The following is a 57,671-nucleotide window of genomic DNA, read 5'->3' on the forward strand; positions in this document are numbered from 1 at the left end:
CGCCCGGGTCATACCGGTCTACGTGGCGTTCCCGGTAATCATGGCCCCGGTGGGCCAGCTGGCGACCCGGACGTTCGGTCTGGATGTGGCCGCCGGTCGGGCGCTGACCTTCAGCGGCGGACCCGCAACTCCCTCGTAGTGCTCCCGCTGGCGCTGCCACCGCCACTGCCGTACGCGATCGCCGCCGTCGCCGTGGTCACCCAGACCCTCGTCGAGATAATCGCCATGATCGTCTACGTGCGCACGGTCCCTCGCCTCAACCGCACCGAAGGCCGTCGCGAGCGGCGTGAACGACTTCAGTCGGTGTCAGTAGCGCCTGACTGCCACAGACCGGCTGCGGGGAGCGCCCCTCACAGGTGCAGATCCTCAAGGGCGGTGAGGTATCCCTCGGTGTAGGTGGGGAACTGGGCTACCTGGTCCAGGAGGGTGTCGATCGGTATCTGTGCCCGGATCGCCAGGGATGCCTGGTGGATCCACTCCCCGGCTTGCGGTGCGACGGCCCATGCCCCGATGAGCACGCGCCGATCGGCGTCCGCCAGCAGCCCCAGCTGACCACGCGGCTCGCGTTCGTAGGTCCACGGCCGGGCCAGGGTGGCCGGGAGGTCGGTTTGAGTGGACACTGTCCTCAGGCTGGCCTGGTCGGCTTGAGCCTGCGTGAGCCCTGCGGCGGCGATCTCCGGGTCGGCGAACACCACGCGCGGGATGCCGTCGTAGTCGGCCGCCCTGGGCCGACGACCCAGGATCGCGTCGGCGACGATGCGTCCCTGGTACTTCGCGACGTGCGTGAACGACATCACCGCGGTGACGTCCCCGATCGCCCACACGCCTTCGGCTGCGCGGCAGTGCTCGTCGACCATGATCTCGCCCCGCTCACCGAGGCGAACACCGGCCGTGTCCAGGCCCAGGCCGTCGGTGCGCGGCGCGCGGCCCGTGGCGAGGATGACCACGTCGCCCCGGACGCTGGTGCCGTCGTCGAGGTCCAGCACGCTGTCGGCCCCCTCCGCACGGGCGCGGGTCGGGCTGGTCCCGTTGCGCACCTGGACGCCCATCTCGTTCAGGAGGTTCTGCGTGAGGTCACCGACCGGGGGCTCCTCACGGGCGAGCAGCCGGGGGCTGCGTTGAACGACGGTGACCTGGACCCCGAAGCGGGCCAGGAACACCGCGGTCTCCACCCCGGCGGCGCTCCCGCCGACGATGACCGCGCGGCGGGGAAGGTCTCGTGCGGTGTAGGTCTCCCGGTTGGTCCATACCGTGACCGTCTCCAGGCCGGGGATGGGGGGAGTCACCGCCTCTGAGCCGGTCGCCACGATGACGTGGTCGGCAGTGAGCTGGCGCGCGTCGATCTCAACCGTGCCGGGTGTGGTGAGGCGCGCCTCGCCTTTGATCACCACGGCGCCCTGGTCGGCGTAGCTGTCCACCTGGCCGGAGTCGTCCAGGTGGCGGGCCATGTAGTCGCGGTAGTCCCGAGCGTCCGGCCAGTCCAGCTGAGGCCCGCCCACGCCGGCGGCACGCTCGGCACCCGCGGCGGCCTCGGGCGGGCGCAGCACGGTCTTGGAGGGGATGCACGCCCAGTACGCGCACTCCCCGCCGATCAGTTCTCGCTCGATGACCGCGACGGTCTTGCCCCCGGCCAGCAGCCGGCTGGCTGCCACCTCACCGCCGGGTCCCATCCCGATCACTACGACATCGACGTGCTCACTCATATTGACCTCCTCAAGGTCTCGGTCGCCCAGCGCCGTTGCGGCGCCAGTTGGTTGGCGGTCAGGCGCAGCAGGAGGTGGGCATCTCGTTGCGGAACAGTCCGGCGGCGATGCGCAGGCTCTCGGCCATGGTCAGGTAGGGCGCCCACGTGTCTGCGACGTCGTCGACCGTCATCCCGGCCTTGATAGCGTAGGTGGCCGCGAGCATCATCTCCCCGGCACCGTCTGCCAACGCGTGGACACCCAGTACCGCCCCAGTCTGCGCGTCCGCGACGATCTTCACCGCACCGCGGGTCTCGTGCTGGACCAGAGCGCGAGGCACGTCGGCCAGGTCCAGGACCCGGGACTCGCAGGTGATGCCCTGGCGGAGCGCCTGAGCCTCGGTCAGGCCCGCGGAGGCCAGCTGCGGGCGGGTGAACACCACCGCCGGCAGGCCGCGGTAGTCCACTCGGGTGGGCCGCCTCTCACTGCTGGCCAGGGCGTTCAGGGCGGCGACGCGGCCGGTGGCGGCAGCGACGTAGACATACTGCGGGCCGCCGGTGACATCACCGGCGCCATAGACCCGCGAATTGGTGGTCCGCTGCGTCTCGTCCACCACGACGAAACCACGCTCGTCGGTACCGACTCCGGCGACCGTCAGGTTCAGCCCATCGGTGCGGGCGTGACGTCCGGTCGCAACCAGCACGCGCTCAGCCTGCACCCGGCGCCCCGAGGCGGTCACCACCACCACGCTGTCGGGTGCGGGCTCCACGGCGGTGGCCCGTTCCTCCAGCACGGTGATCCCGTCGTCGGTGAAGACACTGCGTAGCGTTTCGGCCAGCTCGGGTTCGGCGTGTGGCGCGAGCCGGCCCACCACGCTCACCTGAGCACCCAGGTGAGCGAACAACTGGGCCTGCTCCATGCCGACGTACCCACCGCCCACCACGACCAGCGACCGCGGGACCGCGGTCAGCTCCATCGCCGAGGTCGAGGTCAACCAGTCCACACCCTCGAGCCCGGGAAGGTCGGGCTGGGCCGGCTCGGCGCCGGTCGCGATCAGGTACGCCCCGGCGCGCAGCGGTTGTCCGTCCACCGCCAGGGTGCCCTCATCGATGAAGGAGGCCTGGCCGGACAAAATCTCGAAGCCGTACGCGTCGGCGACGTCGGCGTACTTGGCATGCCGAAGCAGCTTGACCAGCTCGTCCTTCTGAGCGACCAGCGAACCGAGGTCGACCCGGCCGGTGCTCGTCGGCGCACCGGGGAAGTGACCGTTCGCCGCGTCGTGCCGGGCGCCTGCAGCGGCCAGCAACGTCTTGGACGGCACGCAGCCGACGTTCACGCACGTGCCGCCCAGCACCCCGCGCTCGACCAGCACGACGCTGGCACCGGCCTGACGGGCGGCGATAGCGGCGGCCATCGCCGCACCACCGGACCCCACCACCGCAAGATCCATCTCGTGCACGTGATCACCGCTGCTCTGGCTCATCACCACTCCCTGGCTGGTCCGATCGCTGGCCACCAACCAGACTGGACCTTCCCCTGCAGGGGAAGGTCAACCCACAGCGCGAGGAGAATCCATGCGGATCGGTGAACTGGCCGCAGCCACCGGGACCACCACCAAGACGCTGCGCTTCTACGACGCCGCCGGACTGGTCCACCCCTCCACGCGCTCGGGCGCCGGATACCGGGACTACGACACCCACGCCATCGACCGGGTCCGCTTCATCCTCCGCGGACGGACCGTAGGCCTGACCCTCGCCCAGATCCGCGAGATCCTGGACCTGCGCGACACCGGCGCCGCCCCATGCGACCACGTCCAACGCACCCTTGACCAGCAGCTCACCGCCCTCGAACAGCAGATCGCCGAGCTCACCGCCCTACGCGAGACCATCAACTCGCTACGCCGGCGCAACGTCGAGTCCAGCACCTGCCAGCCTGAGACCATCTGCCGCTACCTGTAGAGGTTAGGCGACATCAGCAAGGACAAGACGGCGACCGTGCGCAGCTCGGCGCTATCCGACCGGCCCAGTACCCGGCTTCATCACGGTCCTTGGCCTACGCCGACGTCGTCGTCGTTGCCTCGTCTGCGCTCGATTCCCTCGAGGACGTCGTCGAAAGCCCGCCGGGACTGTACTTTCAACAGCTCTGACGCACTTCCGGTGGTGGGTCGCGGTCGGGGCCGATGTTCTGCCATGATCGGCCGCTGGTGATGCGAAGGCGCTGGTCAGAGCTGTTTCCGAGGTTTGGACGCGCTGGTCGTGGATGACGTGACCGAGCGAAGCAGCGGGCTGATCGTGGCCATCTCGACGCGTGGCGGGCCGGTGTGCTGTCCGGTCTGTGGTGAGCCGTCGGAGCGGGTCCACGCGTGGCACGAGCGGTCGCCGGCGGACCTGCCGGTCGCCGGGGTCCAGGTCGAACTCCGGGTCCGGGTCCGACGCTCCCAGGCATCCGCGCTTGCATCGACGCTCTGCGGCCGCCGATGTGACACGACTGGAGCGCGAGCAGGACACCGCGCCGTCACGCATGTGACTCCTGCCGGACATCGCATGCGAACTGCGTGCTTCCGCGTCAAAGTCGTGTCTTCTCCGTGTCCCTCCGGATCACCGGTAACGACCTCGGACGGCACCGCTACCCGCGACGGGCAGGTCCCGCACGCGAACCAAGCACTCCCCGAGGTCCTGCGGTACTCGCCGTCATGGATGGCGGGACCCAAGCCCGGCCACGGCGTCGAGGCCCTGCACGGAGCCACGGTCGACCAGCAAGGACGTGGCATCATGCGCAAGGCCCCACCCGCAACCAGCAAGCCCGACATTCCGCCTACCGCTCACGCAAGCCGGCGAAGCGAGCCGGACGAGCTGGAAGCGCGCATCAGGAAGTTCGTTGACGACCGCCCCCGCTTCTCGGCAGGCCTCGTAGCGACGATTAATCGAGCACTAAGCGCGCCGCCCGATCGTCGTTGAGCAGGGCGACGTGGGTCAGGACACCCGATTGCGGGAGAAGGTTTGCAGCTCGCGACGGGGAATTGAGCCAGATCTCCTCTATTTCAGAATCATCAAGATAGGCTTGTAGCGGCCCAAAGCCGCCAACCGCGTCCGAAATCTCCCGGACCACGCGCTCCAGGTCGGGCAACCCGGGGAGCAGACCGCGTGCAACGCGGTCCGCATAGTCCGCAGCCGCTTCACGCACCAGATCGGCAAACCGTTCCGGCTCGGCCATCGGGTCCACGCCACGACGCCGGACGAGCTCACGCACCTCACTCTCCAGCAGAGCGACCCCGTCAGCTCGTGCCAAGCCGGCCGCACGCTCACCGCCGACATCGAGCCGAGCCGGCCGACGCAGTTCCGTCCGTTCCACCGCAGCGGACATAGTCCTCCCCCTGAGCTCTCGCCACTCGCGCTCCCCCTGCGGACCGCCACCGACCCCGACCCTAGGAGGATCCATCCGGATCCGCGCGCCACGACAGGAATGCCTGTGGATAACTCTTGCCCCGCCCCAAGACACCCGCACGCGAGCGGGTCGAACAGTCCTGAGACCCCCGAGCCCACGCATCTGGCCCGCCAGTTGGTCGCTGAGTACATCGACTGGTTCAACCACCATCGCCTGCACGGCGAGATCGGCCTGGTCCCACCGGCCGAGTTCGAAGACACTTATTACCGTCACAACCCCGTGCCGACTACCGTCGACGCGTCAGTGCCGAGCCTCCACTGAACCCGGTGCGAGACAGTAGCGCCATCGACCGGAGCGAGGGACGACTCAGGCGCCGTGCCGTGGAAGCGCATGGTCCCTGCCGCAGCGCGAGGTGATCGACCCGTCTTTGGCGACCTTGTGCAGCAGGAACAACTCCCACGCATTGCACTCCATGCAAACCTCAGCCTGCGCAATGGGCCACAGCGCCAATGGAGCAGCAGATGGCCCATACACATAGATGCGGTTCGGGTCGAGCGCCCCTGGATGCGGACGCTCAAAGGGCTCCCAATCAGGGTGACTACCTCGCAGGCGCCGTCCAAACAGGGTGAACCCACCATTGCCGGTGTACGTACACATATCGACCATGTCCCAGCGCAGGCTGGACAGCCAACCCACTGATTCCAAAGCCACCACCACGAGCGGCTCGAGGATGCTGACTTCCCGCTCCAACTCATGCTCCGGCTGGACCCTGCTCGCGTGACTGGAGTCGTTCCTCATGCCGCGCAGCTTGTCCAGCAGATCGATCAACCCGTCAGGCCCTAGCGCTCCTTCCAGCCCTGGAAGTTCTGGGGCGGGCCCTTCCTTGAGCAGGCTCGAAATCTGGTTCTGCCACGTCCCGAAGGTCGCTCCGCCACCCCGCTTGAAGGGGCTGCGCAGAGAGTCATCGAAGTTCTGTCTGCGGTGGATCCGGACTGCAAGGGCGAGCACACCCACACAGCGGGCCACGCTCTCCGCGAGCTTGAGCAAGGCGTCCTTGCGCTGGGCGAGAGTCGTGGCAATGCGGTACTGCCGGGCCAGCGATGCCACGTGGTATGGATAACTCCACTCGGCTCGCCATACCGGGTCGCCAAGCGGTTGGACAAGCTCCCCAATGATGCGGGCCTCGTAGGCGGAGGCCGCGGCGGTGCGACGCATCTCGTCGAGGCCGGATCGCGGGTCACGGAACACGTTTGGCAGGATCCGGGAGGTCGTGCGGGCAAGGGCCTCTTTGCCGCCGTCGAGATCGACCAGGAGTGAGTTGAACTCGGGGTCCCTAATGAGTTCGACGGGCGCCAGCGAGTTCATTGAGACATGGAAATGCGGGCTCTCTTCTTCACCTGCCCGGGTTCGCAGCCACTCGCACAGAGCGCGGCCGCTACTGCCGAGGGGACGCAGCACGGTCAACGGTGTGAGGGCTTCCCCGAAATCCGTTGGAAGCAGTCGCCAGTTGCTCGCTTGCCCCACCACGTCTCCACCGGCACAGAGGGCCAGAGGCCGCATCGTTCCCGAAGCGTCGGGAAGATCCGCTGCGGTGACGGCGGTCTGAAGTTCGCTTCCACTGAGCAAGGGCATGCCCCCCGTCGCCCTCTGACCAAACCAGGGGCTTACAGGCCGCGCCACCACCGATAGCGGCCCAAAACCTGTATCCCGCCCGCCAACGAGGAAGGGAGCCCGCGGCAGAGCACACCCGATCCTGACCCCATCCAGGTCAGGCCACGCGTCAGGCGATTCGGGAGCTATCTCGCGCCGTACGTATTCCTCGACATCCTGCCCAAGAGGTACGTGCACGATGTCGGCCAACTTAGGGTCTCGAAGCGTGCGTCCCTGCTCGTCCGTCTGGACTTCGCCTCCCGCGTCCGAGATGGCTACGGCCTTGCGTAGGCGGTCCAACAGAGAGCGTGGGATCTCAGCCGACAGTCCTGCGGTCAGCAGCGCCGTCGAGAACGCACTCCTGAACGCTGCCCACGTAGGCCACGACTCACCGGCCAACTCACGCAGAGCACGCAACAGGTCCGGAGCTTGATCGAAGCGCTTCAGCACCCTCGATGATTCGACGTCCTCGATGGCGTCGTCAGTTACGGCAAACCGCTGCCTCAGCGGCCAATTGATCGTGACTGCCTGGTATACGAGATCGTCGGCGCCGAGCAGCAAGGCTTCATCGCTGCCGTCGTCTTCCTGGCCTTCTTCGGCCATACCGCCGTAGGCCGCCTCGTATCGCTCCGCGATCTGGGCGATGTGCTGATTCGTCATGTAGTGGCGCTTGCTGTCCAGCACCCTGCGCACTGTTACGGAGTATTTGCGTGCGTCGAGAGCGATGATCTTTCTTTGCAGTTGGGGCGGTTTGCGGTTGGACAGCAGCCATACGTACATCGGAACGCCGGTATTCGGAAGGAGGTCTGAGGGCAAGGCAACCACGCCCTCCAGCAGGTCATTCTCCACTAGCCACCGTCGGATTTCCGACTCACCCGAGCCTGCAGCTCCACGCTGCAGCGCCGAGCCTGTGAACACGACGGCAGCTCGGGCACCGCCCTCGTCCACGGGCCGCATATGGGCGACGAGATCTTGGACGAAGAGCAAAGAGCTATCGCTAACCCGTGGCAGCCCTGCTCCGAAACGCCCGTCGAACCCCAGATCCTCCGCCTCGCTTTTCACTTCCTCCTGCTGATGTTTCCAATCGAGACCAATCGGCGGGGCAGCCAACAGATAGCCGAACGACTCGCCTCGGTGCAGGTCGTTCGTGAGGACATCTCCGTGCATGATCCCTGTGGGACCCGCGCCTCTCATCAACCGCAGCGAGCGAGCTATCGCATACGTTTCCCGATTGATCTCCTGGCCGGACACCAACGTCCCGGCGAAACTTCCCACCTCTCGAAGGAAGTCTTCAACCGCAGAGAACATGCCGCCGGTACCGCAGCACGGGTCGTAGACAGTGATCGCCGGCCCCGGTCGCGTCAGCGTTGTGACATCCGGGCCGAGCAATAATCTGGCGGTCAACGCGCTTAGGTCCCGCGGACTCGTGTGCTCGCCCGTGATCTCTGGCGACGTTTCGGCAAAGTGCCGCACGAGTTCCTCGTACGCATGCCCCATCTCCCGGTCAGAAACGGCAGCGTGGCTCAAGTCCAGCTCAGCGAACTGAGCCACGACCTGCCGGAGCACCCGCACCTGCGCCAGATGCCAGACAGTGCGTGTGAAGTCGAACGAGTCGAGCACATCCACGATTTCAGCGGGGAACTGCCGCACAAGTCGGTCCAGCCCTTCGGCCAGGAGAGGCTCAACTTGTGGAGATGCTTCGTCGTCGACCACTAGCAGTAGTCCGGCGAGATTGTCCCCCTCACCGAGAGGTCCGCGCGTTTCAGTGATTCCTTGGGCGATTACACCGGCGCCAGGCACATCGTTAGGGTCCTCACCCCCCGTAGCAGAAAGCCGCACGTCCACTTCATACAGGCGCAGGCATTCCATACGACGCAACATGGTGAAGGGCAGGATCACCCTGCCGTACTGACTCGAACTCAAGCCGCCACGCAGCAGATCTGCTATCGACCATATGAAGTCCGCCCGTACTGGATTCCCGACCCCGGCCACTCGCCCTCCCTAGTCCGACGGCGCCTGCCGCCGAAGCACCGGTCATCATCTCACTTGGGCCGTGGCCTGGGAGCGACTCAAAAGGTGAATTCCGCGAGGCGTGGCGTTGATTACCGGAAGATCTACGTACCCCGCCTCAGCCTCGGAACAGCGACCAGGTCAGACTTCGTATTGGCACCGCGCCGTACACGTTGCCCCGGTCCAGCATCGATCGCGGCTCGGTTCAACCCTTGGTGTCGGGCTCCACCACGGCTTCCGGCTAGATCTAAGGGGCGATGGTCCCAGTACAGCCGCACGAGCTAGCCAGCGACGTGTACCGCCAGATCAGGACGAGCTCGACGACCGCGAACAGCACCAGGAGGATCGGCACGACCTGCCCCCTCACTCAGCGGCGCGTGAGAGCCTCGAGACGTCCGCTCGCGATGGTCAGGGGTATGCGTTCTTGTTCGAGGCGCCGGAAGCCGGCGAAGGCGGGGTCGCAGAGCATCTCGTAGACGGCTCGCTCCTCGGGTTGGAGGTGAAGGCCGAGTTTGGGGATTCGGCCGGTCAAGAGGCGACCCTTGCGGTCGTGATTGGTTCCGAAGCGGCCCCATTGCTCGTAGGCGACCTGGTCCATGAACAGGGAGTGATGGACGACGCCAGTGGAACGGAACTGGGAGAGGATCTCCAGGCCGTCGGCATCCAGGTCTCCCCAGTAGGCGACCAGCGGCGCGGAACGGATCCATTCGAGGCCTGGGATCGCGCCCGGACCACTACCGGATCCCTCGACAGCGATCCCGCCCGGGATGTCAGGGAAGGCGACGACTGTGTCCTTGTTCTCGCAGATGAGCACCACGCGCACTGGGTAGGGCAGGAGGTTGCGGTCGCCGAGGCTGTGGCAGTCGTGGCGTCGTCCACCGGCGAGCAGGTGGTCGGGGTCAAGGTAGGTGAGGTGGACGCGCGGCGGGTGTGGAGCGGAGAGTCCGAGGTCTTCCTTGCCGGACAGCGCGCGGACCATGTCCTGGCGGGTGTTGAGCCACTTCGCCTGCATGCCCGGGATCGGGACCTGGCGTGGGGTGCGTCCTTCTCCGTCGCGAACCTGGAACCAGGCGGCAGCAGTTGTGAGGATCTCGATGTCGAGGTCGGCCCAGCTGGTGATCTTCTGCACGACGGTCCGGAGCCTGGTGGAGTCGTTCATGGTCATGGGGAACTGCTCGGTGAGTTTGGTGGCGAGGAAGCGTGCACGGGTGAGCCTGTCCGGCCAGCCCTCACCGACCAGACGAGCGGCAGTGTCCAGGTCAGGGACGATGACGGCTTGCGGAACGACCTGGCCGGATTTGAACACGCTCTTGGACTCGGTCTCCAGTTCCACTCCGTGGGTCTCGGCCCATCTCATCCACTGGTGTATCCAAGGTAAGTACTTGGAGAATCCGGCTTCGAGGACCCGGCCCTTGGGTGGGGCTAATGAGATCCTGGCCCTCCACGCATGCGCCACCCCCGTCGCGTGTGCCGCCCACGCCCTCCCCAACGCTCCGTCGAGGGACTTGACGACGTCCTGCGGTTCGAGCGGCATCAGTCCCCCTTCTTGCTGGTCCGCGGGTTGTAGTAGCGGACCTGGGACTCGTTGGTCTGCTGGTTCTTGGTGGTCAGCAGGATCTTGTTCACGTGGCGCTCCAGGGTTGTGACCATCTGCAACGGAGCTCCGACGATGAGCTGGAAGTTCAGGCGGGACCAAGCAGTGACGGCGCGTTCGGTGTGCTCTGGATCGGCCTTGATGAAGGCTTCGTCGAGGAACACGGGGGCGAACCTCGGGCGTGCGCGATCTTCGTCACCGAGTCGGTAGCGCAATGCAGAGCCGATGATGAACGCGATGAGTTCCTGGGTCTCGCCACCGGACTTGGCGCTCAACGAGGCATAGGTCGCCTGCAGCTCGTTGCCCTGGTCGTACTCCTCGGCGATGATCGTGATGTTCCTGCGCACATCCAGCAGGAAGTCCCGTTCTGAGACCTTCGGGTCGTACCGGTCGTCCTTCGGGCCGCGGATCCGGTCCAGGAACCGGGCCGCACGCAGGTAGCGACGCTCGACCTGTTCGGCATCCAGAGCCGTGGTCGCGGTACTGGCCAGCTCGCGCAGCTCGGCGGTAAAGTCCACGATCTTGGTAGGGATCTTCTTGCGCGGGTTCATGTGCAAGTAGTGTCCACCGGGCCCGAACTTCAGGGTCCGCAGGATCGCGTTGATCGGGTCCAGCCTCCCGAAGATCTCCAGGTAGGACGTCTCGATCGCCTTGAGCAGCCCGACCAGGTCTTCCCCGGACCACTTGACGACGATCTGGCGGAATTCCTCTTGCCGTTCAGCCATCTGGCTGTCGGAGAGGTCCTGGCGGATCCGTGCGAAGTCCTCGTAGCAGCCCACATCCACCGTCAGCCGCGGATCAGGGAACTTTTCCAGATACGCCGCGAACGTGCCCGTCAGTTCGCCGCTGCTGCGGACCTGCTCGGTGCGGGCATCGGCGAGCGTCTTGCGCAGCCCCGAGCGCAGCGTCGCCAGGTTCGCCATCCACCGGTCCAGGTCATCGGGTTCGTTCCTGGCGCACAGTTCGCCGAACCGAGTGCTGATGCCGCCGGCCTGCTGATCGGTCAGCGAGATGCCTTGTCCCCGCAGCGATGCCTCCTCCCGCTCAAGGCGCTGCGCATCGCCGTCAAACTTGTCGGCCAGAGTTTTGATCTCGCCGATCTTTCTGCCGTGCAGGACCCGTTCCGCCTCCTCGTCGGCGATCTCCTTCTCCAGTTCGGCGATCTGCAAGTTAAGAGTCGCCAGCCGATCGCTGTCCGCCAAGAGCCTGGTGTGCTCGGCTGCCCAGAGCACGCCGTCCCGCTCCGGGGTACGCACGTCGATGTGGTCGAACTGCACACCAGCGAGCCGTGCGTGCTGCTGGCTCCGACGTTCCAGAACCTGCAAGCCATCGGTGAGCGGCTTGCGCTGCTGATCAAGTTCGTCGATCTGCTCCTCGACGATCGTCTTCGCAGCGCTGGTCTGCTCGATCAAGTCCTTGTTGTTGAACCCGAGGATGTCGTCCTGGTTCCACCGGCCGTGCTCACCGCGGACGCCCTGACGCATCTGCCCGGTCAACGTCACCCTGCGACCGCCACCTGCCAGGCCACGCGCGTCCTCCACGCAGACCGCGTTCAGTCCTGGCTCGGCGACCCGCCCGGCAACCCAGCCACGGTAGGGACTATCGGACTTGAACTCGAGCTTCCCGGCAACGGTGTCCTCCACCGCGGGCGGTGGTAGCGCCAGTCCGCGCTGGGCACCGGTGTACTTGAGTCGGCCTCGCAGCTGGAGGCTGTCGATCGCCGCCGAGAAGTCCTCCAGCCGTTCCAGGGGCACGAGCATCCGTCGAGCTTCGCCGCCCAGCACCACCTCCACGGCGGTCGTCCACCGCCTGTGCTCCTCGGCCACAGCGACAAGCTCGGCGATGAACGGTGCGTCAGCCACGTTCATGCCTGCTGCCCGGCAGACCTGATCACGCAACTCGTTCAGGTCTTTGCCGACCCGGCTCCTCGTTCCCTGCAGCGCCCGCAGCCGCTCACCGAGTTGGCTCTTGCGGTCAAGCAGCGGCCAGCGCTGCTCGTCAATCTCCTCGACCTCCCGGGCGACCTTCCCGCGTCGTTGGTCGAACGTCGTTGCCAACTCCACTCCTTGCGCCTGAAGGTGCTCGAACTGTGCTCGGTCGGCCAGGTCCACCCCGTCAGTGACCAAATCGGGCATGTTTTCCACGTGCACGGCCAGCGCTCGTCGCCGCTGCTCGGCCAGCACCCGCAGTTCCTCGATCTCACGAGCAAGCTGCTCCAGCCGGCCTCCGCCGTTGTTTTCGTAGTCAGCCTTCAACGGTGCGAGCCGAAGCTTCATCGTCACCAGGCTGCCCTGCGCCTGCAGCAGGTCAGCCTCTTCCTGCTCGCGACGCTCGCGATTGGCCTCCTGTGCACCGGTGACCATGTCGGCCTCACGGACGATGCTCCACAGGGTCAAGGGGCTGGGTCCGTCGGCGTCAGCGCCGTAACCGGTCAGAGTGACGATCTGGTGATGGGCCCTGGTGAGGCGGTCCCAGACGGTTTCAATGTCCTTGAGAATCTCGCGTTTCTGGCGCGTCTGGCGCATCTGCTGGTAGATGCCGTCGAGCGCAGCGAAGTGCTTGAGGACAGTGTCGGCCTCGTCGTAGGTGTCAGGCCGCTCGAGGACCATCTCCTTGTACAGTAGATCGACAGTGCGGATCTGCTGGCCTGCCTGGACTCGGGCCAAGAGCCTGAGGGCTTTCATTCCGTCGCCGCTGATGCCCCCGATGCCGAGGCTGGAGAACATCTCGTTGAAAAACTTCTCGTAGGTCTCGTGCGGTGCAATGCCCCTGGCCCGCAGTGCCTTGGGCTCAAACCTGCCCGGAACGAGGTCTTCGAGACTGGCCAGGTCCAGCTCGCTCTCGGTGGTGCACAGTCGGGTAGTGACGTTGCCGTTGACCGGAACGTAGTAGAGGCGGCTGACGGTGTAGTGCTGCCCATGGTCGTTGACGAAGACCATCGCGATGGCACCCCACGTCGCGGCCTTCTCCCCACGGGTGACCACGGGGCGTTCGTGTCCGTCGTCGCCGGTGACGGTGTTGATCTGGCCGCGCAGGTAGGACAGGATCGAACGCTGCTCGGCGCCGCGGGCACGGCCGGCTCCCTGGTTCGAGGCGCCGTTCAGCGGAATGTCGGAAGGCATCATGAGCGTGGTATAGGCATCCAGCAAGGTGCTCTTGCCCGTACCGGAGGCTCCAGTGAGCAGGGTGCTGTCGCGGTCAAGTGCGACTGTGGTGCGAATGTATCCGCCCCAGTTCACCAACTGCAGACGCAGCGCCCGCCACTGGGTGGTCTCTGGTGTGGCGCCAGCAATCCCGAACAGCCGCCCGGCCGCCGGCAGCAGGCCTGGCTCGTCGTCAGCGAACAGCGGCGCAGTGTCGTAGGTCGTCATGGCTGGCCTCCGATCTGCTGGGTCCCCGGGGTACCGAGCTGGTCCAGGAGTCTGTTGAGGGTGGGTAGGTCGATCAGCGCTTCAAGGAGGCGCACGTCGAAGTCGTACTCGCTGGCGCGTTCGGCGCCGATCAGGATCCCCGCTCTGCGGAGTCTCTCGATCGCCGCGTCAGCCTTGCCGTTGTCCCTGGCCAGGTTGGTCGCCGCGCTCGGACGCATCGCGGCGACGTGGCCCAGCATCGACTGCCGGTCAACATGCTCCACGTCGCGACCGGCGCCAGCGGCGACCCTGGCTGCGGCCCGCAGGTGGGTCAGCAGGATCGTCTCCTCCTTGTTCCAAGCCGTGCGTCGCAGAAGGGACGGCGAGTGGGGCACGCTCTGCGGGGCCATGGCCTGACGCTTGTAGGCGACCTCGCGCTGAGTATCGATTTCCAGGACCAGCAGCAGGTCGTTCAGCCGTTTGCGGATCAGGTGGGCGCCAGCGACGAGTGCCTTGTACTCCCGTGGGTTGGCTCGCCCGCTGACGAACCGATCGCGCAGCACGAAGATCAGGGCCCGGCGGGTCTCGTAGTCCAGGCTGCTCTCATCGCCGTCGAACAGCTCCCGGGAGATTGAGGCGTCCACATCGGGGTCGGCGTAGTCGTCGACCTCGTCGTCGCGGTCACGGCTGAGGAACGCCGGGGTATCGTCCCAGGCAGCTGTCTCGGTCATGCGGGCTCCTGAGGTCCAGGCCTGGTCAGGCGTGCGCGGGCGGTGACGAAGGTCCGGGTGGACCCGTCTGGGCGTATCGCATGGAATTCTTCGAGAGTCTCGCCGTCCGCAGGTTCCAGGAGTCCGTCGCGGTCTGCCAGGTAGTGCAGGCCAAGGATCTCCACCGGGCGCCGCAGCTCAGGCTCCAAACCGTTGAACAGATCCGACAAGGCGGCGTGGCGCTCCCCGGCGACGCTCTGTTCCAGCAGCGTCTGCAGCAGCGGCAGTGTGGGCCCTCCCCACACAGCCATATCCACCACATCCTGGACGCTCAGGTCGACGGCTTCCTCTGCTTCGGGAAGCGGCGGTGGGAGCACGTCAGCCGCAGGATCGTGAAAGTCCACAGGGAACGTTCGCAGCTGCATCTGCTCGGGCAGCAGGCCTGACTCCAGGCTTGTATTCGGTCCGGTCCGTGCCAACCACTCCACGAACCGGGCTTCCAGCGACTTCAACGTCCGCCCGAGCTCCCGGTCCTGGTCCGCGTCATGGGTCTGCAGATAGTTCCGAATCGACTCCGTCGTCTGGGACCGCTGTCGAGTCACCCCGACGAACCCGCGCCGGATGAATGCCGCAGTGCTGCGCAGCGTGCGCCGGTCCTCATCGCCGAGGATCTCGCCCGCCTGCGGATGAGCAAGCAACGCTCGAAGGTGCTTGTCGAGCTCGCCTTCCAACACCGAGTCACGCAACAATGCCAGCGCGCCGTCGAACGCCCGCCCCTCAGGAGTCTTCGCAATCAGGTCATCCGCGTGCTGCAAGTAGGTCGCCACCAGCATCCCCGGCGGGCGGGCATCACTGCGGAACTCCTCCAAGATCTGCTTGCGGATTCGCTCGAACGCCTCTTGCACCCGCGTGAAGTCCGCCGGTAGGCCCGAGACCAGGTCCAGGACGTCGATGTACCCCTGCAGCATGTACTCCGGCGTCGGCGCCGGCACCTCCCCACCAGCATCCAGGAAGTCGAACTTCGCCTGCAGCTCGTCGATCTGCGCCTTGTACAGGCGCATACGCTCATCACGATCCGGGTTCGCCGCCGCGTTGAACCGCCGCAACGAGTCCAAGATCGTCGAGATCCGGTGCTCCGACAGCGTCGACCGATCATGGGTCAGCAGATCGACGAGTTCCAATGCTTTCTGTGCCTGATAGGTGAGCGTGTAGTCGCCGCTCGTCTCGCGGTTCAGCCACTGCCTCGCGACCCACTCCTGGCACAGTTTCTGCCCCTGCTTCTCAGGCACGCCAGTAACGCCCGCCGCCCGAAGGTCCACGAGAATCCCGTCGACAAGCAGATGCATCCGCGCCACCGGCACCGTTGGGGCATCATGGGAGAAGCAGACACGAAAGATCGTGACCGTCAACTGCGCATGCGCCCAGCGCAACATCGTCAGCGCAGGTTCTTTGAACGCTTCATCGATGCGCGCATGCTCGCCAACGACGCTTCTCACAATGGGCCTCCAGGTCGACCGCGGCCAGCGCCGACGCCGCTGGCCAGTTACGAACGCTAGCCCTGGACTCTGACACTCCCCCGTTCGACGCGGCGAACTCACCCATTCTTCGCCCCCGGTCGAATCTCGTCCCCGCACAGGGTTCTCGACGCGACCATGTCAGTGTTCGTCCGCTCCGCGGCGCACGTGCCGTGGGACACCAACAACCCATCCGGAACACGCGCGGCGCGATGGCAACGAGAGCCTCACATGGATCGCCGCGGACACGCCGCTGGCCCAGCAACTACTTGCCGACAACACGCTGCCCTTGACGTCTCACTGCCCCGATCTGGCTCGCTATCGTCGCGTCCCGTTCTGGTCGTCCTCGGCGTCACGACGGTGCACACGGCGATCTGGGCCGACCTCGACCACACATCTGGATCCTCACTGTCTGGACCCGCCGTGCTCGCCGCGACGTTTGTCAGGCCTCGGCTATGTCAGGTCCGTCGCGTGTGAGAACACCCCCGTCGGAGCAGGCGTGACCACGTCGGCGATCCACAAACGTCTCCCCCGAACATGGGCAATCCAGACCAGCATCACGGCGCCAGAGGCCCGTCTCGGGCGGTTTCCCACGGCGAACCAGCTACCGGTCCCGCGTCAGAAGCGCCAGCGCGCCCTACGCACGACGACGGCGCGGTCTTACTGACCCCTGTAAGTCCACTGCTTGCCGGTCTGGCGGTACTGCTCAACAGGGATGGGCTCGACATCCGGGTCCATGCGTGCGGTATAAAGTAGGCCGTCGAGGTGGTCGATCTCGTGATGGACCAGGCGGGCGAGCCCGGTCTCATACGTTGTTGTGGTGACTGTGCCGTCGAGCGCAGCAGTCTCGACGGTGATGCTCAGGGGGCGGGGCACCATGCCCCGCACGTCGAAGAAGCTGAGGCAGCCCTCGTACTGCCCGTCCTGCTCATCACTGGCGGCGATGATGCGGGGGTTGAGCAGGACCAGGACGTCCGCGGCAGGGTCGGGCGGCTGGACGACGGCCGCAGCGCGGTCGATGCCGATCTGCGGTGCGGCCAGCCCTCGCCCCTTGGCGAACTCGTGCACCTCGGCCAGTCGACGCAGCACCTCCAGGAGCCGCGCGGTCGTCTCTTCAGCAGCGGTCCGCTCAGTGGGCAGGTCGAACCGCCGCGTCGGGGTGTCGAGAATCGGCGCGCCGGCCTGGACGATGCCGAGCTGGTTCATCTGGTCGCTGGGCTTGGTCGAGGTCACGGGTGCTCCTGGTCGGTCTCGGTCCGGAACCGCCATTCGAGGCGGTACCGGGCGTGCAGCTGTGGGTTGTCGGTGCTCCAGGTGAACACGTCGACGCCGCCGTCAGCGACGTGCGTGAGCGCGGTAGCCAGGGGTGCGGCCTCTGTGGTCATGGAGGTCTCGGTGCCCCACACGACGGGGTCGAGGTGGGTCGGGAAGGCGAGCTGCACCTCGAGGTGCTCGGTGGGTAGCCGCACGGCGCGTTGGAACCAGCGGCCCCATTTCTCGGTCGCGACGGTGTAGGCGTATTCGATCCATACGGTCTCGCCAGGGTAGAGCGGGAAACGGGTCTGCGGGTTCTCGAACAGGAGCCAGACTTCCTTGAACGCGTCGCGGTCGTGCTTGGCCTCCCACCGCATCTCCTCGTTCCCGCTGGACGCAGTCAGGTTGAGCTCGTCCCAGGTCAGCGGATGCTTCCGGTAGTGGGCGTTGGAGCGTTCGGGCTCGCCGGGGTACCGGTCGACGCTGATCCGGATCAGGTAGCGGGTCACCGGTTGGTCCCCGGTGTTGCGCAGGCGACGACGCATCGTGAGCCGGTAGGCGGTCCCGTCGAACACCAGCTGCGCAGCGTCATGCTCGACCACCAGCGCGCTGCCGCCCGCATACGGCTGCGGGCCCGGCCGTGCTGGCAGCGCCGGTGTCCGGCCTGGGCTGCGGGATGCGGCGAAAGCACTCCAGCGGCGGCGTACCGCGCCACCGGCGTTGAGGATGTCGTCCGCCAGGCGCGCGAACTCCTCAGTGGGTCGGTGGCGTCCGGACTCGACATGGGAGACGTAGGACGGGTCGAAACCCATCTGCTGGGCCAGAGCCCGCTTGGACAGGCCGCGGACCTCACGCCAGTACGCGACCTCCGCGGCGAACGCGTCGGCCTCCTCGGAGAGCAGTTCATCGGTCACCGTGCGCGAGCCCCTTCGCCATGGCGGACGTGAAGGTGAGTGAAGCGTGAATGAGCTCGACTCACCATGCCCTCACCCTCTCACCTGCGCGTTTCCTGGCCCTGCAGGACGTTCCGATCGAGAGGAGATTCTCGTGATGGCAACACCGCAATGGGCCGACGCGATCCAGCGTGGCCTGGTCCAGATCGCCCCGGACGCCGTCGTCCACCCAACCGCGGTGCTGATCCTGGCCGACCGCACCGGTCAGGATCGGCCCCTCGTCATCAAGACCGGAGCTCGGATCGGGGCCTTCGCCGTCGTGCACGGCGGCACCATCCTTGGCGAGGACGTCGAGGTCGGGCACGGAGCAGTGGTCGGCGAGCCGGAGACCGGGTACGCGCTGCGTGCCCACCACGACGGGCACGGCGCAGACACGGTCCTCGGCGACGGTGTGGTGCTCCGCTCAGGTGCCACGGTCTACGCCGGCGTGCGGATCGGGGTGCGGACCACGATTGGCCACGGCACGCTGCTGCGCACCGGTGTCACGATCGGGACCGGCTCCCAGCTCGGGCACTTGATGACCGTCGAGCGCGGCACCCAGATCGGCGACCGGGTGCGCTGCTCCCCGCTAACCCACCTGACCGCGCAGATGCACATCGGCGACGACGCGTTCATCGGCGCACGGGTCGGAACCATCAACGACAAGCACCTGATCTGGCGCGACCCGGACCACGAGGAGCCGCTACGTCCACCACGAGTCGAAGCCGGAGCGAAGGTCGGAACCGGTGTCGTGCTGCTGCCAGGCGTCATCATCGGCGCTGGCGCACTGGTCGGGGCCGGCTCGGTCGTCACCCGCGACGTCGCACCCGGGACCACGGTGTTCGGTAACCCTGCACGCGAGAACGGAGGACGGTCATGACTGCGCTGGACTGGCTGGAGACCTTGCGTCCTGGACTCGACGTCGACCCAGGCCTCTGGGCTGCCTGGCAGCGCCTGGACGCGGCGCTGGAGGACGTCGCCGCCAACGACCCCGGAACGTCCGACCCGGCCACGCGGTCACGGTGGCTACGCCGGGTGCGCACCCGTCTCGCGCCACACCACGGAACCGGGCTGTGGCAGGCCGGGGCTCAGTTCCTGGCCGGCTACCGGGACCTGGACCTGCGCGAGGCCACCGGGACCGGGCACGGGCAGATGATCCTCGACCACGCAGCCGACCCGCTCGCCGGCCACTGGGAACAACAGCTCGCGGGCGGCGCGCTGGTCGGGATCGCAGCGACCGAAGCACACGGCGGCTCGCGCATCCAGGAGATCACCACCACCGCGCGACGCATGCCCGGTGGGCGGTGGCAGGTTCACGGCAGCAAGTGCTGGGTCTCCCGCCTGACCGAGTCAGACGCGTTCGTGACTTTCCTGCGCGACCCGGCCGGCACGATCTCGGCCGTCGTGATCGACGCCGCAACGCCAGGGCTGGCTCGGGAGCCTCGGGCGCCTTCCGGGCTGGGTGGTTGGTCGTGGGGGATGCTGACGTTCGACGGTGTCGACCTCGACCCTGCTGTCTGTCTGCTCGGGGGTGTGGGCGAGGGGCTGCGAATCTTCCGCGACCATTTCACCGGGTTCCGGCCGTTGGTCACGCTGTGCGCCCTGGGTACTGCCGCGAGCGTGCATGATCAGGTCCGCAGGCTCCTCGCGGACCGCACCGCCCGGGGCATCGTGCCGCGGATCCGGGACAACGCGCTGATCACCCTCGGGTCCACCTGGGCGCAGATCAACGCAGCCATCCTGCTCGCCCTGCACGCCGCCGGTCCCGACAGCCACGACCTGACTGCACGACTCGGCAAGGCCCACGGCGTGGATACCGCCTGCCACACGGCCGCCGCGCTCGCACCGCTGATCGGCGCCGTCGGATTCCAGCACGACCACCCGATCGCCAAGGCGCGTGCGGACCTGGCAGCATTGCAATTCGCCGACGGGATCCACGACTCCCTCTACCGTTCCGGCGGATCCGAGCTCCTTCGCACGGCGACCAGGTGGGCACGGCTGCAGGCCGCCTGAGCTGCAGGCCGACTGGCCAGGGCGGCTACTCGGTCGGCTTCACGCCGACCGGGTATCCGTTCTCCAGCTCCACCGCATCGCCATCAGCGATCGCGCGGAGCGCGGCCTCGATACGACGGGCCACCAGGGGGCGCATCCGCTCGTGCACCTGATCGACCGTGCACCACGCCCAGGATCGCAGCTCCTCGTCGGCCAGTCGGATCGCCGCCGCCTGCTCGTCGGTCATGCGTCCGCCGTCGTAAACGAAGATCAGGCCCTCCGTGCGACCCTCGATCGGCGGCACGTAGTCCACCGCCACCAGGCGACCCGGCTCGACCACCAAACCCAGCTCCTCACGTACTTCCCGCACGGCACCGTCGCGGGGAGACTCATCAGCCTCAACCGCGCCACCCGGGGCCTCCCAGACCTGCTTGTACGTCGGCTCGCACAGCAGCACCCGCCCCGCGTCGTCAGTGAACACCACCGTCGCCGCAGAACGCTTCCGCGGGATCGAGCGCGTGTACTCCGCCGAGCCGATGTCCTTGCCCGAGGTCTCTTCGAGAGCGATCGTCACACAACCGAACTTAGCCCTCCCGCCAACGGCGCGCAGGCAGAGCTGGAGGTCCGCAACACATCACCACGCCGCCTCCACCATGCACTTTCGACCGAAGCAGGTCCATCTGGCGCAGTCGTGGATGGCTCTTACCTGAGGTCCTGGTCAAGCCCGCCGACGTCGACGTCCTCGGCCACCTCGCCAGAGTGGCAGCACTGGCCTGCCCACCGAACCGCAAGCACTGTGTACCTTGCCAATCAGGTGCGGACGGTCGCCCGCGTCGTCCGGGCGGTACCTGTCGTGTCGGTCCACGTCACCACACAATCGACGGCGTCAGGCGAACCCATCGCCAACAAAAGTGGGAACCGAGCCTCTTGGTTGGGCGGGATCGTGCCAAGTGGGCCGTCCTCGCGGAACACTCGAAAGAGCACGTTGTCCGGCAGATCCTCGAAGGCAAAGTCGACGTCCGAAGCAGGACCATGGGACGTGTTGTGCAGGACCAGCGACCACTTCCGTTCAGTCTTCATGCGTCCCTTGTTGTCGGTCCTCACCGACTCACGCACCTCGGCGCGCGGCCAGACCCCCTCGGACGGATCCGGACCCTGTGGCGCTTCTGCCTTCGACCCCTCGACGTCCTGTTGAAACCGACCGGTAGCGCGGCTGAGAAAGTTGTTCAGATGACCCACGAGGTCACCGGCTTGCGCGTAGTCGAAAACGAGAGCCTTCTTGCGCAGATCATCCAGGTAGTCCGTTAAACGTTGCCGCTCCTTCAGCGCCGGGCCGTTGAGAGGCGCACGCGGTCCCGCGTTCACCAGGACGGCCACCGGCTTACCCGCCTCGACGAGGACCTTGATCTCCTCGTCCGTCCCTGACTCGGCCTCTCCGGTCGGCGTCCCCAGACGGTCGTAAAAGAGCGCCACAGCAAGATCAGCCTCGTCCACGATCTGCTCGTTGAGGATGGCCTGCGGACGTTCGCCAAACTCCGCGACGGCGTGCTCGGTCCACGACACCGGCAGGACGGTAAGCCCCACGATGCGGCCGAAAGTGAGGTTCCACTGGCTGATCGTCTTCCGGATGACGGCCAGGTCTTGGACAGGCACGTCCCCAGGTGCCGAGATGAGAAGGTGCAGCGTGAGGGTGGGATAAGCCATTGATCAAACTCTCTCGTTACCGTAGGTAGAAAGACGCTGACGTAGCCGGTCTCTTGACCGTCATCCTGCCGGAGCAGGGTCTTCACTCGTCACGGACAAGGCGCAGTACCGGACGCTGATCGACCTCCCCGAGCAGGTCCCGAACCTGTCGTGAACCGATCTTGAGGGCCTCGGCCAGAGCAGGCACCCCTGCGCCGTAGTCCGCGGCCAGATCGGAGGCCTTCTTCAGCAGCGTCGGCACTTCTCCCTGGTAGGCGCTCGTGGGGTCAGCAGCTGGGTCGTCGACCATGGCCAAGCGCTGGTAGGCCCGCCGCGCCGACGACTCGGTCGTGCGGCCGCGCTCGACCATCCGACGGACAAGCGAGTGCGGCGAGACACCCCACGTCCTGCCGAGCCTGTCCAAGGCAGCCAGGTCGATCCGCTGCGGAAGAGCAGCGTCCATCGACGCCGCAGGGGTGAGGAACGCGGCGGCGAACTCGTCAGCTTCCTTCTCGACCGCCGCACTGTGCTCGCCCGAATCAGCGTGCATCAGCAGGTGACCGATCTCGTGCGCGATCGAGAACCTGTGCCGGAAGACGTTCTCACTGCGGCGCGGCGTGGTGACGATGATGGGGCGATCCACGATTACGACCGAGAAGGCGTCTACGGCGTCGATCTCCCCGATGGGCCGCACCGCGACAACGATGCCGCGAGACTCCGCCGTGGCGACCAGGTGCTTGACCGGTCCGTCGGGCAGGTCCCAGTGCCTACGCAAGAGTGCAGCGGCGTTCGAGGGCGCGGTCCCGGGCTCCACCGCCGGGAGATCCGCCTCGGGGAGTTTGACGTGCCGCTCAAGCGCGAAGGTCAGCTCCCACACCAAAGTGGCGGTCGCCAACGCTTTCTGGCGATCGCTAACACGCGCCGACCGCAGGCTTCGGAAATGGGCGTTCACGGTGTCGATACGCGCGAGCGGCCGTCCAACACCGAAGAAGCCCGGACGGACGTTCAGCGTTTTCGCCAAGCGGTCCAGGACGTCGGGGCGGGGAGAGTTGACACCGGCCTCGTACTGCCCGATCGCAGCAGCCGATACGCCCACTTTGGCAGCCAGGTTGGTCTTGCTGACACCGACGCGGACACGGGCCTGGGTTAGCCGGGCAGGCTCGAAGACGCCATGTGCCTGCCCGGAGCCGGACAGACCGAACAAGCCCGGATTGTCATCACGCATCCGGCTGCGCCCCCTCCTGCTCCTGAGGCTCGATGGTGGGACCGTTCGGAGTGCCGCTGTCGAACGACTCGACGTCGGTGGCTGCGTGCTCGGCGTTGAGCTCTGGCTGCCAGATGCTCTCCTGCCCGTGCAGCTTGACCTCACCGGTCTTCTGATCGAGCTCGGCGACGGCCCACTCGATCGACTGCAGCTGGCGCGGAGATGACTGGACCATCACGAGCACCAGAGGCATCGTGTCCCCAACCTCGCGCACCACGCGCTCGAGCTCGATCTCCTCGTGTGAGTCCTCGGCCGCTGGCTCGCCTGTGAAGCCCGGCTCGAAAAGCGTCGGATGAGGCGGCAGCGATGCGAAGCCGTTCTTCCGCGTAGGACTCGACGCGAACGATGAGACTGCGTCGACGGAGCCCGGGACGCGCCAGACGTAGATGAGGCAGTCGTTGACGACGGCGAGCTTGTAGCCGCCCGGGGCCAGCTTGTGCGTCCTATAGCCGCGGGCACGCAGCGCTTCGTGAACGTCATCCAGAAGGTCGCGCCACTGGCTACCGAAGCCCATCGCGTACCGCGATCCCGACGTCTGATGCGCTTCAGCGAAGCGGTTGTGCCGGGAACGCACGGTCTCGACCACAAGGGGACGAACGTTCCGGGCGTGGGAGCCGAGAGCGTCGGCGGGCGAGGTTGGGACCATGATGAAACCTCCTGGATCCGCGTCCGGAGCCGCGAATTTCGACCGGGACTGGCTTTAGTATGACACGCAATTCGCGCGCAAGCGCTTCAGTAGCGCACTACGGCAACATCTCCTAGGTACCGGGCGCAGGAACGCCGCGGTGCCGAGCAAGAAACCCGGCCCCCCGGTACGCCTGCATACCCGAGCGACCACCGGCACTGGGTTCGGCGACACTGACGGGCGTAGGGTGAAACAGAACGAGCACCAGCCCGGTGAAATCATGCACAAGACACCCGAACATCGGATCGGCACCTCTGACCGCTCGCGCGAGCCGGCCGGCAAGCCCGATGCGTTGGAGACGAGCATCAAGAAGTTCGTCGACAGTCGCCCCGAGCTCTCGGACACCCTGCGGACGGCGCTCACTCTCGCCCTGAGACTTGACCCGCAGAACACGTCCGTCGACGGCATCCGGGTCAGTCGTAAACACAGGGCGACAGCGCCTCGACCACAGCCAGCCCGGTCTCGCGCCAAACCCTCCACGACCCTAGGTGCGGTCCACGCAGGCGGAGCCGACCGTCCCCACCAGGCGCCGCACGACCCGACCTGAATCAGGCCGTCAGGCAGCCATCAGCACAGGTGGAAGGTGCGGTAGGAGGAGAAGGTTTGCAGCCTGAGAGCGCTATTCAGCACCTCGGTCGCGCCCATGAGCCAGCCACGTTCTGACCTGCGGCGTCGCTGGTCAGGGGCAAGGAAGGGCAGGTAGCGCAACGGTCCTTGCGTCCGGTTGGATCCAGGTTGTCTACGCCAGGTTCCGAGCCGATCGAAGGACCGATGCGGTATCACAGTACAACCGGGCTGAGCCCTGCCCAGACGAGCGAGCTGATCGCCCGGGCCTGGCAGGTCCACGCCGGCCGCCCACCCGGTCAGCGCTACGACTTCGCCATGCCGTTCGGGCACGCGGTCACGCTGGTGCTGATCTGCGCGCGTCACAACCTGCCCCAGCAGCTGGCAGGCGATCTGTTCGGCGTCTCGCAGGCCACGGTCTCGCGGATCTGGCGCTACCTGCTGCCGATCATCGGCCTGGTCACCACCATGGACCGCACCAGACTGAGCGACGCGCTCAATCGCGGAACGGTCCTGATCGACGGCACCCCGATCCCGACCGGTAGCCGGGCCGGGACCGGCACGAGGAACGTCAACGCCAAGCACCGCAAACAGGCCCTGAACATCCAGGTCGCCGCGTTCCGCGACGGCGTCCTGGCTGACGTGTCACTCCCGGTGCGCGGGTCGCGGCACGACTCACGTGCCCTGGAAGAGGTGGGCTGGGCCGACCAGATCACCGCTGCCCGAACCCGCCGGGTCACCGCGGTGATCGCCGACACCGCCTACGTCAAACACACCCGCCTGGCCCCGCGTCCGAAGAAGAACAAAGCCCCACGGACCGAGGACGACAGGCAGTGGAACCGCCGTATCGCCAGCATGCGCGCCCCCGTCGAGCGCACCATCGCCCTGCTCAAGCAATGGAAGATCCTCGCCACCGGCTACCGAGGCCGCCTGACCGAACTACCAAGCATCATCCACATGATCACCAACCTGGAGTTCTACAGACTCACCGGATGAATAGCGCTCTGAGACGGATCGCGGGATTCACTCTCCTCTATTCCGCTATTGGTAAACCCATGCAAAGATGCTTAAAGGCCTATCATTGGTGGCCATCTCGTCCTGAATGGCCGCGCCGTGTCAGCGACTCGAGGAGAAGACCGCGCTCGGCGCGGATCCGCACAGCCCGCCGCCGCTTCGCGCACTAGGTCGGCGAAGCATTGCAGCTCAGCCATTGAGCCCGCTCCCCCAAAGGACGGCATTCCCAACCCTGGCCCGAACACTGCCTGATTTTCGGGAGGCGGGAGTCGAAGCGACCACGCAGCGGACAAACCCTGTCTCCACTGCTTGCCTGCGGTTCGTCAAGCTGGCTTGACGAACCGCCATGCGTCAAGTGAACTTGACGCATGGCGGACGACGACGTGACGGCACCCGACCCCCTCCAGTTCGACATACTCCGGCTCGAAGAACTCACTCGCATGGTCGACCCACGAGAGATTCCCGGCGAGCCGGAATATCTACGTGCCGCCGGTCCCTTCACCAGCCAGTACCTCGAGGTGTGGGAGACCTACGAAGTGCGCGCGATGCACGCCCGGGCCCTCGAACGACCGAGGTGTCCGGATCCGGACGCTGACGCCGCCCTACGTCGCCGGCTCGACGAGATGCCCATGGTGCCTGCGCTCTACGCGCTCGGGGCCAACGCCGCCGTCGTCCAGGATCTGATCGACGGCCGCTGGCAGGCCATGCGAGCCGCGCGTCAGGACGGCGCCACCTGGGAACAGATCGGCCGGGCCCTGCGGATCACGAAGCAAGGCGCCCAAGACTTCTACAAGCGTTGGGAAACCGACCAGGCTGCGCCTCCTGCTGAGCCCGATCGCGAACCGACAGAAAACGACTGAACAGCCGTGGAGCGGCCGCGCGAGCTCGGCACGGCCGACCACGGCTTGGAGGAGGCATAGGGAGAGGTCATCGCGGAGTTGGAGACGCGGCTCGCCGAGCCGCAAGCCCGGATCAGATAACCAGATCTGGCCCTCTCCCCGTGCCAGACGTGACGAAGCCGTTCCGGTGGAAGGTTGCCCTCACGTGCGTCCACAACACCGGTACTGCGCCGGTCGGACCAAGCGGACACCTACATGATATTGTTGTGCCGCCGATTGTACGGACCTCCGGTCGCGGCCTGGCGCCGCGCGAGCTGAACAGGCTCTGGTGTCCTCGATCCTTCAACTACGAGTGAGGGATCCTGGGCGAGGGGTGGGGAACATCGAAGAGCGCGCTCGAAGCCGTAGACGCGTCGCACCCAGATGGTGCAACACAGGAGCTTCCCGTCACCAGACGGGTCCACTACGGCCCTTCCCATCGGGAGGGCCTCTGTCATGCAGAGCCCTCCGCGACCCCGAAGGGCACATAACTGCCATGACACCCAACCCCAAGTTCACGATTGCCGGCGCAGCCGACGAGAACATCAGCGAAACGGGCCGTCCGGCCCTCGCCCCTGGCGAGCTCATCGCCGAGCTCGGCGACCTGCAGATCACGGCACGGCTCCGGCCGCGCCCGACGATCCACAAGGTCCGCGCTCGGCCCGGGCAACTCATCAGCCGATCGCTCGACAAGGCCACGTCCGGCGTCGCGTTCACCGCACCCCCTGAGGCCGGGCGAGTCATCTCGCGAACCACGGACGACCCAACTGCTGCGGATGCGCAGATCGCCGGGGCGTTCCGGGTCGCAACCCCGGAGGGCGAGCTCCTTGCGGCGCACTACGAGGCGTCCACACCGATGCTTCTGCCCGGTCCGCAGCCGCGCGGCATGTCGGCCACCCGGGCCAGTGACCCTCTCTGGCCCGCGCCAACGATCCGCGAGGGGATTCCCTGCTACCGCTTCGCCGATGTGGCCACCTACCGGGCAACCACTTCCGGTGATATTGCAAGGACCGTGCATGACTTACGGGTGCGCAAGCGCCCCGCCGAAATCCTCGCGACCGGTGTTCGACAGGAACTGGCGACGCACCTCGCGATCCTGACCTTCGACGACGGGACGCCCGACCAGTTCGTCGTCCTGATCCGGGACGGCATCACCCGGTGGACCGCCTGCATGATGCTGGGCCTCGGCATCGCCGACGGCGAGCGGCTGACCGCGAAGCAGGTCTCCGAGCGGATCATCGACCGCCTGCTTCCGACGGTTCGGGTGTCGCCGACGACTCACGCTGACGCGTTCCAGACGGCTCAGCACGCCGTGCGCACTGCGTGGTTGCGCGAGTACGAGGCGGACGAACTCCCCGCACGTGGCCAGGAGCCGCCTAGCCTTGGGCAGCGCGCGATCCACCTGAACCAGATCCTCGTCGTGCCGACTCGTCTGTACCTCCCCACGGATGTCAACGGCGAGATGATCGGTGCGATCGACCGCATGGTCGCCGACATCCATACCGGCCAGGAGAAGTGGGACGACGACGACCAGTTCTTCAAGCAGACGCTCGACATCCTCCACGCGATGCATCGCCAGGGCGTCCTGTCCGACGACGAACTCACGCTCGTGCTCGACGTCGACGAGGACCAGGACCCGCTCGACCGGGCCGCCCGGATCTGCAAGCTGCTGCTCCACGACAAGTACACCGAGCTCAAAGCCCAGATCCGACGGCAGGGCACCTACGGCGCCGTGCAGCTGCACCACGCCGTCGAGATCCTCGCGGCTGCGCTCTCACGGCCGTGGGCCGGGATCAAGCCCCTCGGCTCGGCGTGGACGTACAAGGGCGTGCTCGACCCAGGTCTGCCTCACACCCGCCTGGTCCTGCGCTCGCCCGACTCGTACATGGATCTCGTCCCTCTCGCTCTCAAGGGCGACGCTAGCGCCAAGGCCGAACTGCGCCTCGTGGGCGCGATCGCCCTGGTCGCGAACGGCCGCGTCAGCACCACCCTCCTCGGCGGTTCTGGCGGTTCGAAGAGGCGTGTCCGGCGCATCACGTTCATCGAGTTGTTCAAGGGCCTGCTCGCCACGCGGAAGGGTCTGACCCAGCTGGCGCTGGCGGCGGACTGGTTCCACGCGGGCTACGAGCCGTCCAGCGATCCGCTACCGGCCGTCGACATGGACGCCAAGGGCTTCGCCTCCTTGGACGCCAACGGGCACGTCCGCAACGCCGCTGTCGGCGGAGTCCAGGCGGCGGACCTGGTAGATCTGGCGCTCGAGGGCCTCAAGACCTCCCCCGACGACGAGCCGGACGACGACATCGACCCTGTCACGCGGGCTCGCGACGAGATGGAGATGCGGCTCAAGGAACTCGCTGACGACGCTGAAGCGCTCAACACGCTCGTCACGTCTATCGGCGAGCTGCGTAGCCGGGCGCAGATGGTCGGTCAGGACATCACTGGTATGGGACCGTGGCAGGAGACCTTCGACCACCTCGTCCACGCCCAGACCAGCATGTACGCGTTCCGCCCGACCGGGGCCTCGGCGTGAGCACCGCAGAACCGTCACCGTCGCTCATAGCCGCGGCAAGGGACTGGCAGGCCTGGCTCGCCTCGCGTGGGCTGACCGACCCGGCAGCCATGACCGCCTACTCCGTCGCTGACCTCGCGGCCGGCGGGGGCCCCAACTTCAGCGGCCCCCGAATCTACTGCGCGATCACCGCCCTCGGCGTGCCGTGCTACGTAGGACAGACTCGTCGGGCGCTCGCCAAGCGCATAGCGGAGCATGTGCGCTCAGGGAACGCCCGCGACTGGGCTTACGTCGTCAGCGTTGCCGCCACCGGCTCCACCGTGCCCGAGCTGGACGCCCTGGAGCGATCGGCCTACGTGTGGATGGTGCCCGCCAGCAACCGCTGCTCCCGCAAGATGCCCGCCGTGCGCTGACACATCGACAGACGCAGGGTCTTGCCCTCAGGCAAGGCCCTGCGTCAAGGTCGCCGCGGCAGCAGAGCGCACATGTTCGGACGCACGCCAAGCCGTGCAGTCGTCGGAACCTGGCGATGGACCAGTCCAGCGTCCGCGGAGCCATGCCCGGCGCCGCCCAGCACCGGCGCCCAGATCAAGAGCGGTCGGGGCAACCAGAGGGAATTGCCGCGTCCACCGTCGTGATACTCACGTGGTTGGCCGGGGCAACCCCGTGCCGGAGGCCGTCGAGGACCTGGTGCCCGGTCTCCTGGTCCGTCTCGGCTTCGAGAACCCGCGCTTCCAGGTTCCTTCGCCTGGCGAGTTGCCTGAGGATGTTCGCGAGCGGGTGATCTGTGCAGCGAACCGGGTCACGGCGTACGCCGCGGCCGTACTGTCTGGCTTGTGCCTGAACCGTCGAAGTACGAGTGTCGCGCTTGGGATGCCCTGGAGACCGCCCACGCGCGTCCGTTGACACGAGCGTCACGTGCCGCCGGCAACGCGACCTCCCGCGCGGTCGGATGGGTCGGCGGCAAGGTCGGGCAGGCGGTCGAGAACAGCCCACGTCTGCAGAAGGTCCGTGACTCCGCGGCTGCCACCGCTAAGCAGGTGGGTGAGGCGATGCCCGAGGCGTTCGAACGGTGGACCACGGGGGCGGTAGACGGTGCGCAGGTGTTGCTCACTCGCGTGTCGCACATCGGCCTGTCACCCGAGCGCATGACGAGGAAGTACCACGAGGCAGGGCACGATGTGAGCGCGCTCGACGACGTACGTGCCCTCGACCTTGAGGTTGTGGACACGATCCGTGGGCGGAACCTCGATCTCGGCTACGCCAGTGCCGCGGCGGCGACGGGAACCGGAACAGCTCTGGTCCTGACCGGTGGCACCATTGTGGCGAGCAGTGGCGCCGGGGTCGCGCCGGGGACGCTGACCGTCGTCAGCGCGATGGCCGCTGACGCCGCTGCGGTCCTCGGGATCGCATCGCGCGCTGTGGGGCACGTCGCCCTGTCCTACGGGTACGACCCTGACGACCCCGCGGAGAAGCTGATCGTCCGGGCAGTGATCAACGTCGGGACGGCCACCACGGCCACCACCCGTGGCGCGGCGCTCAAGGACCTGTCGAAGCTGACTCAGCTGCTGTACCGGGGCGCGCCGTGGGCGCAGCTGGACACGTCCATCATCTCGCGCGCTTTGACCGAGTTCGCCAAGCAGTTCGGCATGAAGTTCACCAAGTCCACGCTGGGCAAGGTGGTCCCGTTCGTCGGCGTCGGCATCAGCGCCACGATGAACTGGGTCACCATCGAGACGATCGTCGACGAAGCCAACCGTGCCTATCGCCGCCGCTTCCTGGTGGAGAAGTACCCACAGTTGGGCGCGGGCGAGATGATCCTCTACTCCGTACCGGAGCCACCAGGCCCGGTGGACGCCGCGGAGGAGATCAGCATCGTCGAGATCGTCGAGGACGTCCTGGACGAGGACGAACGCCCAACGAACGAGTCCACCACATGACAGCAACGCCACCCACCACGCGTACCGACCGTGCCTTGGGCTGACAAGGTGGCGATACAGCGCGGAGCACCTAATTCACCCGTGCGCACCCCGGTTCTTCTGACGCCCCCCGTCGTACCGTTGATAGCCCAATCGCAGGCACGACGTTCCCGTCACGGAGGATCTCGATGACGTACTTCTCCGTCAGGTGGAAGCCCGACAAGGCCGCCCGGAGACTGACAGTCGCCAAGGCGGCGTTACTTCCCGGCGAGGAAGTCTGGTACCTCGGGGGTTGCAACAACCTGACGCCCCTGATGAACGAGATCGCCGTCACCCCGCTCCGTGTCGTGGGACTCCTCGAGCGCGAGATCAAGTACGAGGCCCGCTACTCCGATATGCAGTCAATGACCTTCAACGAGAACAAGGGCACCCTCGACGTCGTCCGGGACAACGGTCACTCGATGACCTTCAAGCAGATCCCCACACCCGACGTGGGAGCCATCGAGCACTACGCCCGGCACGGCCAGAACACCCCCGCCCCGCCCGAGCTTCTAGCCGCACAGAACGCGGCAGACGCGGCACTGGTCGCCGCGGCAGGGCGCATGGAGGCCGCGCGGAACATCGACTGGCCCCACACGATCGTGCGGGGCCAGCCCTCACGGAAAGCGAGCGAGGCCATCCTTCGCCAGTGCCACCAGGACGAGCACCCATGGCTCATCCTGACCTCGGGAAGCGCTGGAACCCTCGTGGCTCTCGAGGACCGCCTGGCCATCATCAAAACCGGCGGGGTGACCGGCTTCATGGCCGGCGCCCTGGGCGGTGAACGGTCCGTGACGTTCCACTACGTCGACATCACCGGCATCGAGTACAACTCCGGCTTCGTCACCGGCGTCCTGGAAGTCCTCACCCCGAGCTACCAAGGAACCGCGAACAAGGACTACTGGCGAGGGAGCAACCAGTCACGGAACGCCGACAGCAACGACCCATGGACACTGAGCAACACGCTGCCCCTCAGCAAAGTCGAATTCAACAGCTATCTCACTGAGATCAACGACCTACGAAGCCGGATCGGACGCGCCAAGCAAGTCAACGTCCAAGTCGTGGCACCCCAAGCTGCAGCACCCGCCTCGGCGGGACTCACGGAGCAGCTGACGAGACTCGCACAACTACACAGCGCCGGCGCGCTCACCGACGAAGAATTCACAGCTGCCAAGGCACACCTGCTGGGTTAACACGGTCTGCACAGAGCACTACTGATAACGCGATTCGAATGTCCGAAGTCAGATAGCCTCCGGCACCCGTCACACGCCTTCCGGGTGGAGCACGCCGCCGTCGCCCGGGGCCTTTACAACTTCGGGTTCTCCGACAACCGGCCGCTCCACCTGATCAGAGCTCACGGTCGCGTCCGGGCCATTCGAGCATGCACCTCATTGAGCCCTCGCGCAGCACATGCTCTCGGAACTCGCCTCCGAATACCCGTCCGCAACAGCTCGGGCGCCGGCGCGTAGCCGCACCGCGTCTCCCGCCCTAGCTCCAGAGGACGACGCGAACTCATCGACCGCTTGCGGCGCTACACCCGCTATGACGAACGCAGAGTGTGGCCTGCGATCCCGCCAACTATGAGTGCGTCTCATCAGATGCCGGCGGCCGAGCGATCTCGCGCAGCAACTCGATTCGATCGTCGGGCGTCAAATCGGTGCTCTCGCTCAGAAGCTGAGCCCCCTCAGTGGCTGACTCGATCCACCTCGTCGCACTCGCCACCCAGGGATCGGCCAGGGTCTGTTCAAGTGCACGGAGACCAACCCGGGCGAGCAGGCAAGGTTCCGCGGGCACAACCGGACAGATCAATCTCAACGAATCGCCATCGCTATCGAACATGAAGCCCGGAACGAGCACAGCCACGGCGTTGAGGGCGGCGCCCACCGAACTGGCAAGATCTATCCCACGTACCCGAATTGTCAACCCATCGCTCCGCTCAGACTCCGCCGACCACGTCAGTTCCAGTGGCGCGTCATACGTACCGACTTGAGAGACGAGGTCAAGGACCGCGAAGAGTCCGGCAGATACCCCTGGCGCCAACACTCGTCTGCTCATCGGCGCTTCGGAGGCATCAAGCGAATACCGAACGCTGGTCCCCTTCAACCAGGTGAATACTGCCTCGTCAAGGGGCGCCAGTTCCATGGCGCTCTCACCAAGAATCTCGCAGAGTGTCCCGAACCCGGCGATGCCACTCGTGTCCGTTCCAACTGCCCCGTCGGGAAAGGCGCGCTCAAGCGCCTCACGAACAAAAGTCACCACGGCCGCCCGTCGCCGTGAACGAAGAAACTCGGTGTAATACTTCGCAAGCCCCGCTTGAAGCTCCGAGTCGAGACTGTCGATCAGAAGATTCCCATTCAATTGCGCCCAGGCGTTGTACTCCTGCAGTGAGCCTGAAGCCAACGCATCAATGCCAAGCATCCCCGACGCCATGTCGCGCTCGAACGGACGGTCCCGCGAGGCGCAGTGCTGGATCTGTCCTATAAGGATGGCACGCAGCACAGCTTCCTCGTTGTGATCGAGGTCGGTCCTCGCCCCCTCGGCATGCGCCATCATGAGGTCAATCAAGTCGGCGGCGGCCGCCAGCCCCGCCCTGGTCTTACTCGACTCCCAGGTGCCGACCCACGGCGTGGCGTGGAGGCCGATGCGGTATTCAGCGCGGTACTCGCTGTCATGCTCAGGACCACGTACGTCGTGCTCGATGTCAAACGGCACCGCAGCTGACGCAAGATGCCGTTCCACGATCGTCTTGCTGTCGAGCGTCGACCGGAAGCGGTGAAGCCAGTGGCGGAGTACTTCAGGCTGCCGAGCTACCAACCTGTCTGGGCTTGACCGCCACACGGCGGCGATCAGCGCTTGCACGACGTCGGATGCGATCGATGGGCGCAGCCGCTCGCCCTTTCCGAGCAGTACGCCATCTGCAAGTCGAAGTTCATCGAAAAGGCCCGTCAGCGCTTCCTCGTCCACGCTTGGCGGCCGCGCCTGATCCTCGGTAGGTGTAGTGCTCCTCTCGAAGGTCGTCAGTGCGTGTTGGTGTAACGCCAAGGCGCGGACAAGTTCGGCGCCCTCGGCCGCGAGGATTCGGTAGTCATTCTGTTGATAGGTCGCGGTCAGACGAGAGTTCTCGTGGGTCCACGAAGAATGGACCAAAGCCTGCGACGTCTGAGCATCTGAGCTCTGAGGAGCCTCGAAGAGGCCCCGAAGCCTCGCCACTGCTCTCACATGCTGTGAAGGACGATCAAACGCTCTAACCGGCCGGGCTTCTGGAGGCTCCCGATTGTCGCGTAACGCCGTGGGGAAGTACTTCTTCGCAAACCCTCTGGCGGCTGCCATGCGCGCGGCCTTCTTCGACGACGCCTCGGCACTTGCTGATCGGCCATCCGGTGAGCTGAGCGTCACGCAGAAGGTGCGGGCATGTTCCGGCCCCGATTGTTCGACGTCGTACATCGGGTCAGTGCGGAGGTGTTTCTGCACCTGCACGATCCAGTCGGTCGTGTCCGCATCGTCCTCGGGCCACAGGGCTTCTGTGGCGGCCATTGCTGGCGCGTGCGATCCACTGGCAAGGCACAAGGTGCCGATCACCTGAAAACCGATGTCCTCGAAGGCGCCAGCTGGAGCACCACCTGCTCGAAGCCCCTTTCCAAGACGCGCGATCCCAAGCTCTCGAACAGCACGGCCGAGCGCCTCACGCACGAGGGCGTGGTAGGTAGCGCGATTCTGCGCAACCTGTGCGGCGGAGTCGTAGTCGCCGATGGCAACTCGAGCCTTGTCCACGACCGAGACATAGACCCACTGCTGCCCCACGGCCGCCAAGAGCTTGAGTGTGAGCTGGCTGAACGACGCGCCCTTGCCCGACTCGTGCACGTACGTAGCGTGGCTCACGGACCAATTGAGCCAGTCTCGCCCGATCTCAGAAATAAATTCCACCCCGGCAAGCCCCAGGAGCTCGCGCAACTCAGACTCTGTCAGTTGACGGTCGTCAAACGCCGGCGCCGGCGGCAAGGCGTGGTTCCACTCGGTCTCGACGAGCTGTGACCGTCGTGGTGTTGCGGCTTCCCGCGGCACGACTCGAGCTGGTGTCCGCTCCGTCCTTGGCCGGAGAAGATCTCGTTGCAGCCATGCCGGGATGGTGACCGCCAAGCCAGCAGCGAGGCCTTCTGCGATCACGTCGCTCGCGCGAACCAGCGTCCATTGCTCGCGAAGGACGTATCCGTACCTGACAGACTTCAGCAACCGCCGCACCGTCTTCAAGGGGAGAGTCTCCCGCCCGATCCTGATCCGCTGGGACCGCTGCCGCTCCCTCATGCGGTTCGCCATCACGTGCAACGGGACGACAGGCGGAGGCTCTTTGAGCGCGACGATGCCCATCCAGCGATTGCCGAAGCTATATGCAGTCATCCCTACTCCGCGATCGCACTGATGTTGTGCGGCAACGCCTCGGTCCGCCTCTGCACAGCAGTTTTGCACGGTCAGTTCACGCTTGGGTCGCTCTCGCGACACTTCACCCGATGGAGGCGCTTACAGTGCTCGACAACGCGACGCACGGCTCGAGATGCGCCGAGCGCAAGACGAAGTGCCGCTGTTGCAGCGGCGGCTCACGCGTGCGCAACCACGTGTTCAGCACGCTTGAGAGCTGCTCGCCGTCGACGAGGACGATCAGCAGGACCGTACGCGTGACGACACGCTTAGGTCGCCGCGCCGCCACGCGGCTCAATCTGAGAGGTGCCAGCAAGTCTGGTTGTAACGTCAGAGGAGTTCGCCGACGTCGCAGTCAGCCGACGCACACACGCTCCACCACCGCGTCCGCATACCCACACACGGACCTACGGCGGGAGAGTCGGATCGTCGCCGATCGGGCAGTCAATCTATCCTCGGGGAACGACGCCCGGCCAACGCGCAGGAGAGCACTTTGCCCCCGACCGACTATGAGTTCTGGACGGCCGTCGGCACGGTCGCAGCGGTGGTCGTGGCCCTGGGCGTGGCGCTCGCTCAGGCGGTACTCGCCACCGTCCTCTCGATCAAGCGGCGAAGGCTGGCACGGCGAAAGGTCGCGTCGCTGGTCTCCGCGTGGGTCAAGCATGCGTATATACCGAGCTCCAGCGGGGGCTACTACCGGCGGACGGTGTCACTCCACGTCGCGAACGAGTCCGACGAGCCGGTCTTCAAGGTGGAGGCAATCTGCGGCATTGTGACGGAGAGTGGGACGATTCGGCTCGGGCCCCTGTCCGCGCCGCGGATCATCCCGGTTCTCCCTCCGAAGCGCGAGTTCGTGTACGACGTAACAATGGGAATGCTGGGCTTCGGCGATTTCGCGCACGACTCCTTCCACGGGCTGGTCGCGGAGGTCGGCTTCCGGGACCACGAGGGCAAGCGGTGGGAGCGGGGTTTCGACGGGAGCCTACAGGTGGTCAAGAAGCCCCGGATGGCAGTCGTCACCGAGGCTAGAGATGACCTCGCGGTCGCGCAGGCGGGACCCATCGACAACCCGTACAACCCGTTCGGGCTCGTGCTCGCCCTCGCGCACGTCGCTTCCGACGAAGACGTGGACGACGAGCAGTTCCACCAGCGGCTTGCGAATGAAGCCAGCGGTTGGGCCGAGACCAATGCCAATGACGTCGTTGCGGTGCGGAACATGCTCCGCACCGCGAATGTGGCCTCTCACGTCTGGTACCCGACGCCTCGGATCGCCTACGTCCGGCTGCTCGATGAGTTGCCGGGAGGCGCGGGCCCCCAGCGCGCCCAAGTCCTTACCCTGGTCTGGCGCAACGAAAAGGGCTGGACGCTGTTCGGCCTTGGCCCGTACCTGCCCTGGATGATCCCGTTCCCTCCCGGCGAGCTTGAGGTAGACCCGCTCGAAGGCCGCGAGCAGCCGTAGCACTGCAACCCGGCCGAACCGGGCGCCACTGCCTAACCGGAGTCGCCTAAGCGGGTCCGGACTTCGAGGCCGAGGTAGCGGCGGCCTTCGGCCCATTCGTTCCCGCGGGTCCGCTTCGTGGCCTGCTGGACGCAGCTCCAATCAGCGCCGGCGGCGGAGGCTGACGGGCTGCAGACCTCGATCGATCTGGTGTGCAGCGACCACGGGCATCCGGCCTTCGCGAACACTGTGGCCGATGAACGCCTTGACATCCTTGACCGCGATGCCGCTGCTGCCGACCCAGCCTTTCCTGACGAGTTCAGCGAACTGCTCGTTGCTCAGCCACCGGCCCGGGTTGTCGTGAGTGACTGCGGGTCCACCGTTCGGGCCTTTCAGCCGGCCGGTGTCGTGCAGGCGCTTGAGCAGCTCGGAGGGGATGTACATTCCCCGCGTCAGCTCGCTCTCTTTCATGGGGAACTCAACGGGGTAAGCAAACTTCGTGAAGGTGGCTGCCGGTCCGAGCCGGAACAAGGCAGGATCGTGTTGGTTGGTTGCCTTCTGGCCGAGGCTGTCGAACCGCACCATCCGTTCCAGCTGGTCGGGCAATCGTGTGTCCACCGGCGCGATGCGTCCTTCGCCGGGTATGGCGGGCTTCTTCATGAGAGCCACCAAGTGCGATCGTCCTGAAATGACGCAGCCGCGTCGAGGAAGATGCTGGCCGGCTTGCGCGTGAGGCGTTCGAGGCCAGCTAAGTCCTGGATCACTGCACAGTCGCGCGCACGTTGCGCCATCAGCGCGTCAGGTTCGCTCATGCACCGAACGCTGCAGGCCACCTGCCAGATGCCCCATCGGGAGCGTGATGTCTCGCTTCGCACCTACCTGGAGGCCAAGAGCGATCTGGACCTCAGCAGCAAGCTAGGCGTAGCGAAGGTCGCGAAGTTCCTGCTGGGCGCAGCCAACCGCCAGCCGGCCGAGGCCGCGCACTACTTATAGTGGCGAGCTCGGCGTCCAGGAGCGATGCCATGGTGCGCCGGAAGCCCAGGGAGTCCCGGTTGCATCGCAGTCCTGTCGCCCGACCAGATGTTCCTTACGCTGGCTTGCGTCGTGCGCCTACTGCCTATGCTCAAGGAGTTGCACCGTTCCTCGACTATCGAGCGTATCCGCGGTAACTCCTCGTAGCATGTAGAACTTGCGTTGTTCTTCCAGTGGGAAATGTTGCGAACTATCGTCCACATAACCGCCCGAATCGCACGACCCTGCGTCTTGCAGATCCGGACGCGGACACGTCACCGACTGGTCCGCCCACGGGGTATCCGCAGCTTGCGTTCCCTGCACGACTACCTGGTCCGGACGGATCGCCCTCATCTCCCAGCCCTCACTAAACCCGAACGCGTCAATGCTGGCACCCACCATGACACTGTCGATGATGTGGATATCGGTAGAGCCGTCAGGATTCGGGTCGTCGTCTCGAAGCATAGCCCCCCGCAGATCTGCCTCAACGAATGTTGCCAGAATAGAACCGATCACTATGGAGCCCGGCATCTCCACTCCCACGGCGCTTGCGGGCACAAAGGTCGGATTAAGGAGCATTACCCCAGTCAGATCGGCATGGTCAAGGTCTGCGCCGGTGAAGTCCGTTGAGTGGAATATCAAGCAACGGTCGTTGCGCTCTCTTGCGATTCCCGCGGCGGACGCACGGGGATCACTTGCCGCCACTGCGCCTACGTCGCAGCCCAGGTCGAGACCGGAAAGGTTCGCTCCGCGAAGGTTTAGGTTGTAGAACTCCCGCGTTGTACCGTCCCGGAGAGATTCACGCAGATAGGTAAGGTCGCCAAGCATCTCTTCACGCTCCTGGCGTGCGGACTCGACCTGTTCGGCGCGCTCAACTCGCGCGTTCTCCGCATTTTCTTGCCAGACCACTAGAATTGTGCCGACGACGCCACTAAAGAACGCACCCAACACGAGATCGACTACAAGTGTCCGCCGAAACGTCCTTTTATCAACTTCGTCGCGAGACGGAGCCGCAGCAGATCTAGCAGGTCGAGATGCTTTCTTCCGAGACACGGTCAAACCTCCGGGACAGGACATGTTAGGCGACAGGGTCACGAATTAGGCTGCGGCGACGAATGAAGGCGACGGTGCGGCCGCTATGAGCCGATCGGCGCGGACAGCAACCAGGGACCTCACGAAGACCAACTTCCCGCGGACCTCGGCCATCACTACCTCCTAGTTCGTCGACTTGTTCGGCGCCCCCGCCCGACGTCAGTCCGCCACGTCGCGGGCCCGAAGGTTCGCAAACCGGCGCGCTAGCAGTTCAACGAGCTCTGGCGGCGCGGGATCGGTCGGCCATTCGTCAAACGACAACCTCGGCGCCGCCCAGACGGTGTAGCGTCGCCGATCGGACGGCCAGGCGATCTCGTCATCGCCGTCAACAACGGACGCGTCGTGATCCAACGGCGGTTTACCCTGACGGGTCATCGCTTCGGCAAATGCGGCGTCCACTCGCGCAACCCAGGCCCGGATCCGTGAGAGTGGAACGTTGCCGATCCAGATCTCCTTGTTCGTGTAGATGACCGCTCCGACGACGACCTCGGGATGGTCGACTGCCAGCCTCTCAGCGGATCGACCGCCCACCTCGTCCCAGTGCTCCGCGAGGTTCCGCAACAGCTCCAGCACTTCCTCGCCGGCCATCGCCGTCCGGAGGTCGTCAGGTAGCCGGTTCTGCGCGCGCAGCACGTTACGCACAGCGACGACCAAGAAGTCGGCCTCGGTCGTGAACTCCATCTGAAGTGCGACCGTCGGGACCCGCACCGGCTGAAGCGAGCCGCGGTCAAGCTGGGCACGGGCTAACTCCCGACCCGGGTGAGCCATCTCGCTACGGACACGCGCGTCCCGCATCGCGAAGGCGTACTCGTAGAAGGAGTCCTCGAGCCGCGCTGCTTGCATCCGAACGGCCTCCGCCCACCGGAGTCCGCCGTGCCAGACCGCGAGATCATCCGCAGGGGCTGCAGACATGGCATTTCCTCCTACTCCTGAGGTTCTGCGACGATCCCGTCACTTCCTGGCCCTCCGCAGAAGTCCACCTCCTGGCCATCGAGCGTGACTACGGCGTACCACTCGAACGCCGGCCCGATGGGCTCAAGGAGCTCGACCGGGTACCGCACTGCGAGCTGTCCGTCAGCGAAGACGGCACCATTCGTCACGTTCTCCTGCGTGGCCGATGAGAGGTCGAACACGAAGTTGGCCGTCTCGATGCCCGCATCGAACTTCGTCCCGAACTGATAGCTGGGCCCACCAACAGCCGAGTTGGCAGTGACCAGAAAACTCAGCGCATCGACATCCGTAGCCTGGATCCGGTCGGTAAATGCGACCGAGGCAAAGACGAGCGAGCCGTCGTTCGAGAGGGTCACCTCCTTGATGTCGACGCCTCCAGAGCCATCGCCTTGCTCGTCCTCGCATGTCACGTGGAACGTCGGGAACCCAGTGGAGGTCTCAGCAGTGACGCCCCCACCCAGGAGATCCGAACATGTGCCGTCGGACGGCTCTCCGAGAGTCTCGCCAGGGAAGCTCACCACGACATACCCAGCGTTGCCACCCTGCCCGTCGAGACCTCCGCCCTCGCCGTAGGTCCGGTCAACGCACACATCAGTGGCATCGATGACCACGCCCTCGACCGTCAGACCTTCCCAGATCGGCGCATCAGGCAGCTCATCAAGGACGAGCCGCTCCGCCGCAGCGACGCGCTCAGCATCCGACATGGTGGGCGCTTCGACGGACGATGACGAGGCTTTGGGGGATGAACCCTCAACCGGCGCCGCGCCGGCGGCACAACCCGTCACAGCGAGGATGAGGACGGTGGCCGACGCGAAGGCAGTCACATGGCTATGCACAGTTACTCAACGTAGTTTGCATGCGGCGACCGCAGGGCTGAACCTGGCTGCGGTGCAGGGTGAACTAGCAGGTGATCCAGATCAGTTTGTGCAATTCCCGGAGTTCATGGGGTGAAATGCGGTGAATATGCCAGCATCCGCCGTCACCACTGTTCTCGTGAGCGCCGGGGCTGCAGCCACCGCGAGGCCTCACACCGGTTCGCTCCGTTGCTCCACCGCCTGGGCCCGCGCCAACGCGGGATGTTCGTCCGCACCGACCGCGTTCCACGGAACAGGTGCGAGCCAGCCGCGCTGGTCTGTCTCGCTCAGCCGGCTCAGTCTCCACGGCTCGTACGGCGCCGGGGCAAGCGTCGCGAGCTCGCCGTCGATACTGCTGGATTCCAGCAGGCGTAGAAGGCGGCCCGGTTCGGCGAACCCCACCCGTGGGGAGATGAGATGGACGGGTCCGACGTCCACCCGCCAGCCGGCGATGTTCACCTCGAACTCGGGCTGCCGGATCCGCATGGAGTGCTCCGAGGCTAGGAGGCGTCCCAGCTCAGCCGTCCTGCCGTCGTCGTGGTTGATCCTCATCGGGATATGCAGCCACTGCGGAACCAGGACACAAGCACCTTCGATGACCAGGCGGGCCAGCCGCGCCTGAACCCGGTCGTACGTTGTGAACGATGTCGGCATGCGCTTGCGAGTCGACAGGTGCCTTTCAAGGGCTGCCAGATCTTCGACGAACTGATGCATCGCTTCAAGGACATCGTCGGCAGGGTCCTCGAACTGGTCGAGGGTGAACGCCGCGGCGACCTCAACATCGCGCCGGATAGCCATTTGCCTAGCCTCGCGGCAGATCGACCGTCGCAGTCGTAACGCCTCGACCGCGTCGGAGACCATCAGACCATCCACACTGAGCTGGACTTCAGCGCTGCCTGGTTCTTCGGCGCGGCGCGGTAGCAGGTATCGGAGTATGAGCCCGCCGTAGAAGGTCAGCTCCAGGGTTCCGCCCTCGGTCCCGGTGCCCGCATGGGTCACGACGCCATCATGCTCACTGAGCACGACACCGCTCGCGTCTTGCAGCTCGATCGAGAACCGGTCCTCGAGCCGCGGCCGCTTCGCCGCCGCGAAAGCCAGCATCCCTGGACCGTCGATGGTGATGAACGCAGGCCCGCTCACCTTTGAGGCAACGACCGGGACCCGGGCGGGCTCACCAACGCCGTACCCGATCGACCGCCGAAACGCCGCCCGGTCCTCTTCCGAGGCTGTCTCGGGGTCGAGGATGAACTGGGAGACGATCGGGCTCTTCTCGGGGGCGTCGGGGGACTTCGGTCGGGGCGTGATCGTCGTGACGCCGTCCTCGATGCGGAAGTCCGGCGCCCAGTACGGGTCCATGTCGCCGCCGCGAGCTGCGAGCAGCCGGACGCGCTCGGCGAGGTCGTCGCCGTCCGTGAGGACTGCCGTCGTCGCCTGATACTCACCGACCGCTTCGAGGATCGGATCGCGTTCGAGGTACCGTCGCACGGCGTCGTGCTCGGCGAGCAGGACATCAAGGCCGACACGATCGAGAATCTCGATCTGCGGCCCCTTCTGGCCGGCCAGCCCTTCGACGAATGTCCTCTCCCCCGGTGTCAGCTTGCAGGGCACGACCAGGACCCACCGCTGGGGACGGTGCCGTGCTGCCTGGTCGAACGACGCACGGATGTGCCGTTTCCTGCTCGATACCCCCAGCCCGCCGTCCGGGTAGTACTTGAACTGGTAGATCGTCAGCTCCCCCAACGCCGTCATGGCCTGGAAGTCGATCCCGCCATCACCGCCGCGTCCGTCGGGCGAGAGAGCACTCGCTCCTGGCTCGGCCCACTTCGCCTTCAGGAGCATCTCGACAGCCAAGTCGAACCGTTCACGGCCTATCTGCCGCCAGTCGATCACCACGAGCACGACGCTACCCGCGATCACTGACACGTTGATCTGCGCCGCGAGTCACGCGTCAGCTATCGGCGCAGCAGTCCTGCCGCATGCTCGACACGGCCCTTCGAGACGAGGCTGGTCTCCCCGACCGGTGTCACCAACTCCCCAACATCGGCGCTTGCATCGATCGCTCAGCGGTCCCCGATGTGACACACCTGGAACGCGAACGGGACACCCCGGGGTCACGCATAGGAGTCCTGCCGGACATCGCATGCGAACCGCGCGCTTCCGCGTCAAGGTCGTGTCCTCTCGGTGTCCCCCCGGATCACCGGCAACGACCTCGGGCGGCACGGCTACCCCCGCGACGGGCAGGTCCCGCACGCGAACCCTGCACGCCACGAGGTCTTGCAGTGCCCGCCGTCTTGGATGGCGGGATCCAAGCCCGGCCAGGGCGTCGAGGCCGAGCACGGAGCCACGGTCGACGAGCCGGGATGTGACATCATGCGCAAGGCCCCACCCGCAACCAGCAAGCCCGGCATTCCGCCAACCGCTTACGCAAGCCGGCAGAGCGAGGCCGACGAGTTGGAAGCGCGCATCAGGAAGTTCGTTGACGACCGCCCTCGCTTCTCGGCGGACCTCGTACGGCGATTAATCGAGCACTGACCGCACCGCCCGATCGTCGCTGAGCAAAGTGATGCGGGTCAGGACACCCCGGTTGCGGGAGAAGGTTTGCAGCTCGCGACGGGGCGTTGAGCCAGACCTCCTCGATCTCCGGGTCGTCGAGGTAGGGCTGCAGCGGGCCGAACCCGCCCACGGCGTCCGAGACCTCCCGAACCACGCGCTCCATGTCGGGCAACCCGAGGAGAAGACCGCGTGCAGCGCGGTCCGCATAGTCCGCAGCCGCTTCACGCACCAGATCGGTTAACCGGTCCGGCTCGGCCATCGGGTCCACGCCACGACGCCGGACGAGCTCACGCACCTCACTCTCCAGCAGCGCGATCCCGTCGGCTCGTGCCACGCCCCGTCCTTGGACGGCCATGCTTGCGTCCCCGGCATCGACCGCAGCCACCTGGCGCATTCCCGTCCGTTCCACCGCAGCGGGCATGGCCCTCCCCCTGACCTCGCACTGGCAGTTCCCCTGCTGGCGGTCCCCTGAAGATCGCCGATCCCGACTTTAGGAGCATCGGTCCGGAACCGCGCGTCACAGCGGGATGCCTGTGGATAACCTCTTGCCCCGACCCATGGACGGACCCACGCGCGAGCATCTCGGACAGCTCCGCGATCTCGCGCCTCAACACTTGCCAGCCAGTCGATAGCAGTTGTGCCAGCGAGTGCACGAGGGACCCAACTCGCACATCGGGAGCGTAGGACCGCGAAGATTCGTCTCGTAGGAGTACGAACATCGGTAGCGTGGGATGCTGCAAATCTGTAGCCTAGGACCGTGGACTACATCCCGAGAATCCTCGACCGTCGGTTGGACGACCTTCTCGAAGGGCTTCCCGCCGTGGCGATCGTCGGCCCCAAGGCAGTAGGGAAGACCGAGACAGTCTCACGGCGGGCGCGGTCGGTCCTGGACCTGGGCGACGAATTCGAGCTGAGCCTGATTCAGAACGATCCGGGCCGATTGACGAAGGCGAAGCGCCCGGTCCTCGTCGACGAATGGCAAGTACATCCGCCTGTCTGGGATGCGGTTCGGCGAGCCGTCGACCGCGGCGCGAATGCCGGAGACTTCCTGTTGACCGGCTCGGCGGCCCCGACGAAGAAGCCGATGCACTCCGGCGCTGGCCGCATCGTCCAGCTGCGCATGCGTCCGATGTCGCTCGCAGAGCGAGCGATCGGCGAGCCCTCGGTGTCGCTGGGTGCACTGCTCGCAGGAGGGCGCCCGCCGGTGTCGGGCGACTCCTCGGCCAGCCTCGAAGACTACGCCCAGGAGATCACCTCCTCAGGCTTTCCGGGGATACGGCGCCTCCCGGAGCGCTTCCGCAAGGACGCTCTCGACGGATACCTGGCGGCCGTGGTAGATCGCGACTTCCCGGAGCTCGGTCACGTCGTACGCCGTCCCGGAACACTCCGTGCCTGGCTGCGAGCATACGCGGCGGCGACATCGACGACCGCCTCGTACGCCTCGATACTCGAGGCCGCGACACCCGGGGACGCCGACAAGCCGGCGCGTACCACGACGGTCGCCTACCGCGAGATCCTGGAACGCATGTGGCTTGTCGAAGAGGTCCCGGCGTGGACGGGCATCGGCAGCATCATGGCGGCACTTGGCGCTTCGCCGAAGCACCAGATGTGCGATCCCGCACTGGCGGCACGACTCCTGAACGTCAGCAGTGACACGCTCCTGGAACGTGCAAATCCCGGTACCGTTCCACTCCCCCGCAACGGCTCGCTGATCGGAGCGTTCTTCGAGAGCCTGGTCACGCTATCCGTCCAGGTATACGCGGAAGCCCACGGAGCACGTGTCAGCCACCTGCGGACAAAACGCGGCGAACATGAGGTCGACCTCATTGTCGAACGCGGCGACGGCAAGATTGTGGCCATCGAGGTGAAGCTCACGGCAATCCCCGGCGGGGATGACGTCAAACACCTGAGGTGGCTCCAGGACAAGCTCGGCGACGACCTGCTCGACGCCGTTCTCATCACGACCGGACCCGCCGCATACCGACGTGACGACGGGATCGCCGTCATACCTGCGGAACTACTCGGCCCCTGAACCAGCACGCGTTACCCCAAGGCTGGCCAGGTCCGCGTCCCCAGCCGAGGACAGAAAACGGACGGGATGCGGTGTCGCACCCTACGGTGGTTCCATGACGATCTCGCGTATCACTGTGGACCCGGCGGTCATCGATGGCGTCCCGACGATCCGGGGCCTTCGTATCCCCGTTGCCACCGTCGTTGCGATGCTTGCGGACGGGATGAGCACGGACGAGATCGTCGCGGACCTGCCCGACCTGACTCCTGAGGATGTCACCGCTGCCCTGCGGTTCGCGGCCGATCTTGCCAGCGAGCGGCGCGTCCCCTGACGTCGGCCGCATGAGGCTCCGGCCGACCGGCGGTCACGAGGTGCAGCATCGCCGGCGTCGGCGAGGAAGAGATCCGCATCCGATCGTTGCCGATCGGCCGCGCACGGGAGTCCACGAACGACGCCTGACCAGCGCACCCGTGTCCGCCCCGGCTCAGGCCCTGCCGTGCTCGGCAACCCACAGCGGCAGCCCGGGGCAGTCGTGCGGTTCGCGCCGCGCGGTCCCGGACGCCACGGCCAGCACGTGTTCCACGTGGTCCGACGGCGTCGGACCACGCCCCGCCTGGAACCGCACCCAGAGCGGCGCCATCGCGAGCAGTCCCGGCCAGGCCTCCTCCAGGTGCTCGCACGCACAGCGACAACACCTCTGCGTCGTCCCAGGCAGTGATCGACCAGCGCCCACGCAAAGAGGGCGGGCGCGATCACACGCCGGAGGGCCAAGTGTTCACCTTCGCCAGGGCGTTCTGTGGATAACTTTCCCCATGGCCCGGGGTTATCCACCACATCCACAGGGTTGTCCACAAACGCGCAGGTAAAGAGGGTTGCCCGGGATGCCGGAGATGAACTCCCGGTGGACGGGCGGTGGCTATCGTCGTCCCCATGAGCACCCTCCATTCACCCGGCCGCGGCCGGGACCGCTGGCAGGACACCGCGAGCGCGGCGGGTCTTCTCGCCGCCGACGGCGGTGTCGCCGTCACGATCTTCGCCGAGATGTCGGCGTTCGCCGCTCGCACGGGCGCGATCAACCTCGGCCAGGGGTTTCCCGACGTCGACGGCCCCGAGTACGTCAAGCAGGCCGCGATCCGGGCCATCGAGGAGGGCCGCAACCAGTACGCACCGGGCGACGGTGTGCCGGAGCTGCGCCGGGCTGTCGCGGACCACCAGAAGCGGCACTACGGGCTGGACGTCGATCCCGACACCGAGGTGCTGGTCACCACCGGCGCGACCGAGGCGCTGACCGCCTCGGTCCTTGCGCTGACCCGGCCGGGTGACGAGGTGCTCACGCTCGAGCCGTTCTACGACTCGCACGCGGCAGCGATCGGCATGTCCGGGGCGACGCACGTCACCGCGCCGCTGCTGCCCGGCCCGGACGGCTTCCGGCTCGACGTCGACGCCCTCCGTGCGGCCGCGTCGCCGCGGCTGCGGATGATCCTGCTGAACTCGCCGCACAACCCGACCGGGGCCGTGCTGACGCGGGACGAGCTCGCGGCCGTCGCCGCCGTCGCCAGGGAGCACGACGCGATAGTCGTCACCGACGAGGTCTACGAGCGGCTCACCTTCGGTGCGGAGCACATCCCGATCGCCACGCTGCCCGGTATGGCCGAGCGCACGCTGACCATCTCGTCGTCGGGCAAGACGTTCTCGTTCACGGGCTGGAAGGTGGGCTGGCTGCACGGGCCGGCCGACCTGGTCACGGCGGTGCGGGCCGTCAAGCAGTTCCTCACCTACACCTCGGGGGCGCCGTTCCAGCCCGCCATCGCGCAGGCCCTGGCCGACGACGACACCCCGCGCGCCCTGGCCAGATCCCTCACCGGACGCCGGGACCTCCTGTGCGCGGGCCTGGAGGCAGCGGGCTTCACCGTCACCCGGCCGGCCGGGACGTACTTCGTGATGGCCGACAGCTCCGCCCTGCTCGACCGCCTCGGGCTGCGCGACGGCGTGGAACTGTGCCGGCGGCTGCCCGAGCTCGCCGGCGTGGTGGCGATCCCGGCGTCGGCGTTCTGCCGCGCGGGCTCGCCGACGGCGGCGGCACTGGCGGGGCACCTGCGCTTCACTTTCGTGAAGTCTCACGATGTACTCGTCCAGGCGGTCAACCAGTTGGCCAGGCTGCGCGGCTAGACCGTCACGCGGCGGTGCCGAACCGCAAGTTACACGTCACTGACGGCCCCGAACCGAAGACTGCACGTCGATCCGCGCCCTGATCGACGTGCAACCTGCGGCTCGGAGCCGGATGCACCAGCAACTTGCGGCTCGGCCCTCCGGCCCACCAACAACTTGCGGCTCGGCGACGCCGACGTTCCCAGCCAGCCGGCCAGCCAGCTACCGAGCTCGCGAGCACCGAGCCACTACCCCACGAGCAGCGAGACCGCCACGGCCAGCATGATCAGGGCGATCACGCCGTCGAGCACCCGCCAGGCGTTCGGGCGCCGCAGCACGGGCGCGAGCAGCCGCGCACCGTACGCCAGTGCGGCGAACCACGCGACGCTGGAGATCATCGCCCCGGCGCTGAACCACCAGCGCGCGTCGCCGTAGGCCGTCGCGACCGAGCCCTGGAGCACCACCGTGTCGAGGTAGACGTGCGGGTTCAGCCAGGTGAGCGCCAGCGTGGTGAGGACCACCGGCTTGAGCCGCCTGCCGGGGCTGTCGCCCAGGGCGCCGTCGGCAGCGGCGGCGAGCGCGGTGTCGCCCCGCACCGCCCGCCAGGCGGCCATGGCCCCATAGCCGAGCACGACGGCGGCGCCGAGCCAGCGCACGACGACCACTGCGTCGGGCCACCGCTCGACGAGCGGGCCGAAGCCGGCGGCTCCCGCGGCGTAGAGGGCGACGTCGGACACCGCGCAGACAGCCGCCACGATGCCGACGTGCTCGCGGCGCAGCCCCTGACGCAGCACGAAGGCGTTCTGGGCGCCGATGGCGACGATGAGCGAGAGACCGAATCCGAGTCCGGCGAGCAGAGCGAGCATGGCCTCACGCTAGGCAGCGCAGGGTCATGAAGACCAGTTCATGTTTCTGACGCTGCATTAGCAAAGCTGAAGATGGACCACACTGGACCCATGCGATGGGACTCCCGCCAGCTCGAAGCGCTGGCCGCCGTGGTCACCGAGGGCTCGTTCGACGCGGCCGCGCGGGCGCTGCACGTGACGCCGTCGGCGGTGAGCCAGCGCATCCGCGCGCTGGAGAACGCGGCGGGCAGCGTGCTGGTGCGCCGCGCTCGCCCGGTCGTCGCCACCGCGCCCGGACAGGCCCTGCTGCGGCTCGCCCGGCAGACGGAGCTGCTCGGCGCGGAGGTCGCCGCGGAGCTCGGCGCGGACGACACCGGAGCACCGGACGGTCTCGTCACGGTGCCGCTGGCGGTCAGCGCGGACTCGCTGGCCACCTGGGTGCTGCCCGCACTGGCCCAGGTCGACGGCGTCACCTTCGACCTGCACCGCGCCGACGACACCCGCACCGCCGACCTGCTCCGCGAGGGGGTGGTGATGGCGGCGGTCACCTCGCAGACCGCGCAGGTCCAGGGCTGCCGCAGCACGCCGCTCGGCACCATGCGGTACCGCCCGGCCTGCACCCGCGCCTTCGCACGGCGCTGGTTCCCCGGCGGCCCGACGCCGGAGGCCCTTGGCGCGGCGCCCGTCGTCGTCTTCGACCGGACCGACGACCTGCAGGACATGTACCTGCGCGAGCACGCGCCACGGGCCAGGCCGCCGCGGCACCACGTCCCGAGCACCGTCGAGTACGAGGAGACCATCCGGCTCGGCCTGGGCTGGGGCATGCTGCTGGACCGCCCCACGATCGGTGGGCTCCAGGAGGGCACCGGCGGCGGCATGACGTTGCTGGAGCCCGACGCCGTTCTCGACATCCCGCTCCACCTGCAGCAGTGGAAGCTCCGCTCCACCGTGCTCGACCGGGTCACGGCCGCGCTGCGAAAAGAAGCAACACGCCGATTGCTGCCTGCGTGAAATCTGGACGTACCCCCATCATTAACCCTGATTCAGTCCTTCCGCACTTCCGAATCATGAACCGGACATCCGCTGTCCGACTTCCTACCGTTCAGTCATGCTTTCCGCCCTTGCCGGCATGGCCTTCGGCCTCTCGCTCATCGTCGCCGTCGGGGCGCAGAACATCTTCGTCCTTCGCCAGGGACTGCGGAGAGAGCACGTCGGCCTGGTGGCAGGGATCTGCGCCGTCAGCGACCTCCTGCTCATCTCGGCCGGGGTCGGCGGACTCGGCGCCCTGATCCAGAGCGCGCCGCTCGTGGTCGAGATCGCGCGGTGGGCGGGCGCCCTCGTCGTGCTGGTCTACGGCGGCATGGCGGGATACCGCGCCGTGAAGGGTCAGCGGGTGGTGATGGGACGGCACAGCATGACCAACCGCACCGTGGGCGCCGCCGTCGCGACCACCCTCACCCTGACCTGGCTGAACCCGCACGTCTACCTCGACACGGTGGTGCTCGTGGGTGGGCTCGCGGCGACGCACGGCGACGACCGCTGGTGGTTCGGGCTCGGCGCGTGCGTCGCCAGCACCGCGTGGTTCGTCGCGCTCGGCTACGGAGCGCGCTACCTCGCACCGTTGCTCGAGAAGCCCGGTGCGTGGCGGGTCCTCGACTCCGTCATCGCGCTCACCATGCTGGTCGTCGGGGCGTCCCTGATCCTCGGCTGAGCCCCGCCGGTCAGGCGCAGACACCCTCCAGCAGGACCTCAGGGCTCGGGCTCGGCTTCGACTTCGGCTTGTCAGCGGTGCCACCGTCGGCCGTGCCGGTCTCGTCGGCGGCATCCCCGGTGTCGTCGGCGGGCGCGTCGCCCTCGCCCTCCGCGCCTGCTCCGTCGTCGGCCGAGCCCTCCTGGGGCTCGCCGCTCGTGCTCGGCGCGACCGACGGCTCCGCGTCGGGCAGCACGACCTCCTCCGGCGGGGTGTCCGACGCCATGCGCTCGAAGATCTCAGCGGCCTCCGGCTGCCAGGCCAGGCCGCCACGGCCGCCCTCGGTGGTGTCGTACACCGGCACCTTCGACATGATGATGTTCCGCTGGTTGATCTCGCGCAGGGACCAGGCGAGACCCGCGACCTTGCCAGGGTTCGCGATGGCCGGGTCGGCGCTCAGGGAACCGAGCGCCGCGTTGATCAGGCGGAAGGTCTTGGTCGGGTCGGCGAGAGTCTCGGCGGACAAGATCTGCCGGAGCGTCGCGTTGATGAACGACTGCTGCCGCTCGATCCGCGTGAGGTCGCTGCCCATCTCGAGCCCCATGCCGGTGCCCTTGCGCACCCGGAGGAACTGGATGGCCGTCTTGCCGTCGATCCGGTTCTCACCGGCCGGCAGGTCGATGCGGGCCGAGGCGGGGTCCCCGTGCAGCGCCTCGGGCAGGCACAGCTTCACGCCGCCGATCGCGTCGACGACGTCGATCACCCCGTTCATCTTGACCACCGCGTGGTTCGTCACCGTCACGCCGGTCATGGCGTTGACCGTGTTGATGGTGCACGCGGCAGCGTGCTTGAGCGACGAACCGCCGCTGCCGACCTCGAAGGACGCGTTGAACTTGTCGCGGTACGGCTGCGTCTGGCTGCCGTCGGGGAGCTTGCAGGACGGGATGTCGACGAACGTGTCGCGTGGGATGGACGCGATCTCGATCCACTGCCGGTCCGCCGAGATGTGCACCAGCATCGTCGTGTCCGACCGCATCCCGCTGACCGACCCGCCGATGTCGGCGTTCGTCCCGTCGCGGATGTCCGTACCCATCAGCAGCAGGTTGACCGGCTCGCCCTTGAACGGGTCCGAGGGGTCCTTCGGCTTGACCTGCTCGGCCACCAAGCCCTCCAGGTCCTGGACCTCGATCTGCGCGACGGCGTTGTGATAGACCGTCGCGGCCGCAGCGGAGCCGAAGGCCATGGCGCCGACGACCCCCATCGTGATCCCGCGGAACACGAACATCTTGCGCCAGCTGCGGACGTGACGCGGTTGCCGTTCACCCGATCGCGCGTGTCGGGGAACGCCCTTCGGCACCTCGCCGACAGGTCGGGCCGCCGTCCAGAAGTCAGTCACCACGCACCGGAGACTATGGCCTCGGTGCGACGAACGTGTAACTAAGTGCTGTCGTTCCCAGGCGATCTTCAGGCCGCATTTCGGGTTCAGTCCGCACAGACGCCCGGCAGCCGCGAGGGCGACGGAGACGCGTCAGGGGTGCCAGTCCGCGCCGTCCCGGGCTCCGTGTCCGTCTTCGCACCGCCGTCCGGCCCCGACGGCGACCCAGACGGCTCGTCCCCGGGCGGCGGCTCGTCGGCCGCCATCCGCTCCCAGATCGCCGCGGCGTCCTCGGTCCAGACCACCCGGTTGGCGTCGGTCGGAGCGGGCGCCACGGGCAGCTCGGTGAACACGATCTCGGCCGGCTCGATGTTCCGGATGCTGTAGGCCAGGCCGGCGAGCGCCGCCGGGTCGGCGAGGCCGGGGTCCGCGGTGATCGCGCGGAGGACCGCCTGGACGGTGCGGTACAGCCGCGGCGAGCTGGTCAGGACGTTCTGGTCGAGCACCTGCCGCACCAGCGAGTCCACGAATGCCTGCTGTCGTGCGATCCGCGTCAGGTCGCTGCCCTGCTCGAGACCGAGGCCGGTGCCGTGCCGGGCGCGCAGAAAGCCGATGGCTTCGCGGCCGTCGAGGACCTGCTCGCCGGCCGGCAGCTCGAACCGCCCGTACGCCGGGTCCTGGACCAGCGGTTCGGGCAGGCACATGCGCACCCCGCCGAGCGCGTCGACGACGTCGACCACGCCGTCCATCTGCACCACCATGTGGTTGGTGACGGGGACGCCCGTGAGGCTCTGCACCGTGGAGATGGTGCAGGCAGCGGCGTGCGTGACGTCCTCCTCCGCACCGCCACCGATCGTGAACGCGCTGTTGAACATGCCGTAGGTGGCGCCGGACTCGGTGCCGTCGGGCAGCTTGCAGGACGGGATCTCGACGAGCGAGTCGCGCGGGATGGAGACCACCTCGATGCGCGACCGGTCCCCTGAGATGTGCACCAGCATGGTGGTGTCCGAGCGCATCCCGCCGTCGCCCGCGCCCGCGATCTCGGTGTTCTCGCCGCCGCGCTGGTCGGTGCCCAGCACGAGGATGTTGAGGCTGCGGCCGGTGAACGGGTCGTCCGGGTCCGCCGACGGCGTCGGGCCCTGGACGAGTCCGGACACGTCGCTCACGCCGATCTGCTGTTTCAGGTCGAGGTAGGCGACGACACCACCGACGGCCACGAGGGCGAGCGCACCGACGACGAAGAGCGCCGCGGCTCGCGCGACGCGATGACTTCGCTGGGTATGGACGTGCCGGGGCACATGTGGAGCATAGGCATGTACCCCGGCACGGGGCCTCTTAAGTACTCGCTGGTCAGCTCACCGCGGCGACGCCGAGGTCCGGGTTGTCCGTGAAGAAGCCGTCCAGGCCGGCCTCCAGGAACACCTGGACCTCGCCCACCATGTCGCCGATCCCGTTCGGGTCGTCCGACGAGCGGAAGTCCGCGGCGAGGAACTGGTTCTCGCGCCGGAACGTCCAGGAGTGCACCTCGAGGCCGGCGTCGTGCGCGTCGTCGATGACGGGGCTCGGTGCCGCCAGCGTGCCGTCGGCGTTGCGCGGGATCAGCACGTTCTTCTCGGCGCCGATGCCGTCGGCGTAGGTCGCGATCTCGCGCAGCCCTCGGCGGGTGACCAGGTCCGCGTAGGTGCGCGGGTCGCCGTCGGCCACGAGGTCGTAGGGTGCGCCGCTGCTGCTGACGAGCTGGCCGAGGCGGACGTCGGTCATCGTGTCGAGGTCCTGCAGGTTGCTCACCTCGAACGACTGGACGATCACCGGGGCGTTCGCGCGGTCGAAGCCGCCCAGGCGCAGCTCGCGCACGAGCGGCTCCTCCAGGGACAGGCCCACGCCGTCGAAGTAGGTGGGGTGCTTGGTCTCCGGGTAGACGCCGACGGGCGCCCCGTCGCAGGTGCGGCTGTTGCGGGCCAGGTCGAGGACCTCGTCGAGCGTCGGGATCTGGTAGAGCCCGTCGAACGGGGTGTTCTGCGGCCGGACCTGCGGCAAGCGCTCCTTGGCCCGCAGGGTGCGCAGCTCGGCGAGGGTGAAGTCCTCGGTGAACCAGCCGGTGATCCGGGTGCCGTCGATCGTCTTCGTCGTGCGACGGTCGGTGAACTCCGGGTGCGTCGCGACGTCCGTCGTGCCGCCGATCTCGTTCTCGTGGCGGGCGACCAGCACGCCGTCCTTGGTGGAGACCACGTCGGGCTCGATGTAGTCCGCGCACTGGTTGATGGCGGTCTCGTACGCGGCGAGCGTGTGCTCCGGCCGGTAGCCGGAGGCCCCGCGGTGCCCGACGACGGTCACGCCGTCGTCGGTCACGCGCTTCTTCTTGAGGTCCACGAGGGCCATCTCGGTGTCGTCCGGCGTGCCGGTGACGCGCGCGTCGTTGCCGGGGTAGTTGTTGTCGTTGCCGATCAGCAGCGTGTCGCGGTCGACGAACAGGACGGTCTCGAAGGACTGCACGGGCAGGCTGAAGGTGTCGCCGAGGCCGTAGCCCTCGCCTGCGTCGATGCCGCGCGGGTTGTCGATGCGGAGCGCGTCCACGACGAGCTCCTTGCGGACGTAGCCGTCCCGGTCCGTGCGGCTCAGGTCGATCTCGTACACGCGCTTGGTCACCGACTGGTCGCCCTCGAAGTCGTCCCGCTCGATGAGCAGCATCGAGTCGCGGCCGGTCGCGAAGGCGTCGCCGATCACGTTGGCCTCGCGGTCCGTCTGGTACGCCCAGCGCTCGCCCGTGTACTCGCCCTTGCGGGTGTCGAACTGGTAGATCCAGCGGCGACGGGCGTCGTCGTCGTCGGCCAGCGCACCCTCGACCACCGGGTAGAGGTACCGGCCGCTGCCCGCCATGGCCTCGAACCCGCGGCTGCTGCCGACGTTCGGCTGCTCGCCGGGCGCGAGGTACGGGTTCGCGGGCGACTTGCCGTCCGGGAACTCGAACGGCGCCTCGAGCAGCGTGCCGTCGGCGTCGAAGTGCAGCAGGAACGGGCCGAACTCCTCGCCCACCCACAGCGTGCCGTCCTTGGCTCGCACCACCGACTCGATGTCGAAGTCGGCACCGGTGAGCAGCCGCTCGTCGGTGTCCTCGTGCACGATGTCGAAGTCCAGGACGTCGTCGCGGTCGTTGTACTCGATGTGGTCGAGCACCTCGATGTCGCCGGAACCCTTGCGGCCGGTGTCCCACTGCGGGCGAACCAGGTAGTTGCGCAGCAGGAAGTCGGCGGAGTTGCCCTTGGCCCCGAAGCCGTTGTCGGGCTGGGCCCAGAAGGTCCCGTCCTCGTTGTCGATCATCGCGGAGAAGCCGGGGATGACCTGGCCGTCCCAGGGACCCTGACGCCCGTTGCCGGGGCTCGCGGCGGCGCCCGACGGCGGGCCGTCGGCCAGGTGGTCGGCCGACAGCGTGGCTCGTCCGGCCAGGGTGGCGGCGAGGTGGGAGCCGCCGCGGTGCTCGGGCCCCGAACCGGGACCGTGCTGGGGCCCGGCGACGGCGACGGCCGCGGGAAGCAGCAGCGTTGCTGCTGCCGCGGCGGCCACCGCGCGCGAGGCGCGGTTACGCATGGGTGTGCTCATGCGTGCGAGCCAAGACGGCGGAGCCGTCGTCCACGTGAATCCCGTCCGACGGCGGGGTGAACAGTCAGATCGGCGTGTGCCAGCCGCCCTTGCGGTAGGCGGGGGTGGCCGCGGCCAGCACGACGAACGCGGTGAGACCCGAGCCGAGCATCACCGCGGACATCGCGACGGTGCCGCTGCCGAGCAGTCCGACGATCGGCGAGACCAGGCCGGCCAGCAGTGACTGGATGGCACCGATCATCGCGGCCGACGTACCGGCGATCTCGCCGTGCCGCGAGAGCGCCAGCGCCGAGGCGTTGGCGGGGATGAGGCCCTGGAAGGCGAGCACGAGCCACAGCGCGACCAGCAGTCCGATCAGGCCACCGAGCTGCGTCACCGCGACGACGACCAGCACCACGGACATCAGCACCTGAGCCACGATGGCCGTGCGCAACAGCCGGATGGGCGCGACCCGCCGGACCAGCGACGCGTTGACCTGCGCGGAGAGCACCAGGCCGAGACCGTTGATGGCGAACAGGAGCGAGAACTGCCCGTGGGTGAGGCCGTAGCCCTGCTGGAACACGAACGGGGAGCCCACCACGTAGCTCATGACGACGCCCATGCCGAGCCCCGGGATGAGGGCGAGCGCCATGAAGTGCCGGTCGCGCAGGAGCGTGCGGTAGCCGCGCAGCACGGAGGACGCCCCGCCCGTCGTTCGGCGGGCGACCGGGTTGGTCTCCGGCATCACGAAGAACACGATGACCGCGAGGGAAGCCCCGATCAGGGCGAGCACCACGAAGATCCAGCGCCAGGCGAACGCCTCCAGCACGATCGAACCGAGCGACGGCGCGAGCATCGGCGCCACGCCGATCACGAGCATGAGGCGCGAGAGGATGCGAGCCGCCTCGGCACCCACGAAACGGTCGCGCACCGTGGCCATCGCGGCGACGCTCGCCGCCGAGTTGAAGAAGCCCTGCACGAGGCGCAGGCCGATGAGCATGTACATGTCGTCGACGACGGCGCACGCCAGGGAGACGAGAACGTGCATCCCGATGCCGATCATCAGCGGCAGCCGGCGGCCGAAGCGGTCCGTCAGCGGGCCGATGACGAGCTGGCCGAGGGCACCACCGATGAGCATGCAGGAGACGGTGAGCTGGGCGAGCGCGTCGGACCCGCCGAGGTCGGCGGCGACCTGCGGGAGTGCGGGCAGATACATGTCGACGGTGAGGGCGGGCAGGCACGCCAGCGCACCGAGCATGATCACCCACTTGAGGGCCGATCGAGGCGACGGAGCGCGGCGTCCGGGCGTGGCAGAGGGCACGCCCGACGGCGCTTCGGATGGCATGCGCACGATCCTATCGAATCGATACGAAGGTGGACAGGGTGATTTGGGTCTCTCACGAAGAATTTTGCCCCCGTTCACCGTCGCCCGCTGTTCGGGACTGCCGCGAGTGTCAGTGGTCCGGGGCATGCTGGTCCCATGTGCGGACGCTTCGCCTCCTTCACGGAGACCCAGGACCTCGCCGACCAGCTCGCCATCGCCGAGCTCGCCGAGGACGCGCGGCTGCTACCGCCGTCGTGGAACGTGGCGCCGACCGACCCGGTGCGAATCGTCGTCGAGCGGGCGGCCCGTGACTCCACCGACGTGACCCGTTCGATGCGGCTGGCCCGCTGGGGGCTCGTCCCGTCCTGGGCCAAGGACCCCGGCGTGGGCGCCCGCATGATCAACGCACGCTCCGAGACGCTGCTCGACAAGCCGGCGTTCGCCAAGCCGTTCGCGGCGCGCCGTTGCCTGGTGCTCGCCGACGGCTACTACGAGTGGCGCAAGCTGGCGCTTCCGGACGCCGGCTCGAAGAAGACCCTGAAGCAGCCCTACTGGATCCACCCCGCGGACTCCGGTGTGGTGGCGGCCTTCGCGGGCCTCTACGAGTTCTGGCGCAACCCGGCGGCGAGCGAGACCGACCCCGACCGCTGGCTGGTGTCGACCACGGTGGTGACCCGCCCGGCGTCGGACCGCATGGCTCCCATCCACGACCGCATGCCGCTCGTCCTGCCGCCGGAGACCTGGGACGCGTGGCTGGATCCGGCGGTCCGCGACGCCTCGGACCTGCTGCAGGTCGACAACGCGCCGCTGACGGTGCGTCCGGTGGGCGATGCGGTGGGCTCGGTCCGGAACGAGGGCCCGGAGCTCATCGCAGCGGACCCTGACCCGAGGGACCTGGAGCCCGTGCAGATCTGATGGACATCACGAGGCGCTGACCGTGCTGGATCGTTGCATATACGCAACTTGGCGAGCGGATGCCCCGGTTCCTCTACACACTTAGGTCATGACGATTGAGACCGGCAGCAGCTCGGAGCCTACGGGCTACAAGGAGTTCATCGCAGACCTGAAGCAGCGAGTCCGCACGACGCAGTTCCGCGCGGTGCGTGCGGCCAACACCGAGGTGCTGCGGCTGTACTGGTCGGTGGGCCGGGACATCCTCGACCGCCAGAAGGACGAGGGGTGGGGCGCCAAGGTCGTGGACCAGATATCGGCGGACCTGCGACGGGAATTTCCGGACCAGAGAGGGTGGACCCGCCGCAACCTCATGTACATGAAGGCACTCGCGTCTACCTGGCCGATGGTTGACGAATTTGTGCCACAGGCTGTGGCACAAACTCCTTGGGGACACGTCCGGGTTCTCCTCGACAAGTTGACGACTCGCCAGGACAGGGAATGGTACGCCGCCAAGACTGTCGAGAACGGCTGGTCTCGAGCCAGCCTCGAGTTCGAGATCAAGATGGACCTCAAGAGCCGCCTGGGCTCCGCCCCGTCCCGCATCAGTGGCCCGGCGAGGAGCAGCGCCGTGAGGAACTGTGAGGACGTCCCGGCGTCCAGGCGGACCACGCCGCCGGCGAGACCCGCAGCACGCACGGTCACGGGGTGGTGGTCGGCCTCGCCGCCGAACTCCAGGGTGGCCCCTAGCTCGCGCAGCGCCTGGGTGAGCGGGGCCATCGGACGGCGCCGCATCTGCGCCGAGGAGTCGAACGCGTAGCTGCCGCTACCGGTTGCCGCCAGGACCGGCAGGAAGCGCGACGTCGTGGCGC

General features: G+C 67.1%; 47 protein-coding genes and 2 pseudogenes (1 of these 49 running past the window's edge). 19 read left to right on the forward strand and 30 right to left on the reverse strand.

What is annotated here, in order from left to right:
* Positions 1-350: 350 nt before the first annotated feature.
* Together AB0F40_RS08570 and merA are read right to left on the reverse strand one after the other, a co-directional pair.
* Entirely contained in the window at positions 351-1,703 is a 1,353-nt protein-coding gene (locus tag AB0F40_RS08570) for an NAD(P)/FAD-dependent oxidoreductase (RefSeq protein WP_357465703.1), read from the reverse strand.
* 58 nt (positions 1,704-1,761) lie between these two features.
* Entirely contained in the window at positions 1,762-3,165 is a 1,404-nt protein-coding gene (gene merA, locus AB0F40_RS08575; protein WP_357465704.1) for a mercury(II) reductase, read from the reverse strand.
* 91 nt (positions 3,166-3,256) lie between these two features.
* Here merA and AB0F40_RS08580 point away from each other — a divergent pair, with 91 nt between their 5' ends.
* Positions 3,257-3,640, forward strand: a complete 384-nt coding sequence (locus tag AB0F40_RS08580; protein ID WP_357465705.1) for a MerR family DNA-binding protein — start codon at positions 3,257-3,259, stop codon at positions 3,638-3,640.
* 360 nt (positions 3,641-4,000) lie between these two features.
* A complete protein-coding gene (locus tag AB0F40_RS08585) occupies positions 4,001-4,639 on the forward strand; it encodes a transposase family protein (protein ID WP_357465820.1) in 639 nt (212 codons plus the stop codon).
* On the opposite strand, the gene AB0F40_RS08590 is transcribed toward AB0F40_RS08585, so the two are convergent.
* The 8 genes from AB0F40_RS08590 to AB0F40_RS08625 all read right to left on the reverse strand — a co-directional run bounded on the left by AB0F40_RS08590 (position 4,602) and on the right by AB0F40_RS08625 (position 18,062).
* Positions 4,602-4,931: a hypothetical protein gene (locus AB0F40_RS08590; RefSeq protein ID WP_357465706.1), complete on the reverse strand. Its 330-nt coding sequence runs from the start codon at positions 4,929-4,931 to the stop codon at positions 4,602-4,604. The genes AB0F40_RS08585 and AB0F40_RS08590 overlap by 38 nt on opposite strands.
* A 501-nt stretch (positions 4,932-5,432) precedes the next feature.
* A complete protein-coding gene (locus tag AB0F40_RS08595) occupies positions 5,433-8,708 on the reverse strand; it encodes a class I SAM-dependent DNA methyltransferase (protein ID WP_357465707.1) in 3,276 nt (1,091 codons plus the stop codon).
* 385 nt (positions 8,709-9,093) lie between these two features.
* Positions 9,094-10,260, reverse strand: a complete 1,167-nt coding sequence (locus AB0F40_RS08600) for a Wadjet anti-phage system protein JetD domain-containing protein (RefSeq protein WP_357465708.1) — start codon at positions 10,258-10,260, stop codon at positions 9,094-9,096.
* Positions 10,260-13,691 carry an SbcC/MukB-like Walker B domain-containing protein gene (locus AB0F40_RS08605; protein ID WP_357465709.1) on the reverse strand — a complete coding sequence of 1,144 codons (3,432 nt, stop codon included), beginning with the start codon at positions 13,689-13,691 and terminating at the stop codon, positions 10,260-10,262. The genes AB0F40_RS08600 and AB0F40_RS08605 overlap by 1 nt, the downstream gene beginning before the upstream one ends.
* Positions 13,688-14,401: a DUF4194 domain-containing protein gene (locus AB0F40_RS08610; protein ID WP_357465710.1), complete on the reverse strand. Its 714-nt coding sequence runs from the start codon at positions 14,399-14,401 to the stop codon at positions 13,688-13,690. The genes AB0F40_RS08605 and AB0F40_RS08610 overlap by 4 nt, the downstream gene beginning before the upstream one ends.
* Positions 14,398-15,876, reverse strand: coding sequence for a DUF3375 family protein (locus AB0F40_RS08615; RefSeq protein ID WP_357465711.1), 1,479 nt, complete (start codon positions 15,874-15,876; stop codon positions 14,398-14,400). The genes AB0F40_RS08610 and AB0F40_RS08615 overlap by 4 nt, the downstream gene beginning before the upstream one ends.
* A 678-nt stretch (positions 15,877-16,554) precedes the next feature.
* Positions 16,555-17,127: a peptide deformylase gene (locus AB0F40_RS08620; RefSeq protein ID WP_357465712.1), complete on the reverse strand. Its 573-nt coding sequence runs from the start codon at positions 17,125-17,127 to the stop codon at positions 16,555-16,557.
* Positions 17,124-18,062, reverse strand: coding sequence for a helix-turn-helix transcriptional regulator (locus tag AB0F40_RS08625; protein ID WP_357465713.1), 939 nt, complete (start codon positions 18,060-18,062; stop codon positions 17,124-17,126). The genes AB0F40_RS08620 and AB0F40_RS08625 overlap by 4 nt, the downstream gene beginning before the upstream one ends.
* Positions 18,063-18,198: 136 nt before the next feature.
* Between AB0F40_RS08625 and AB0F40_RS08630 the strand changes: the two genes are divergently transcribed.
* Entirely contained in the window at positions 18,199-18,960 is a 762-nt protein-coding gene (locus tag AB0F40_RS08630; protein WP_357465714.1) for a DapH/DapD/GlmU-related protein, read from the forward strand.
* Positions 18,957-20,093 (forward strand): acyl-CoA dehydrogenase family protein, encoded by a 1,137-nt coding sequence (locus tag AB0F40_RS08635; protein WP_357465715.1) that lies wholly within the window; start codon positions 18,957-18,959, stop codon positions 20,091-20,093. Before AB0F40_RS08630 ends, AB0F40_RS08635 begins: the two co-directional genes overlap by 4 nt.
* A 25-nt stretch (positions 20,094-20,118) precedes the next feature.
* On the opposite strand, the gene AB0F40_RS08640 is transcribed toward AB0F40_RS08635, so the two are convergent.
* The 4 genes from AB0F40_RS08640 to AB0F40_RS08655 form a co-directional block, all read right to left on the reverse strand.
* Positions 20,119-20,646 carry an NUDIX hydrolase gene (locus AB0F40_RS08640; RefSeq protein ID WP_357465716.1) on the reverse strand — a complete coding sequence of 176 codons (528 nt, stop codon included), beginning with the start codon at positions 20,644-20,646 and terminating at the stop codon, positions 20,119-20,121.
* Positions 20,647-20,882: 236 nt separating this feature from the next.
* The gene (locus AB0F40_RS08645; protein ID WP_357465717.1) at positions 20,883-21,776 is read right to left on the reverse strand and encodes a hypothetical protein; all 894 of its coding nucleotides are present in this window, start codon (positions 21,774-21,776) and stop codon (positions 20,883-20,885) included.
* Positions 21,777-21,858: 82 nt separating this feature from the next.
* On the reverse strand, positions 21,859-22,980 hold the full coding sequence (locus tag AB0F40_RS08650) for an XRE family transcriptional regulator (protein ID WP_357465718.1): 1,122 nt from the start codon (positions 22,978-22,980) through the stop codon (positions 21,859-21,861).
* Positions 22,973-23,605, reverse strand: a complete 633-nt coding sequence (locus AB0F40_RS08655) for a hypothetical protein (protein ID WP_357465719.1) — start codon at positions 23,603-23,605, stop codon at positions 22,973-22,975. Before AB0F40_RS08655 ends, AB0F40_RS08650 begins: the two co-directional genes overlap by 8 nt.
* A gap of 870 nt (positions 23,606-24,475) precedes the next feature.
* Here AB0F40_RS08655 and AB0F40_RS08660 point away from each other — a divergent pair.
* The 6 genes from AB0F40_RS08660 (at position 24,476) to AB0F40_RS08685 (ending at position 31,820) form a co-directional block, all read left to right on the forward strand.
* The gene (locus AB0F40_RS08660) at positions 24,476-25,264 is read left to right on the forward strand and encodes a transposase family protein (protein WP_357465720.1); all 789 of its coding nucleotides are present in this window, start codon (positions 24,476-24,478) and stop codon (positions 25,262-25,264) included.
* 386 nt (positions 25,265-25,650) lie between these two features.
* On the forward strand, positions 25,651-26,142 hold the full coding sequence (locus tag AB0F40_RS08665) for a hypothetical protein (protein ID WP_357465721.1): 492 nt from the start codon (positions 25,651-25,653) through the stop codon (positions 26,140-26,142).
* A gap of 514 nt (positions 26,143-26,656) precedes the next feature.
* Positions 26,657-28,690 carry a hypothetical protein gene (locus AB0F40_RS08670; RefSeq protein ID WP_357465722.1) on the forward strand — a complete coding sequence of 678 codons (2,034 nt, stop codon included), beginning with the start codon at positions 26,657-26,659 and terminating at the stop codon, positions 28,688-28,690.
* The gene (locus AB0F40_RS08675; protein ID WP_357465723.1) at positions 28,687-29,082 is read left to right on the forward strand and encodes a hypothetical protein; all 396 of its coding nucleotides are present in this window, start codon (positions 28,687-28,689) and stop codon (positions 29,080-29,082) included. The genes AB0F40_RS08670 and AB0F40_RS08675 overlap by 4 nt, the downstream gene beginning before the upstream one ends.
* A gap of 489 nt (positions 29,083-29,571) precedes the next feature.
* Positions 29,572-30,609 (forward strand): EcsC family protein, encoded by a 1,038-nt coding sequence (locus AB0F40_RS08680; protein ID WP_357465724.1) that lies wholly within the window; start codon positions 29,572-29,574, stop codon positions 30,607-30,609.
* A gap of 167 nt (positions 30,610-30,776) precedes the next feature.
* A complete protein-coding gene (locus tag AB0F40_RS08685) occupies positions 30,777-31,820 on the forward strand; it encodes an SHOCT domain-containing protein (protein ID WP_357465725.1) in 1,044 nt (347 codons plus the stop codon).
* A 385-nt stretch (positions 31,821-32,205) separates the two neighbouring features.
* On the opposite strand, the gene AB0F40_RS08690 is transcribed toward AB0F40_RS08685, so the two are convergent.
* Together AB0F40_RS08690 and AB0F40_RS08695 are read right to left on the reverse strand one after the other, a co-directional pair.
* Positions 32,206-35,022 (reverse strand): putative dsRNA-binding protein, encoded by a 2,817-nt coding sequence (locus AB0F40_RS08690; RefSeq protein ID WP_357465726.1) that lies wholly within the window; start codon positions 35,020-35,022, stop codon positions 32,206-32,208.
* Between the two features lie 103 nt (positions 35,023-35,125).
* Entirely contained in the window at positions 35,126-35,329 is a 204-nt protein-coding gene (locus tag AB0F40_RS08695) for a hypothetical protein (protein ID WP_357465727.1), read from the reverse strand.
* A 204-nt stretch (positions 35,330-35,533) separates the two neighbouring features.
* On the opposite strand from AB0F40_RS08695, the gene AB0F40_RS08700 reads away from it, so the two are divergent.
* Entirely contained in the window at positions 35,534-36,499 is a 966-nt protein-coding gene (locus AB0F40_RS08700) for a hypothetical protein (protein WP_357465728.1), read from the forward strand.
* A gap of 141 nt (positions 36,500-36,640) precedes the next feature.
* Here the strand turns inward: AB0F40_RS08700 and AB0F40_RS08705 are convergent, their stop codons facing one another.
* Together AB0F40_RS08705 and AB0F40_RS08710 are read right to left on the reverse strand one after the other, a co-directional pair.
* The gene (locus tag AB0F40_RS08705; protein WP_357465729.1) at positions 36,641-37,138 is read right to left on the reverse strand and encodes a hypothetical protein; all 498 of its coding nucleotides are present in this window, start codon (positions 37,136-37,138) and stop codon (positions 36,641-36,643) included.
* Positions 37,135-37,290, reverse strand: coding sequence for a hypothetical protein (locus AB0F40_RS08710; protein WP_357465730.1), 156 nt, complete (start codon positions 37,288-37,290; stop codon positions 37,135-37,137). The genes AB0F40_RS08705 and AB0F40_RS08710 overlap by 4 nt, the downstream gene beginning before the upstream one ends.
* Here AB0F40_RS08710 and AB0F40_RS08715 point away from each other — a divergent pair.
* Positions 37,289-37,471 carry a hypothetical protein gene (locus AB0F40_RS08715; RefSeq protein ID WP_357465731.1) on the forward strand — a complete coding sequence of 61 codons (183 nt, stop codon included), beginning with the start codon at positions 37,289-37,291 and terminating at the stop codon, positions 37,469-37,471. The genes AB0F40_RS08710 and AB0F40_RS08715 overlap by 2 nt on opposite strands.
* 117 nt (positions 37,472-37,588) lie before the next feature.
* Here AB0F40_RS08715 and AB0F40_RS08720 read toward each other — a convergent pair whose 3' ends face one another.
* From AB0F40_RS08720 to AB0F40_RS08740, 5 genes are all read right to left on the reverse strand, one after another.
* Positions 37,589-38,440 (reverse strand): pentapeptide repeat-containing protein, encoded by an 852-nt coding sequence (locus tag AB0F40_RS08720; RefSeq protein WP_357465732.1) that lies wholly within the window; start codon positions 38,438-38,440, stop codon positions 37,589-37,591.
* A gap of 300 nt (positions 38,441-38,740) precedes the next feature.
* Positions 38,741-39,493: a hypothetical protein gene (locus AB0F40_RS08725; RefSeq protein WP_357465733.1), complete on the reverse strand. Its 753-nt coding sequence runs from the start codon at positions 39,491-39,493 to the stop codon at positions 38,741-38,743.
* An 11-nt stretch (positions 39,494-39,504) separates the two neighbouring features.
* A complete protein-coding gene (locus tag AB0F40_RS08730) occupies positions 39,505-40,356 on the reverse strand; it encodes a hypothetical protein (RefSeq protein WP_357465734.1) in 852 nt (283 codons plus the stop codon).
* Between the two features lie 201 nt (positions 40,357-40,557).
* Positions 40,558-42,279 (reverse strand): hypothetical protein, encoded by a 1,722-nt coding sequence (locus AB0F40_RS08735; protein WP_357465735.1) that lies wholly within the window; start codon positions 42,277-42,279, stop codon positions 40,558-40,560.
* A 571-nt stretch (positions 42,280-42,850) separates the two neighbouring features.
* Positions 42,851-43,273, reverse strand: a complete 423-nt coding sequence (locus tag AB0F40_RS08740; protein WP_357465736.1) for a hypothetical protein — start codon at positions 43,271-43,273, stop codon at positions 42,851-42,853.
* A gap of 423 nt (positions 43,274-43,696) precedes the next feature.
* On the opposite strand from AB0F40_RS08740, the gene AB0F40_RS08745 reads away from it, so the two are divergent.
* Both AB0F40_RS08745 and AB0F40_RS08750 read left to right on the forward strand, forming a co-directional pair.
* The gene (locus AB0F40_RS08745; RefSeq protein ID WP_357465737.1) at positions 43,697-44,971 is read left to right on the forward strand and encodes a DUF4143 domain-containing protein; all 1,275 of its coding nucleotides are present in this window, start codon (positions 43,697-43,699) and stop codon (positions 44,969-44,971) included.
* Between the two features lie 94 nt (positions 44,972-45,065).
* Positions 45,066-45,281, forward strand: a complete 216-nt coding sequence (locus tag AB0F40_RS08750) for a DUF433 domain-containing protein (RefSeq protein ID WP_357465738.1) — start codon at positions 45,066-45,068, stop codon at positions 45,279-45,281.
* Positions 45,282-45,434: 153 nt separating this feature from the next.
* Here AB0F40_RS08750 and AB0F40_RS08755 read toward each other — a convergent pair whose 3' ends face one another.
* Complete coding sequence (locus AB0F40_RS08755) at positions 45,435-45,590, reverse strand: hypothetical protein (protein ID WP_357465739.1); 156 nt, start codon at positions 45,588-45,590, stop codon at positions 45,435-45,437.
* A gap of 290 nt (positions 45,591-45,880) precedes the next feature.
* Between AB0F40_RS08755 and AB0F40_RS08760 the strand changes: the two genes are divergently transcribed.
* Positions 45,881-47,119, forward strand: a complete 1,239-nt coding sequence (locus AB0F40_RS08760) for an aminotransferase class I/II-fold pyridoxal phosphate-dependent enzyme (protein WP_357465740.1) — start codon at positions 45,881-45,883, stop codon at positions 47,117-47,119.
* 227 nt (positions 47,120-47,346) lie between these two features.
* On the opposite strand, the gene AB0F40_RS08765 is transcribed toward AB0F40_RS08760, so the two are convergent.
* Positions 47,347-47,964, reverse strand: a complete 618-nt coding sequence (locus AB0F40_RS08765; protein WP_357465741.1) for a LysE/ArgO family amino acid transporter — start codon at positions 47,962-47,964, stop codon at positions 47,347-47,349.
* A gap of 90 nt (positions 47,965-48,054) precedes the next feature.
* Between AB0F40_RS08765 and AB0F40_RS08770 the strand changes: the two genes are divergently transcribed.
* Complete coding sequence (locus AB0F40_RS08770) at positions 48,055-48,954, forward strand: LysR family transcriptional regulator ArgP (RefSeq protein ID WP_357465742.1); 900 nt, start codon at positions 48,055-48,057, stop codon at positions 48,952-48,954.
* 97 nt (positions 48,955-49,051) lie between these two features.
* Complete coding sequence (locus AB0F40_RS08775) at positions 49,052-49,654, forward strand: LysE/ArgO family amino acid transporter (RefSeq protein WP_357465744.1); 603 nt, start codon at positions 49,052-49,054, stop codon at positions 49,652-49,654.
* Positions 49,655-49,664: 10 nt separating this feature from the next.
* Here AB0F40_RS08775 and AB0F40_RS08780 read toward each other — a convergent pair whose 3' ends face one another.
* The 4 genes from AB0F40_RS08780 to AB0F40_RS08795 all read right to left on the reverse strand — a co-directional run bounded on the left by AB0F40_RS08780 (position 49,665) and on the right by AB0F40_RS08795 (position 55,929).
* Complete coding sequence (locus AB0F40_RS08780; protein WP_357465746.1) at positions 49,665-51,032, reverse strand: LCP family protein; 1,368 nt, start codon at positions 51,030-51,032, stop codon at positions 49,665-49,667.
* A gap of 83 nt (positions 51,033-51,115) precedes the next feature.
* Positions 51,116-52,306, reverse strand: coding sequence for an LCP family protein (locus tag AB0F40_RS08785; RefSeq protein ID WP_357465749.1), 1,191 nt, complete (start codon positions 52,304-52,306; stop codon positions 51,116-51,118).
* 52 nt (positions 52,307-52,358) lie between these two features.
* Positions 52,359-54,605 carry an esterase-like activity of phytase family protein gene (locus tag AB0F40_RS08790; RefSeq protein ID WP_357465752.1) on the reverse strand — a complete coding sequence of 749 codons (2,247 nt, stop codon included), beginning with the start codon at positions 54,603-54,605 and terminating at the stop codon, positions 52,359-52,361.
* Between the two features lie 64 nt (positions 54,606-54,669).
* Positions 54,670-55,929, reverse strand: a complete 1,260-nt coding sequence (locus AB0F40_RS08795; RefSeq protein WP_357465754.1) for a multidrug effflux MFS transporter — start codon at positions 55,927-55,929, stop codon at positions 54,670-54,672.
* 135 nt (positions 55,930-56,064) lie between these two features.
* On the opposite strand from AB0F40_RS08795, the gene AB0F40_RS08800 reads away from it, so the two are divergent.
* Positions 56,065-56,823: an SOS response-associated peptidase gene (locus AB0F40_RS08800; protein WP_357465756.1), complete on the forward strand. Its 759-nt coding sequence runs from the start codon at positions 56,065-56,067 to the stop codon at positions 56,821-56,823.
* Between the two features lie 88 nt (positions 56,824-56,911).
* Positions 56,912-57,361, forward strand: a pseudogene (locus tag AB0F40_RS08805) (DUF1016 N-terminal domain-containing protein); the annotation flags it as partial.
* Positions 57,362-57,453: 92 nt separating this feature from the next.
* On the opposite strand, the pseudogene AB0F40_RS08810 reads toward AB0F40_RS08805, so the two are convergent.
* Positions 57,454-57,671 (reverse strand): annotated as a pseudogene (locus AB0F40_RS08810) (3-phosphoshikimate 1-carboxyvinyltransferase); its annotated part runs 16 nt beyond the window's last position; the annotation flags it as partial.

This window comes from Promicromonospora sp. NPDC023987, from assembly GCF_040639055.1.
In the GTDB taxonomy this organism is placed as follows: Bacteria; Actinomycetota; Actinomycetes; order Actinomycetales; family Cellulomonadaceae; genus Promicromonospora.

What these genes read in the sequence shown, in the direction of transcription:
- AB0F40_RS08570 (WP_357465703.1), bottom strand. Translation starts at nt 1,703, where the DNA reads ATGAGTGAGCACGTCGATGTCGTAGTGATCGGGATGGGACCCGGCGGT.
- merA (WP_357465704.1), bottom strand. Translation starts at nt 3,165, where the DNA reads ATGAGCCAGAGCAGCGGTGATCACGTGCACGAGATGGATCTTGCGGTG.
- AB0F40_RS08580 (WP_357465705.1), top strand. Translation starts at nt 3,257, where the DNA reads ATGCGGATCGGTGAACTGGCCGCAGCCACCGGGACCACCACCAAGACG.
- AB0F40_RS08600 (WP_357465708.1), bottom strand. Translation starts at nt 10,260, where the DNA reads ATGCCGCTCGAACCGCAGGACGTCGTCAAGTCCCTCGACGGAGCGTTG.
- AB0F40_RS08605 (WP_357465709.1), bottom strand. Translation starts at nt 13,691, where the DNA reads ATGACGACCTACGACACTGCGCCGCTGTTCGCTGACGACGAGCCAGGC.
- AB0F40_RS08610 (WP_357465710.1), bottom strand. Translation starts at nt 14,401, where the DNA reads ATGACCGAGACAGCTGCCTGGGACGATACCCCGGCGTTCCTCAGCCGT.
- AB0F40_RS08630 (WP_357465714.1), top strand. Translation starts at nt 18,199, where the DNA reads ATGGCAACACCGCAATGGGCCGACGCGATCCAGCGTGGCCTGGTCCAG.
- AB0F40_RS08635 (WP_357465715.1), top strand. Translation starts at nt 18,957, where the DNA reads ATGACTGCGCTGGACTGGCTGGAGACCTTGCGTCCTGGACTCGACGTC.
- AB0F40_RS08645 (WP_357465717.1), bottom strand. Translation starts at nt 21,776, where the DNA reads ATGGCTTATCCCACCCTCACGCTGCACCTTCTCATCTCGGCACCTGGG.
- AB0F40_RS08650 (WP_357465718.1), bottom strand. Translation starts at nt 22,980, where the DNA reads ATGCGTGATGACAATCCGGGCTTGTTCGGTCTGTCCGGCTCCGGGCAG.
- AB0F40_RS08660 (WP_357465720.1), top strand. Translation starts at nt 24,476, where the DNA reads ATGCGGTATCACAGTACAACCGGGCTGAGCCCTGCCCAGACGAGCGAG.
- AB0F40_RS08665 (WP_357465721.1), top strand. Translation starts at nt 25,651, where the DNA reads ATGGCGGACGACGACGTGACGGCACCCGACCCCCTCCAGTTCGACATA.
- AB0F40_RS08670 (WP_357465722.1), top strand. Translation starts at nt 26,657, where the DNA reads ATGACACCCAACCCCAAGTTCACGATTGCCGGCGCAGCCGACGAGAAC.
- AB0F40_RS08685 (WP_357465725.1), top strand. Translation starts at nt 30,777, where the DNA reads ATGACGTACTTCTCCGTCAGGTGGAAGCCCGACAAGGCCGCCCGGAGA.
- AB0F40_RS08690 (WP_357465726.1), bottom strand. Translation starts at nt 35,022, where the DNA reads ATGACTGCATATAGCTTCGGCAATCGCTGGATGGGCATCGTCGCGCTC.
- AB0F40_RS08705 (WP_357465729.1), bottom strand. Translation starts at nt 37,138, where the DNA reads ATGAAGAAGCCCGCCATACCCGGCGAAGGACGCATCGCGCCGGTGGAC.
- AB0F40_RS08715 (WP_357465731.1), top strand. Translation starts at nt 37,289, where the DNA reads ATGCACCGAACGCTGCAGGCCACCTGCCAGATGCCCCATCGGGAGCGT.
- AB0F40_RS08710 (WP_357465730.1), bottom strand. Translation starts at nt 37,290, where the DNA reads ATGAGCGAACCTGACGCGCTGATGGCGCAACGTGCGCGCGACTGTGCA.
- AB0F40_RS08725 (WP_357465733.1), bottom strand. Translation starts at nt 39,493, where the DNA reads ATGTCTGCAGCCCCTGCGGATGATCTCGCGGTCTGGCACGGCGGACTC.
- AB0F40_RS08750 (WP_357465738.1), top strand. Translation starts at nt 45,066, where the DNA reads ATGACGATCTCGCGTATCACTGTGGACCCGGCGGTCATCGATGGCGTC.
- AB0F40_RS08755 (WP_357465739.1), bottom strand. Translation starts at nt 45,590, where the DNA reads ATGGCGCCGCTCTGGGTGCGGTTCCAGGCGGGGCGTGGTCCGACGCCG.
- AB0F40_RS08760 (WP_357465740.1), top strand. Translation starts at nt 45,881, where the DNA reads ATGAGCACCCTCCATTCACCCGGCCGCGGCCGGGACCGCTGGCAGGAC.
- AB0F40_RS08765 (WP_357465741.1), bottom strand. Translation starts at nt 47,964, where the DNA reads ATGCTCGCTCTGCTCGCCGGACTCGGATTCGGTCTCTCGCTCATCGTC.
- AB0F40_RS08770 (WP_357465742.1), top strand. Translation starts at nt 48,055, where the DNA reads ATGCGATGGGACTCCCGCCAGCTCGAAGCGCTGGCCGCCGTGGTCACC.
- AB0F40_RS08775 (WP_357465744.1), top strand. Translation starts at nt 49,052, where the DNA reads ATGCTTTCCGCCCTTGCCGGCATGGCCTTCGGCCTCTCGCTCATCGTC.
- AB0F40_RS08790 (WP_357465752.1), bottom strand. Translation starts at nt 54,605, where the DNA reads ATGAGCACACCCATGCGTAACCGCGCCTCGCGCGCGGTGGCCGCCGCG.
- AB0F40_RS08795 (WP_357465754.1), bottom strand. Translation starts at nt 55,929, where the DNA reads ATGCCATCCGAAGCGCCGTCGGGCGTGCCCTCTGCCACGCCCGGACGC.
- AB0F40_RS08800 (WP_357465756.1), top strand. Translation starts at nt 56,065, where the DNA reads ATGTGCGGACGCTTCGCCTCCTTCACGGAGACCCAGGACCTCGCCGAC.